General features: G+C 60.1%; 48 protein-coding genes, 3 rRNA genes and 4 pseudogenes (2 of these 55 cut by a window edge). 37 read left to right on the top strand and 18 right to left on the bottom strand.

Annotated features, from left to right (window positions below):
• From ACA073_RS00720 to rrf (ACA073_RS00730), 3 genes are all read left to right on the top strand, one after another.
• Window positions 1-1,771: ribosomal RNA gene (locus tag ACA073_RS00720) — 23S ribosomal RNA — on the top strand (it extends 1,121 nt beyond the left edge of the window).
• Window positions 1,772-1,917: 146 nt separating this feature from the next.
• Window positions 1,918-2,033 (top strand): 5S ribosomal RNA (gene rrf, locus ACA073_RS00725).
• Between the two features lie 106 nt (window positions 2,034-2,139).
• Window positions 2,140-2,255, top strand: a 5S ribosomal RNA gene (gene rrf / locus ACA073_RS00730).
• A gap of 219 nt (window positions 2,256-2,474) precedes the next feature.
• Here the strand turns inward: rrf (ACA073_RS00730) and ACA073_RS00735 are convergent.
• A pseudogene (locus ACA073_RS00735) lies at window positions 2,475-2,639 on the bottom strand (sigma-70 family RNA polymerase sigma factor); the annotation flags it as partial.
• Window positions 2,640-2,888: 249 nt separating this feature from the next.
• On the opposite strand from ACA073_RS00735, the pseudogene ACA073_RS00740 reads away from it, so the two are divergent.
• Window positions 2,889-4,771 (top strand): annotated as a pseudogene (locus ACA073_RS00740) (methyl-accepting chemotaxis protein).
• A 126-nt stretch (window positions 4,772-4,897) separates the two neighbouring features.
• Here the strand turns inward: ACA073_RS00740 and ACA073_RS00745 are convergent.
• The 5 genes from ACA073_RS00745 to ACA073_RS00765 all read right to left on the bottom strand — a co-directional run bounded on the left by ACA073_RS00745 (window position 4,898) and on the right by ACA073_RS00765 (window position 11,861).
• Window positions 4,898-5,365: an SRPBCC family protein gene (locus ACA073_RS00745; protein ID WP_497400869.1), complete on the bottom strand. Its 468-nt coding sequence runs from the start codon at window positions 5,363-5,365 to the stop codon at window positions 4,898-4,900.
• 22 nt (window positions 5,366-5,387) lie between these two features.
• On the bottom strand, window positions 5,388-8,804 hold the full coding sequence (locus ACA073_RS00750) for an amino acid adenylation domain-containing protein (RefSeq protein WP_497400871.1): 3,417 nt from the start codon (window positions 8,802-8,804) through the stop codon (window positions 5,388-5,390).
• A gap of 13 nt (window positions 8,805-8,817) precedes the next feature.
• The gene (locus tag ACA073_RS00755) at window positions 8,818-9,747 is read right to left on the bottom strand and encodes a diiron oxygenase (RefSeq protein WP_497400873.1); all 930 of its coding nucleotides are present in this window, start codon (window positions 9,745-9,747) and stop codon (window positions 8,818-8,820) included.
• On the bottom strand, window positions 9,744-10,520 hold the full coding sequence (locus tag ACA073_RS00760) for a DUF3050 domain-containing protein (RefSeq protein WP_497400874.1): 777 nt from the start codon (window positions 10,518-10,520) through the stop codon (window positions 9,744-9,746). The genes ACA073_RS00755 and ACA073_RS00760 overlap by 4 nt, the downstream gene beginning before the upstream one ends.
• 630 nt (window positions 10,521-11,150) lie before the next feature.
• Window positions 11,151-11,861: a GntR family transcriptional regulator gene (locus tag ACA073_RS00765; protein ID WP_497400875.1), complete on the bottom strand. Its 711-nt coding sequence runs from the start codon at window positions 11,859-11,861 to the stop codon at window positions 11,151-11,153.
• Window positions 11,862-12,060: 199 nt separating this feature from the next.
• Here ACA073_RS00765 and lapG point away from each other — a divergent pair, with 199 nt between their 5' ends.
• Both lapG and lapD read left to right on the top strand, forming a co-directional pair.
• Window positions 12,061-12,753 carry a cysteine protease LapG gene (gene lapG / locus ACA073_RS00770; protein WP_497400877.1) on the top strand — a complete coding sequence of 231 codons (693 nt, stop codon included), beginning with the start codon at window positions 12,061-12,063 and terminating at the stop codon, window positions 12,751-12,753.
• A gap of 14 nt (window positions 12,754-12,767) precedes the next feature.
• Entirely contained in the window at window positions 12,768-14,714 is a 1,947-nt protein-coding gene (gene lapD / locus ACA073_RS00775) for a cyclic di-GMP receptor LapD (protein WP_497400879.1), read from the top strand.
• 157 nt (window positions 14,715-14,871) lie between these two features.
• Here lapD and ACA073_RS00780 read toward each other — a convergent pair whose 3' ends face one another.
• The gene (locus ACA073_RS00780; protein ID WP_497400881.1) at window positions 14,872-15,240 is read right to left on the bottom strand and encodes a tryptophan synthase subunit beta; all 369 of its coding nucleotides are present in this window, start codon (window positions 15,238-15,240) and stop codon (window positions 14,872-14,874) included.
• Between the two features lie 229 nt (window positions 15,241-15,469).
• Here ACA073_RS00780 and ACA073_RS00785 point away from each other — a divergent pair, with 229 nt between their 5' ends.
• The 4 genes from ACA073_RS00785 to ACA073_RS00800 are packed head-to-tail and all read left to right on the top strand — an operon-like array spanning window position 15,470 to window position 19,154.
• A complete protein-coding gene (locus ACA073_RS00785) occupies window positions 15,470-16,357 on the top strand; it encodes a TauD/TfdA dioxygenase family protein (protein WP_497400883.1) in 888 nt (295 codons plus the stop codon).
• Between the two features lie 18 nt (window positions 16,358-16,375).
• Window positions 16,376-17,401 (top strand): ABC transporter substrate-binding protein, encoded by a 1,026-nt coding sequence (locus ACA073_RS00790; protein WP_497400885.1) that lies wholly within the window; start codon window positions 16,376-16,378, stop codon window positions 17,399-17,401.
• 5 nt (window positions 17,402-17,406) lie between these two features.
• Entirely contained in the window at window positions 17,407-18,267 is an 861-nt protein-coding gene (locus tag ACA073_RS00795; RefSeq protein ID WP_497400887.1) for an ABC transporter ATP-binding protein, read from the top strand.
• 20 nt (window positions 18,268-18,287) lie between these two features.
• The gene (locus ACA073_RS00800; protein ID WP_497400889.1) at window positions 18,288-19,154 is read left to right on the top strand and encodes an ABC transporter permease; all 867 of its coding nucleotides are present in this window, start codon (window positions 18,288-18,290) and stop codon (window positions 19,152-19,154) included.
• Window positions 19,155-19,230: 76 nt separating this feature from the next.
• Here ACA073_RS00800 and ACA073_RS00805 read toward each other — a convergent pair whose 3' ends face one another.
• Window positions 19,231-20,067, bottom strand: coding sequence for an IS3 family transposase (locus tag ACA073_RS00805; RefSeq protein ID WP_497397024.1), 837 nt, complete (start codon window positions 20,065-20,067; stop codon window positions 19,231-19,233).
• Window positions 20,064-20,366 carry a transposase gene (locus ACA073_RS00810; RefSeq protein ID WP_497397026.1) on the bottom strand — a complete coding sequence of 101 codons (303 nt, stop codon included), beginning with the start codon at window positions 20,364-20,366 and terminating at the stop codon, window positions 20,064-20,066. Before ACA073_RS00810 ends, ACA073_RS00805 begins: the two co-directional genes overlap by 4 nt.
• Window positions 20,367-20,510: 144 nt before the next feature.
• Here ACA073_RS00810 and ACA073_RS00815 point away from each other — a divergent pair, with 144 nt between their 5' ends.
• Window positions 20,511-20,672 (top strand): hypothetical protein, encoded by a 162-nt coding sequence (locus ACA073_RS00815; RefSeq protein ID WP_497404246.1) that lies wholly within the window; start codon window positions 20,511-20,513, stop codon window positions 20,670-20,672.
• On the opposite strand, the gene ACA073_RS00820 is transcribed toward ACA073_RS00815, so the two are convergent.
• Window positions 20,653-21,342: an NYN domain-containing protein gene (locus tag ACA073_RS00820; protein ID WP_497400891.1), complete on the bottom strand. Its 690-nt coding sequence runs from the start codon at window positions 21,340-21,342 to the stop codon at window positions 20,653-20,655. The two genes, ACA073_RS00815 and ACA073_RS00820, sit on opposite strands and share 20 nt — an antisense overlap.
• A gap of 484 nt (window positions 21,343-21,826) precedes the next feature.
• On the opposite strand from ACA073_RS00820, the gene ACA073_RS00825 reads away from it, so the two are divergent.
• From ACA073_RS00825 to ACA073_RS00840, 4 genes are read left to right on the top strand one after another with little or no spacing between them, the layout of a single operon-like run.
• Entirely contained in the window at window positions 21,827-22,612 is a 786-nt protein-coding gene (locus ACA073_RS00825) for an efflux RND transporter periplasmic adaptor subunit (RefSeq protein ID WP_497400892.1), read from the top strand.
• Window positions 22,609-23,928 carry an efflux RND transporter periplasmic adaptor subunit gene (locus ACA073_RS00830; RefSeq protein WP_497400894.1) on the top strand — a complete coding sequence of 440 codons (1,320 nt, stop codon included), beginning with the start codon at window positions 22,609-22,611 and terminating at the stop codon, window positions 23,926-23,928. Before ACA073_RS00825 ends, ACA073_RS00830 begins: the two co-directional genes overlap by 4 nt.
• Window positions 23,929-26,025 carry an efflux RND transporter periplasmic adaptor subunit gene (locus ACA073_RS00835; RefSeq protein ID WP_497400896.1) on the top strand — a complete coding sequence of 699 codons (2,097 nt, stop codon included), beginning with the start codon at window positions 23,929-23,931 and terminating at the stop codon, window positions 26,023-26,025.
• Between the two features lie 11 nt (window positions 26,026-26,036).
• Entirely contained in the window at window positions 26,037-26,534 is a 498-nt protein-coding gene (locus ACA073_RS00840) for a GNAT family N-acetyltransferase (protein ID WP_497400898.1), read from the top strand.
• A 124-nt stretch (window positions 26,535-26,658) separates the two neighbouring features.
• On the opposite strand, the gene ACA073_RS00845 is transcribed toward ACA073_RS00840, so the two are convergent.
• Together ACA073_RS00845 and ACA073_RS00850 are read right to left on the bottom strand one after the other, a co-directional pair.
• Window positions 26,659-26,970, bottom strand: coding sequence for a DUF6916 family protein (locus tag ACA073_RS00845; protein WP_497400900.1), 312 nt, complete (start codon window positions 26,968-26,970; stop codon window positions 26,659-26,661).
• A 53-nt stretch (window positions 26,971-27,023) separates the two neighbouring features.
• Complete coding sequence (locus ACA073_RS00850) at window positions 27,024-27,611, bottom strand: phage tail protein (RefSeq protein WP_497400902.1); 588 nt, start codon at window positions 27,609-27,611, stop codon at window positions 27,024-27,026.
• Between the two features lie 242 nt (window positions 27,612-27,853).
• Here ACA073_RS00850 and ACA073_RS00855 point away from each other — a divergent pair.
• From ACA073_RS00855 to cysC, 5 genes and pseudogenes are all read left to right on the top strand, one after another.
• Window positions 27,854-28,228: pseudogene (locus ACA073_RS00855) on the top strand (glycosyltransferase family 39 protein); the annotation flags it as partial.
• A gap of 222 nt (window positions 28,229-28,450) precedes the next feature.
• Window positions 28,451-29,296 carry a sulfotransferase family protein gene (locus ACA073_RS00860; protein ID WP_497400904.1) on the top strand — a complete coding sequence of 282 codons (846 nt, stop codon included), beginning with the start codon at window positions 28,451-28,453 and terminating at the stop codon, window positions 29,294-29,296.
• 51 nt (window positions 29,297-29,347) lie between these two features.
• The gene (locus tag ACA073_RS00865) at window positions 29,348-37,225 is read left to right on the top strand and encodes an Ig-like domain-containing protein (RefSeq protein ID WP_497400906.1); all 7,878 of its coding nucleotides are present in this window, start codon (window positions 29,348-29,350) and stop codon (window positions 37,223-37,225) included.
• A 42-nt stretch (window positions 37,226-37,267) separates the two neighbouring features.
• Window positions 37,268-38,782, top strand: coding sequence for a TolC family protein (locus ACA073_RS00870; RefSeq protein ID WP_497400908.1), 1,515 nt, complete (start codon window positions 37,268-37,270; stop codon window positions 38,780-38,782).
• Window positions 38,766-39,371 carry an adenylyl-sulfate kinase gene (gene cysC, locus ACA073_RS00875; RefSeq protein WP_497400910.1) on the top strand — a complete coding sequence of 202 codons (606 nt, stop codon included), beginning with the start codon at window positions 38,766-38,768 and terminating at the stop codon, window positions 39,369-39,371. Before ACA073_RS00870 ends, cysC begins: the two co-directional genes overlap by 17 nt.
• Before the next feature lie 178 nt (window positions 39,372-39,549).
• Here cysC and ACA073_RS00880 read toward each other — a convergent pair whose 3' ends face one another.
• Together ACA073_RS00880 and ACA073_RS00885 are read right to left on the bottom strand one after the other, a co-directional pair.
• Window positions 39,550-40,308 (bottom strand): slipin family protein, encoded by a 759-nt coding sequence (locus tag ACA073_RS00880; RefSeq protein WP_497400912.1) that lies wholly within the window; start codon window positions 40,306-40,308, stop codon window positions 39,550-39,552.
• 2 nt (window positions 40,309-40,310) lie between these two features.
• Window positions 40,311-40,841, bottom strand: a complete 531-nt coding sequence (locus ACA073_RS00885) for an NfeD family protein (protein ID WP_497400914.1) — start codon at window positions 40,839-40,841, stop codon at window positions 40,311-40,313.
• 261 nt (window positions 40,842-41,102) lie between these two features.
• Between ACA073_RS00885 and ACA073_RS00890 the strand changes: the two genes are divergently transcribed.
• The 11 genes from ACA073_RS00890 (at window position 41,103) to ACA073_RS00940 (ending at window position 50,473) form a co-directional block, all read left to right on the top strand.
• Window positions 41,103-41,564 carry an aminoacyl-tRNA deacylase gene (locus tag ACA073_RS00890; protein WP_497400916.1) on the top strand — a complete coding sequence of 154 codons (462 nt, stop codon included), beginning with the start codon at window positions 41,103-41,105 and terminating at the stop codon, window positions 41,562-41,564.
• Between the two features lie 139 nt (window positions 41,565-41,703).
• Window positions 41,704-41,949, top strand: coding sequence for a DUF2789 domain-containing protein (locus ACA073_RS00895; protein ID WP_497400918.1), 246 nt, complete (start codon window positions 41,704-41,706; stop codon window positions 41,947-41,949).
• Window positions 41,950-42,041: 92 nt separating this feature from the next.
• Complete coding sequence (locus ACA073_RS00900) at window positions 42,042-42,287, top strand: type II toxin-antitoxin system Phd/YefM family antitoxin (protein WP_497400920.1); 246 nt, start codon at window positions 42,042-42,044, stop codon at window positions 42,285-42,287.
• The gene (locus ACA073_RS00905; RefSeq protein WP_497400922.1) at window positions 42,277-42,561 is read left to right on the top strand and encodes a type II toxin-antitoxin system RelE family toxin; all 285 of its coding nucleotides are present in this window, start codon (window positions 42,277-42,279) and stop codon (window positions 42,559-42,561) included. The genes ACA073_RS00900 and ACA073_RS00905 overlap by 11 nt, the downstream gene beginning before the upstream one ends.
• Before the next feature lie 375 nt (window positions 42,562-42,936).
• On the top strand, window positions 42,937-43,365 hold the full coding sequence (locus ACA073_RS00910) for a MarR family winged helix-turn-helix transcriptional regulator (RefSeq protein WP_497400924.1): 429 nt from the start codon (window positions 42,937-42,939) through the stop codon (window positions 43,363-43,365).
• Window positions 43,362-45,434 (top strand): FUSC family protein, encoded by a 2,073-nt coding sequence (locus tag ACA073_RS00915; RefSeq protein WP_497400926.1) that lies wholly within the window; start codon window positions 43,362-43,364, stop codon window positions 45,432-45,434. The genes ACA073_RS00910 and ACA073_RS00915 overlap by 4 nt, the downstream gene beginning before the upstream one ends.
• On the top strand, window positions 45,431-45,640 hold the full coding sequence (locus ACA073_RS00920; protein ID WP_008034684.1) for a DUF1656 domain-containing protein: 210 nt from the start codon (window positions 45,431-45,433) through the stop codon (window positions 45,638-45,640). The genes ACA073_RS00915 and ACA073_RS00920 overlap by 4 nt, the downstream gene beginning before the upstream one ends.
• Complete coding sequence (locus tag ACA073_RS00925; protein WP_497400928.1) at window positions 45,637-46,524, top strand: efflux RND transporter periplasmic adaptor subunit; 888 nt, start codon at window positions 45,637-45,639, stop codon at window positions 46,522-46,524. Before ACA073_RS00920 ends, ACA073_RS00925 begins: the two co-directional genes overlap by 4 nt.
• Complete coding sequence (locus ACA073_RS00930; protein WP_497400930.1) at window positions 46,521-47,969, top strand: efflux transporter outer membrane subunit; 1,449 nt, start codon at window positions 46,521-46,523, stop codon at window positions 47,967-47,969. Before ACA073_RS00925 ends, ACA073_RS00930 begins: the two co-directional genes overlap by 4 nt.
• 82 nt (window positions 47,970-48,051) lie before the next feature.
• Window positions 48,052-48,687, top strand: coding sequence for an NADH:ubiquinone oxidoreductase subunit N (locus ACA073_RS00935; protein ID WP_497400932.1), 636 nt, complete (start codon window positions 48,052-48,054; stop codon window positions 48,685-48,687).
• A gap of 280 nt (window positions 48,688-48,967) precedes the next feature.
• A complete protein-coding gene (locus ACA073_RS00940; RefSeq protein ID WP_497400934.1) occupies window positions 48,968-50,473 on the top strand; it encodes a YdgA family protein in 1,506 nt (501 codons plus the stop codon).
• Window positions 50,474-50,476: 3 nt separating this feature from the next.
• Here the strand turns inward: ACA073_RS00940 and ACA073_RS00945 are convergent, their stop codons facing one another.
• Window positions 50,477-52,003 carry an FAD-dependent oxidoreductase gene (locus tag ACA073_RS00945; RefSeq protein WP_497400936.1) on the bottom strand — a complete coding sequence of 509 codons (1,527 nt, stop codon included), beginning with the start codon at window positions 52,001-52,003 and terminating at the stop codon, window positions 50,477-50,479.
• Window positions 52,004-52,141: 138 nt separating this feature from the next.
• Here ACA073_RS00945 and ACA073_RS00950 point away from each other — a divergent pair, with 138 nt between their 5' ends.
• From ACA073_RS00950 to ACA073_RS00975, 6 genes are all read left to right on the top strand, one after another.
• Entirely contained in the window at window positions 52,142-52,702 is a 561-nt protein-coding gene (locus ACA073_RS00950; protein ID WP_497400938.1) for a YbhB/YbcL family Raf kinase inhibitor-like protein, read from the top strand.
• Window positions 52,703-52,789: 87 nt separating this feature from the next.
• Entirely contained in the window at window positions 52,790-54,487 is a 1,698-nt protein-coding gene (locus ACA073_RS00955) for a vWA domain-containing protein (protein WP_497400940.1), read from the top strand.
• A 1-nt stretch (window position 54,488) separates the two neighbouring features.
• Window positions 54,489-55,055 carry an RNA polymerase sigma factor gene (locus ACA073_RS00960; protein ID WP_497400942.1) on the top strand — a complete coding sequence of 189 codons (567 nt, stop codon included), beginning with the start codon at window positions 54,489-54,491 and terminating at the stop codon, window positions 55,053-55,055.
• Window positions 55,052-55,648, top strand: coding sequence for a hypothetical protein (locus ACA073_RS00965; protein ID WP_497400944.1), 597 nt, complete (start codon window positions 55,052-55,054; stop codon window positions 55,646-55,648). The genes ACA073_RS00960 and ACA073_RS00965 overlap by 4 nt, the downstream gene beginning before the upstream one ends.
• 20 nt (window positions 55,649-55,668) lie before the next feature.
• Window positions 55,669-55,935 (top strand): hypothetical protein, encoded by a 267-nt coding sequence (locus tag ACA073_RS00970; RefSeq protein ID WP_497403945.1) that lies wholly within the window; start codon window positions 55,669-55,671, stop codon window positions 55,933-55,935.
• Window positions 55,936-56,442: 507 nt separating this feature from the next.
• Window positions 56,443-56,757, top strand: coding sequence for a DUF6124 family protein (locus ACA073_RS00975; protein ID WP_497400946.1), 315 nt, complete (start codon window positions 56,443-56,445; stop codon window positions 56,755-56,757).
• 391 nt (window positions 56,758-57,148) lie between these two features.
• On the opposite strand, the gene ACA073_RS00980 is transcribed toward ACA073_RS00975, so the two are convergent.
• The 3 genes and pseudogenes from ACA073_RS00980 to ACA073_RS00990 all read right to left on the bottom strand — a co-directional run.
• Window positions 57,149-57,382 carry a DUF7683 domain-containing protein gene (locus tag ACA073_RS00980; RefSeq protein WP_497400948.1) on the bottom strand — a complete coding sequence of 78 codons (234 nt, stop codon included), beginning with the start codon at window positions 57,380-57,382 and terminating at the stop codon, window positions 57,149-57,151.
• A 9-nt stretch (window positions 57,383-57,391) separates the two neighbouring features.
• Window positions 57,392-57,544: pseudogene (locus ACA073_RS00985) on the bottom strand (colicin E3/pyocin S6 family cytotoxin); the annotation flags it as partial.
• Window positions 57,545-57,609: 65 nt separating this feature from the next.
• A protein-coding gene (locus ACA073_RS00990) for a pyocin S6 family toxin immunity protein (protein ID WP_497400949.1) crosses the window boundary here: on the bottom strand, window positions 57,610-57,671 show its end. It continues 178 nt past the right edge of the window; 62 of the gene's 240 nt are visible here — the last part of the coding sequence; its start codon lies off the right edge, out of view; it ends in the stop codon at window positions 57,610-57,612.

A 57,671-nucleotide genomic window follows, 5' to 3' on the forward strand; every position in this document is an offset into this window, starting at 1 on the left:
GTAACGGGGCTCAAACCATACACCGAAGCTACGGGTATCACTTAGGTGATGCGGTAGAGGAGCGTTCTGTAAGCCTGTGAAGGTGAGTTGAGAAGCTTGCTGGAGGTATCAGAAGTGCGAATGCTGACATGAGTAACGACAATGGGTGTGAAAAACACCCACGCCGAAAGACCAAGGTTTCCTGCGCAACGTTAATCGACGCAGGGTTAGTCGGTCCCTAAGGCGAGGCTGAAAAGCGTAGTCGATGGAAAACAGGTTAATATTCCTGTACTTCTGGTTATTGCGATGGAGGGACGGAGAAGGCTAGGCCAGCTTGGCGTTGGTTGTCCAAGTTTAAGGTGGTAGGCTGGAATCTTAGGTAAATCCGGGATTCCAAGGCCGAGAGCTGATGACGAGTGTTCTTTTAGAACACGAAGTGGTTGATGCCATGCTTCCAAGAAAAGCTTCTAAGCTTCAGGTAACCAGGAACCGTACCCCAAACCGACACAGGTGGTTGGGTAGAGAATACCAAGGCGCTTGAGAGAACTCGGGTGAAGGAACTAGGCAAAATGGCACCGTAACTTCGGGAGAAGGTGCGCCGGTGAGGGTGAAGGACTTGCTCCGTAAGCCCATGCCGGTCGAAGATACCAGGCCGCTGCGACTGTTTATTAAAAACACAGCACTCTGCAAACACGAAAGTGGACGTATAGGGTGTGACGCCTGCCCGGTGCCGGAAGGTTAATTGATGGGGTTAGCTAACGCGAAGCTCTTGATCGAAGCCCCGGTAAACGGCGGCCGTAACTATAACGGTCCTAAGGTAGCGAAATTCCTTGTCGGGTAAGTTCCGACCTGCACGAATGGCGTAACGATGGCGGCGCTGTCTCCACCCGAGACTCAGTGAAATTGAAATCGCTGTGAAGATGCAGTGTATCCGCGGCTAGACGGAAAGACCCCGTGAACCTTTACTATAGCTTTGCACTGGACTTTGAATTTGCTTGTGTAGGATAGGTGGGAGGCTTTGAAGCGTGGACGCCAGTTCGCGTGGAGCCAACCTTGAAATACCACCCTGGCAACTTTGAGGTTCTAACTCAGGTCCGTTATCCGGATCGAGGACAGTGTATGGTGGGTAGTTTGACTGGGGCGGTCTCCTCCTAAAGAGTAACGGAGGAGTACGAAGGTGCGCTCAGACCGGTCGGAAATCGGTCGTAGAGTATAAAGGCAAAAGCGCGCTTGACTGCGAGACAGACACGTCGAGCAGGTACGAAAGTAGGTCTTAGTGATCCGGTGGTTCTGTATGGAAGGGCCATCGCTCAACGGATAAAAGGTACTCCGGGGATAACAGGCTGATACCGCCCAAGAGTTCATATCGACGGCGGTGTTTGGCACCTCGATGTCGGCTCATCACATCCTGGGGCTGAAGCCGGTCCCAAGGGTATGGCTGTTCGCCATTTAAAGTGGTACGCGAGCTGGGTTTAGAACGTCGTGAGACAGTTCGGTCCCTATCTGCCGTGGACGTTTGAGATTTGAGAGGGGCTGCTCCTAGTACGAGAGGACCGGAGTGGACGAACCTCTGGTGTTCCGGTTGTCACGCCAGTGGCATTGCCGGGTAGCTATGTTCGGAATAGATAACCGCTGAAAGCATCTAAGCGGGAAACTAGCCTCAAGATGAGATCTCACTGGGACCTTGAGTCCCCTGAAGGGCCGTCGAAGACTACGACGTTGATAGGTTGGGTGTGTAAGCGCTGTGAGGCGTTGAGCTAACCAATACTAATTGCCCGTGAGGCTTGACCATATAACACCCAAGCAATTTGACTACTCGAGAGAGCATCAGATTGCGGTGTGTGAAGACGCAATGAACCGAAAGTTCGAGAGCAACACACAAATCTATTGCATACCCAATTTGCTGAAGCGTCGAAAGACGGTTCGGTACCCGAATTTCTTGACGACCATAGAGCATTGGAACCACCTGATCCCATCCCGAACTCAGCAGTGAAACGATGCATCGCCGATGGTAGTGTGGGGTTTCCCCATGTGAGAGTAGGTCATCGTCAAGATTAAATTCCGAAACCCCTATCTGCGTATGCAGGTAGGGGTTTTGTTTTAGTAGAAGTCACCAATTTTGCTGGCACGTTACCGCGTAACGGGCTGGTCACAGAATTTCTTGACGACCATAGAGCATTGGAACCACCTGATCCCATCCCGAACTCAGCAGTGAAACGATGCATCGCCGATGGTAGTGTGGGGTTTCCCCATGTGAGAGTAGGTCATCGTCAAGATTGAATTCCGAAACCCCTGTCTGCTAACGCAGACAGGGGTTTTGTCGTTTCGGGCTCGCTAAAAGCCCGATAGCCCGCCTCGGAGAAACAAAAAAGCCAGCCCCTGGAAATCAAGGGCTGGCTTTTTTGTAGGCCGGGTATTTAGAACTGGTAGCTGATCGTGCCGGCGTCGCTGGTGCGCGGGGTAGTCCAGATCCACCGCGCTCGCTGTATTCAGTTCAACTCATGCACCAGCGCCCGGGCTTCAATGCTCGGCGTTTTGGCCTCCGGCAAATGGGCGATGGTTTCCCGGTACGCGCGCTGGATTTCTTCGCGGCACCCATGATCGATCAACAGGCCGTGAGCAATCGTTCGTAGAAACGCGTGAGGGGCCTTGAGTTCCAGGTGTGGGTTAGGGAATTTTTGAACAACCGTCATCACAAGAATGCTACTCACCGCGCTAGCACGCCGTTCGGCGGGTATCTGACGGAAATGCCGACCCTTTCATACTTACCCCTAAGATTTATCCCGTGTGTGCCGACAGACTGGTGAGTCATGCGTACACCAAAGTAGAGCGGTAACAGAATGCCGCTCGAACTGTACATGGAATGTTGCAACCCGCATCCCCACTTTCTGCATAAGAAGTCCCATGAAATGAATCTCAAGTTCAGCCATAAAATCCTGTTGGCCGCCTCCGGCGTCGTAGTGCTGGCTTTTGCGTTGTTCACTTTGTACAACGACTATCTGCAGCGAAATACCATTCGGCAAAACCTCGAATCCTCTGTTCAACAGGCTGGCGACCTGACCGCCAGCAGCGTACAGAACTGGATGAGCGGCCGCGTGCTGGTGCTGGAAAACCTTGCGCAGAACGTCGCTCATCAAGGCGCCAGTGCCGATCTGCCGGGTCTGGTTGATCAGCCGGCCTTCACACCTCCAACTTCCAGTTCACGTACGTCGGCCAGACCAATGGCGTGTTCACCCAGCGCCCGGACGCGAAGATGCCGGACGGCTACGATCCGCGTCAGCGTCCCTGGTACAAGCAAGCGGTTACCGCTGACAAAACCATGCTGACACCGCCTTACATGGCCGCCGTTGGTGGGTTGGTCGTGACCATCGCCATGCCGGTAAAAAAGAACGGCGAATTGCTCGGCGTGGTCGGCGGTGATTTGAGCCTGGAAACTTTGGTGAAGATCATCAACTCGGTGGATTTCGGCGGCATCGGTCATGCGTTTCTGGTCAGTGCCGACGGCCAGGTGATCGTTAGCCCGGACAAAGACCAGGTCATGAAAAACCTGAAGGACATCTACCCCAACGCAGGCCTGCGCATCGAGAGGGGTAATCAGGAAGTCACTCTGAACAACCAGGAGCGCATCCTCTCGTTCACCCCGGTCAACGGCTTGCCGAATGCGGCGTGGTACATCGGTCTGTCGATCGACAAGGCAAAGGCCTACGCGCCGTTGAGCCAGTTCCGCACCTCGGCGCTGATCGCGATGTTTATCGCCGTGGCCGCCATTGCGGTGTTGCTGAGCCTGTTGATCAACGTGCTGATGCGTCCGCTGACCACCATGGGTCGAGCGATGCAGGACATCGCCCAAGGCGAGGGTGACCTGACCCGTCGTCTGGCCGTGGAAAGCAAAGACGAATTCGGCGAACTGGGCGGCTCTTTCAACCAGTTCGTGGAGCGGATTCACGCGTCGATTTCCGAGGTGTCGTCGGCCACTCGCCAGGTCCATGACCTGTCGCAACGGGTGATGGCATCGTCCAACGCCTCGATCGTCGGCTCTGACGAGCAAAGTGCGCGCACCAACAGTGTGGCGGCGGCGATCAACCAATTGGGCGCTGCGACTCAGGAAATCGCCCGTAACGCCGCCGATGCCTCGCAGCACGCCAGCGGCGCGAGCGAGCAGGCGGATGACGGTCGTCAGGTGGTGGAAAAAACCATTCTGGCCATGACCGAACTGTCGCAGAAAATCAGCCTGTCCTGCACGCAAATCGAAACCCTCAACGCGAGCACCGACAACATCGGGCACATTCTCGATGTGATCAAAGGCCTTTCCCAGCAGACCAACTTGCTCGCTCTCAACGCGGCCATTGAAGCGGCCCGCGCCGGTGAAGCCGGGCGCGGTTTTGCGGTGGTGGCGGACGAGGTGCGCAACCTGGCCCATCGCACGCAGGAGTCGGCGGAGGAGATTCACAAGATGATCACTTCGCTACAGATCGGCTCGCGCGAAGCGGTGACCACCATGAACGCCAGTCAGGCCTCCAGCGAAGAGAGCGTCGAAGTGGCGAACCAGGCGGGCTTGCGCCTGGTCAGCGTGACCCGGCGCATTGGCGAAATTGACGGCATGAACCAGTCGGTGGCCGCGGCGACCGAAGAGCAGACCGCGGTGGTGGAAACCCTCAACGTCGACGTTAACCAGATCAACCTGCTGAACCAGCAGAGCGTGGTCAACCTCAATGAAACGTTGAAGGATTGTGATGCATTGTCGTTGCAGGCGAATCGGTTGAAGCAGTTGGTTGATAGCTTCAAGATTTGATTCAGGTCTGATCTACCGCGTTATCGTTCTTCGCGGGCAAGCCTCGCTCCTACAGGTTTTTAGATACCTTGTAGGAGCGAGGCTTGCCCGCGAAGAGGACTTGCGCATCACCGAAAAAAGTGTGCCCTACGCAAACAGCTTCAGCACATTATTCATCGCATCATCGGCAAACCCCTGCACGAAATCCTTGAACCCCGGCAGCGCCTCGGCGCTGCCCTGAGCCGGCTCGGCGATGATGGTCCAGGTCGCTCGAGACTTGCCTTCACCCAGTGCTTCAACCGTCATAGCCGCCCACAAGTTAGCCACGCCCAGCGTGTTGTAGATCGTGGTCCAGGTCATGCTCCGCGCCTCGTCATCCCGCGAGTTCAGCTGCTCAACCACCAGGTTGCCGTCCTTGAAGAATTTCTTGCGCAACGAAGACACGCCTTCGCCAGTCATCTCGATGTGCGACAACGCCGGGATGAATTGATCGAAGCCGGCAAAGTTGCCGACCACCGCCCACACTTTTGCGGCTTCCGCCGGTACGTCCACCGAAGCCGCGACGTGGCAGCCTTGAGGGTTTTTGATCAGGGTATCGGGTTGCAGGGTTTTCATGGTTTTGCTCCGCTTGAGTGAATCAGATGAAGTTGATTTCTTTGAGGTAGTCGCAGCCGCGACGCAGCAGCGCCGGGGATTTTTCCGGGTAGTGCGCGCCCATCTGGCGCACGCCGGCCTCGGCGTTGTCGTGGCCGATCATCGAGATGTCGCCGATGTCTTCCTCGAAGCCGTTCAGGTAGAAACCGAGCACGCCGAACAGCGCGTTGTCGCTGTCGACCCGGCCCAGTTGCTGCTGCCAGTCGGCGACGCTGACCATGGAGAATTCCCGACCCGCCTCACGGAAGGACGCGACGTAATCGTCCCAACTCAGCGGCTCGGGGTTGTGCAGGTTGAACACCGCTTTTTCCGCTGAATAACGACTGGCGTGGAACGCGATGAAACGGGCGAGAAAATCCACCGGCATCAGGTCGAAATTCAGCGCGAACTCCGGCACCTGACCGAGCTGAATCGAGCCCTTGAGCATCAGCATCAAACGATTCTTGTGCGGTTGGCAGACACCGGTGAGGCTGTTGAAACTGATGTTGCCGGGGCGATACACATTGACCCGAACCCCACGCTCCCGCGCTCGTTCCAGAATGCGTTCGCCGACCCACTTCGACAGGTTGTAGCCGTTCTTGATGTAGATCGGCGGTGTCTGCGCGGCGGGCAGTTCAAGCACCCGGCCGTCGTCGGAAATCGTGCTCGACGCTGACAATGTCGAAACGAAATTGAAGATCTTTTTACTGCGCCCTTCGCACAGTCGCAGACACTCGAAAATCGGCTCGACGTTGTCCCGCGCCAGCGACTCGTAATCGAGCACGTGATTGACGTTGGCGGCGTTGTGCACCAGCGCGCCGTACTCGCGATCCAGGCGCTCGTAAACATCGACGTCGAGCCCCAGCGAGGGGCGTGTGATGTCGGCGGGGTAAACCCGCACCCGACTCAGATCCAGATGCTCCAGACGGTTTTCCCGCAACGCGTGAGCGAAGCGTTCTACCGCCGATTGCCCGCCACCATCGCGCACCAGACAAGCCACTTCGCTGGCGCCCCAGGCCAGCAACGCCTCGACGATGTGCACGCCGACAAAACTGTTGGCACCAGTGACGATCACCTTGTGCACATCACCTATGCGGCTGACCGGCAACGGTTGCACCTCCAGCTCGCGGAACGCATCCGCCATGGCCTGCTGGCTCAGCACTTCTTCAGTGCCGGAGCCGCGCACCAGCGTCGCCAGTTTCGCGATGGTCGGCAGTTCGATGAAGCGATTGATCGAGATGCTGCGCCCGAATTCTTCTCGCAGACGCAACAGCATGCGCGACAGCAGGATCGAGTGGCCGCCCAGATTGAAGAAGCTTTCATCGGTGGAAATATCGCTGGCTGGCAGCTCCAGCAACTCGGCCCAGATCTCCAGCAGCAACGCTTCATCGGCGCTGGCAGGTAAACGCCGTGACGCGTTTTCGGTCATGCTGACGGGTAGCTCCAGCAGCGCTTTGCGGTCAACCTTGCCGTTGCTGGCGAACGGCATGCTCGTCAGCTCGGTCCAGGCGGTGGGCTGCATGTAATCCGGCAGAAACCGGGTGGCGTGCGCCTTCAGCGCTTCGCGCGCGGCGCCGGGTTGATCCTCCTGAGGCTGGGCGAGGAATGCGAGAATCCGTCGTTGGCTGTCGATCACCACCGCCACCTGACGGTACAGCTGACTGTCGCGCAGGCAGCGTTCAATCTCTTCCGGTTCGACCCGAAAGCCGCGAATCTTTACCTGATTGTCCCGGCGTCCGCAGAGCTCGATGCCTGCGCCGGTCCACTTCGCCATATCGCCGGTGCGATAGGCGCGCAGGCCCTCACCGTTCGGCAGGCTTAGGTTCAGATAGCGTTCAGTGGTCTGTAGCGGGTTGTTCAGATATCCCAGGCAAACGCCCGGCCCGACGATGTACAACTCGCCGACGGTCTGTTCGGCCACCGGTTGAAAGTCCTCGTCGAGAATCAGCACCTGACTGTTGGCGATCGGTGCGCCGAGTGTGCGATTGCTGTCGCCGGCGCGCAGTTGTCGCGCGGTGATCAGCACCGTGGCTTCGGTCGGGCCATAGAGGTTGTAGAGATTGCCCTGGCGGGTGAGTTGCTCGATGACATAGGGTTCGCAGACATCGCCACCGGTCATCACGTGGTCCAGCACCTGCAACTGATCCAGCGGCAGAATGCTCAGCAAGGCGGGCGGCAAAAACGCGTGGCTCAACTGTTGGTGCCGGATCAGTTCCACCAGTTGCAGCGGGTCACGGCGTTGATCGTCGCTGGGCACGATCAGCTCGGCGCCTTGTAGCAGGGTCGGGAAAATATCGATCAGCGACGAGTCGAAACTCAATGACGAAAACTGCAATACGCGGCTCTGTTCAGTCAGTTGCACATAGTCGGCATACCACGCGGTGAAATGCGCGAGGTTGGCCTGGCTGAGCAACACGCCTTTGGGATGACCGGTGGTGCCCGAGGTGTAGAGCGCCATGCACGGCGCGTCGAGATCGGGGCGCTGGCGCATCAACGGCTGGTCGAGATCCACGTCCTCGATGTCGATCACGCTGATGTCCAGGCTGAGCATTTCGCTCGCAAGCGGATGCTGCCCGTCATGCAGCAACAACAAGGCGCCGGCATTCGCCAGAATGTATTGCTGACGCTGCAATGGGTGGCTCGGTTCCAGCGGCAGGTACACCGCGCCGCTGCCGAGAATCGCCAGAATTCCCGCGTACAACGCGCTGCATTTCGGCAGGCAGATTCCGACCACCAACGGCCCGTCGTGCTGTTCGAGCAATGGTTGCAATCGCTGCTGAATGGCGCGGCTGTGAGCGTGCAATTGGCGATAGTTGAGGGAGGTGCCGGCAATGTGCAGCGCCGGTCTTTCGGCGGACTGAATGAAGCGCTGCTCAAGGCGCTCGATCATCGGCACCTGAGCGAGTTGCAGCAACCGGGGTTCAGCCGTGGCGTTGAGCCGATGGACGAACGCCAGTTTTTCAAGAAGCAGCAGACTTTCCACTTTTTCGACATGGACGGGAGTCGCCACTTCGGCGAGCAGAAAGTAGTCCGCGTCACGCGAGAAACGACTGACCAGCAGCGCCACGTGGTCCACCAGTTCCGCCACCGCTCGCAGACGCAGCGCCTGGCCGTTGCCCGAAGGTTCATCGGCAATCGGCACGCGCGTGAGCAGCGTCGAACCGTACAGACACAGCAGGTCCAGCGACGGCAAACCGGAATCACCCGGAACACCGACACCCAGGCGCAGCGTCAGTCGCGGTGCATCGCCCAACGGTTGAAACGGCAGACTGGCATCATCAATCAGCAAATCAGTGTTGCCCGACGGCGGCTGGTCGAGGGCCGTCAGCCGCACCAGTGAATGACCGTGTTGTTCAAGCTCCAGCGCCAGGTCGGTCAGGGCCAGGCTCTGCCCAATGAGCAGAATGTCGAGACGTCTCATGATGTGCTCCTCGTTAAACCAGGTAGTCGCTCAAGGCTGCTTGAACGCACGGCGAATCGAGCAGTGAACTGCTGTGGAAAAACCGCACGATGTTGGCGACCAGCGGGTGATGGCGGTTGATCGGGAAGGCCAGCCCCGACACTTCGCTCTTGAGTGCGCGGCGCGCGGCATCGCTGATCTGCAAGGACTCGATCAGGCGGAAGTCGAAGGATTTCTGGATGTCGTTGGTCAGGTAATGGCCGATGAACACCGGCAAAATCTGCGCGATGCACTGACGGTCGTCTTCGCTTGCGGTGTGCCAGTAGATGCGCACCAACCGCGCCCAGAACCCGGAGTGACGGCCCTCATCGAGCAAGTGATCGGCCATCAAGCCCTTGATCGATTGCTTGACCGTGTCGTCCTTGGCGAACGCCGCCACGTCGCCGGTCACGGTGTTCTCCGCGATGGCCACGCAGATCAATTCCACAGCGCTGCGCAAATGCTCCGGTGCCAGCGCCACGGCGGCCGGAATCGCCCGGCTAAGCTCGATTTCATCCGGCAGCTCGATCGGCGTAATTCCCGTCATGGCGATGGTTTGCTGCATGAAGTCCATCGCCACCAGCGCGTGGTAATCCTCGTCCACCACCACGGTCATGGCGTCATAACGACAGGCGAACGGGAAGGCCACGGCAAAGCGGTTCTTGGCGATGCTGCGCGCGGTTTTGTCGACGATCTCGGTTTCGAAAATCACCACGTCGTTGATGAATTTGTAGAGCGTCTGCACCAGAGCGAAATCCCGTTGCTCCGGGCATTCGCGCAGAAAGGTTTCGCTCAACACCAGCGGTTGACGACTGAGCGGGTAGATCAGCTTCTCGTCGTTCTCCAGCACGCGGCGCGGGCGGGTGCGAATGGTTGCGCGGCTTTCCCAGGCGTCGGCGAAGGATTGGTAGTCGGCGGCGTTCATGCGTTCACCTCCGCCACCGGTTCGCTCATGCTCAGGCGCAGGCCGTCCCACAGGGCGATGCGGCTTTCCACGGCCGCCAGGGCGCTGGCGTAGACGTCTTCTTCCCGTTGCGGATCGCCACCGACCAGCTTCGCGAGGAGTTTTTCCGCTGCCGGGCCGTGGTCTTCGGAATCGACTTCGATGTGCCGCTCCAGGTAGTAACGGAAGGTCGGCGCCTGTTCGATCCCGATGCCCCAATCGTCGAGAATGCGCTGGAACATCTGCGGAATAACGCTCTCGCGCCCGTGCAGAAACGCCGCCGCTACGCTGTGGCCGGGTGCATGCAGCGCGGTGTGCAGGGTGTGGCGCACGAATTGCGCGGCGGCCGGGTCGACGTCCACACTTTGCAACGCCACGTCATAACTCACGCCTTCTTGTTGCAGGGCCACGAAGCGTTCAACGGCGACTGTACTGGCGCCCACTTCGCGCATCGCATCCAGGTACAACTCGAAATGACTGTAGTGACCGTGGGCCGGACGATCATCGGACTCTTCACCCAACACGATCTCGTTGATCAGTCGGGCAGCCTGCGGATCTCTCGGCGGCAGCCAGGGCAACTGAACGCAGGTCAGCTCCTGTTGCAGGCGCTTGGTCAGGGACATGAAATCCCACACCGCAAAAACATGGGATTCCATGAAGCGTTGGAGTACCGAAAGCGAATGTATTTCAGAAAAAATCGGGTGCGCACTAAGTTCTTCTTTTTTCTGATTAAGACGGTCTATAGTCGATTTCATGGCGAGCCTATAAGTTGTCTGGAATGAGGTGAGATTAATAAGTAACGGTTGCTTAAAGTATTCTGAGGGCGAGCAAGTACCTCAAAAGAATTGATCGGTATTACTTGCATGTAAGTCGTGTGGTTGAGGCCTTGCCGCCAGTGTCCAGTGACGGCGGAGAAAAACTAATACACGAGCAAAGTGCTGGGCAAGTTATTTCTATACTATTTTCAAGTTCAACTTTTACGGGCGCGACACGTTCCAATAAGACTTTTGACTAAAGTTTTATTTGGGCGTAGTTGCTCCTTCCGGCTTATATAAGCCGAAATCGAAATAAAGAGTGAATGCCTCACTCGAAGCAACTTTCAAAGGGTGATCGTTCGTGTGATCTGAAGGGTGGAAGTTGGCCGGGACGCCGATGCTTCCTTTCCCGTGGCAAGACTCCTTCCGTAGGTTCTTGATGCGGGGACTGCGCCGCTCATGCGGTACGTCACCCGTTTATTATTTGTTGGCAGGCCAAGAGTGAGCGTAAATCAAGGCAGCCGCTATCTCCGACGCGTCATACGGTCGATGCAATTGTCTGGCTTTGGATAGCGGACACGCAGGCGCAGGCGAGCAGGTTGATCTGCTCGCTGCGGTTGCCGATATGATTTATTTCGAGGTTTTTCTGCTTTGTGCTTCGGGGCTGTTGAGGTAGCGCGTGATGACCTCCACACCCCGATTGAGGTGTTGTTCGAGCAGCTTCACCGAGCGCTCGATGTCGCGGTCTTCCACTGCGCGCAACAGCGCCCGGTGATCTTCCTGTGACAGTTTGCCCAGGCCCATGGCTTCCAGGTTGAAGCGCAGGAAACGTTCTTCTTCGTTCAACCCGTCTTCGACCAGTCTCAAGAGCCGACGATTGGGTGCCTTGCAGTACATCGCCATGTGAAACAGGCGGTTGAGCCGGCCAATTTCGGTGTAGTCGTGCTCCGTTTCCAGCTCGTCGATGTAGCGGGCCGCCTGCTCAAAATCCTCGGTGGTGAGCAAAGGAACCGACAGACGCAGAGCTTCGGACTCCAGCAGGATCCTCAACTCGTACGTTTCGGCGGCATCGCCCTGAACCAATGGCGCGACCACCGCACCTTTGTGAGCGATCACATTAAGCAACGCTTGCGCTTCGAGCTGGCGCAAGGCTTCACGGACCGGCATGCGGCTGACCCCGAACAGGTCGGCCAGGTCTTGCTGACGAAGGGCTGTGCCGCAAGGAATACGGCCGTCGAGAATGGCGGCGCGCAGGGTTTCTTCGATGACCGAGCGGGCCAGATGAGCGGGAATCGGGCCGTTGACCTTGATACTGCTGAGAGGGTTGGGCTTCTGTGGCACTACTACGCACCCTGAATGATTGAAAGAAATTTGGATCCAAGAGGACACTAGTGACTGCCTGACAGGTTGTCAAACACGCTTGAAAAACAGCTCACACCCCACAGTTTAGCGTGCTCCCGGTGATCTCACCGTGCCATTGTCTTTTAACCGGCTACCCTTCACCATCAATCGAATCCACCTGCCTACTGGATGCCTCGCATTGGCGGTACGTTTCGCGATCCCTCGGACTTTTCGCTGGCTGTGCTGCGCGTTGCTGCTGGCCGGCGTCATGCCGGGCGGTCTGCATGCCGACTGGGATTTTTCCCTGATCAGCCGCCGGGCGCAGGCATTGTACGGGGCATTGGGCGCAGGGCAGCAGCGCATTGATGCCTGGCAGCATTTGCTGGCCACGCAGAAGCAGATCAGCGAGCGGGAGCAGCTCAACGTGGTCAACCTGTTCTTCAATAAACAGATGCGCTACGAAGAGGACATCGACCTGTGGCACGAGGTCGACTATTGGGAAACCCCGATCGAAGCCTTGTGGAAGGGCGCCGGTGACTGCGAAGACTACGCCATCGCCAAGTATTTCAGCCTGCGCCACCTCGGCGTATCCAGCGACAAGCTACGCATTACCTACGTCAAGGCCGTGAGCCTGAACCGCGCGCACATGGTGCTGACTTACTACGCCAGCCCGGATGCCATGCCGCTGGTGCTCGACAGCCTGATCGATGCGATCAAACCCGCCAGCCAACGAACCGATCTGCTGCCGGTCTACGCTTTCAATGCCGAAGGGCTGTGGTTGCCCGGTGCCAAGGGCAACAAAAAAGTGGGTGACACCAAACGCTTGTCCCGTTGGCAGGATGTGTTGAAGAAAATGCAGGCGGAAGGTTTTCCGGTCGAGACGATTAACTAGGAGCACGCGCTCAGATGTCTTTGTTCAAACAGCTGTTGATCGCAATCTGTCTGTTCCTGGTGGTCGCCTTCACCGGCAGCTTCATGGTCAGCCTCGAGAGCTCGCGCACCCAGTACGTCAACCAGTTGCGCTCCCACGCGCAGGATGCCGCGACGGCGCTGGCGCTGTCGTTGACGCCGAACATCGACGACCCGGCGATGGTCGAGTTGCTGGTCAGCTCGATTTTCGACAGCGGCTATTACGCGAGCATCCGCGTCGTCGATCTGTCGAACGACAAAACCCTGGTCGAGCGCAGCGCCATGCCCGCGCTGAACAACGTGCCGGACTGGTTCGTCAAACTGATCGGCCTGGAGTCGGCGGGCGGCGATGCGATTGTCAGCCGTGGCTGGGAGCAGGCGGCACGGGTCGAAGTGGTCAGTCACCCGATGTTCGCGTTGGCCAAACTTTGGCAGAGTGCCTTGGGCAGCCTCGGCTGGCTGCTGCTCTGTGGCGCGGTGAGTGCGGGACTGGGCGCGTTGCTGCTGCGCCGGCAATTGAAACCGTTGGACTATATGGTTCAGCAATCCCACGCCATCGCCCGCCGGGAATTCCTCAGCCTGCCTGACCTGCCGCGCACGCCTGAATTGCGCCGCGTGGTGCAGGCCATGAATCAGATGGTCGAAAAGCTCAAGGCGTTGTTTCAGGAACAGGCCGAGCGCAGTGAGAAATTGCGCGACGAGTCCTATCAGGACACGCTGACCGGATTGGCCAACCGGCGCTATTTCGAGATGCAACTGAATGCGCGGGTGAGCAATCCGGAACAGGCGAATTCAGGTTATCTGTTGTTGCTGCGGGTCAGGGATCTCGCTGGATTGAATCAGCGTCTGGGCGGTCAACACACCGATGATTTGCTGATCGCGGTCGGCGAGCAACTGTCCCGGGAGTGCGCCAAATACCCCGAAACGCTGAACCTCGTCACGCGGATCCGCGGCGGCGAATTCGCCGTGCTGGCGCCGGGGCTGGTGCGCGCCGAAGCGCTGCAACTGGCGCAAAACCTCGACAGTGCCCTGGCGAGCCTGCATGCGACCGGCGCCACCGATGTGGCCGCTGTGGCGTACATCGGGCTGGCGCCGTTTATGTATGGCGACTCACCGCAAGCGGTGCTCGGGATGTCGGATCAGGCGCTGGCGCAGGCCGAAGGCCAGGGCGATTCGAGGTGGGTTTGCCTGGATCACACGGCGTCGGCGAACGTTGGCGATGATCATCATGCCTGGCACAGCTTGCTCGATGAGGCGCTGAATCAGCGGCGGTTCGAGCTGTATTTCCAGCCGGTCGTGGCCAGCCAGGACACGACACTGGTGCTGCATTACAAAGTGCTTTCGCGCTTGATCGACGAGCAGGGCCAGGTGATTCCTGCCGGTCGATTCCTGCCGTGGCTCGAACGTTTCGGCTGGGCTGCGCGGCTGGATCACCTGATGCTGGAGCGGGTCCTTGAGCAAATGGCTGATCATGAAGCGTCGCTGGCGCTGAACCTGTCTTCGGCGACGCTGACCCATCCGCAGGCGCTAGGCAAAGTCTTGGATATTTTGCGCGCGCACTCCAACCTCGGCTCGCGACTGACCCTGGAAATCGGCGAGGAACAACTGCCGGAGCAAGCGAAGCTGGAAGAGCTGACGCGGCGTCTGCGTGAAATCGGCTTCTCGTTGAGCCTGCAACATTTTGGTGGACGCTTCAGCATGATCGGCAACCTGGCGCGGCTTGGGTTGGCGTATCTGAAGATCGATGGCGTGTACATCCGCGCGATTGATCAGGAGAGCGACAAGCGTTTGTTTATCGAGGCGATTCAGCGGGCGGCGCACAGCATTGATCTGCCGTTGATTGCCGAGCGGGTCGAGACCGAAGGGGAGTTGTCGGTGATTCGCGAGATGGGGGTTTATGGGGTGCAGGGGCAGTTGGTGGGGGAGCCGAAGCCTTGGCAGTGAAGCCTTTAGAAATGAGCCTTCAGTCATACCGCCTTCGCGAGCAAGCCCGCTCCCACAAGGTGTCGGTGTTGAGAACAAAATGTGTGATCAACCACAAAACCTGTGGGAGCGGGCTTGCTCGCGAAGGCGTCGGTACAGACAACGAAAGTAGTGAAGGCTAGATCAACCCCATCTCATCATCCTCACCCACCAAACGACTCAACCCACCCAACTCCTCCCGGGCCTGGGACCGGCCCATGAGTTTGGCCTGTGCAGCGGCCGGCAGATCGGTGGCGCGCATCACGCCCTTATCAGTCAGCACCTGAATCAGGTCGTCCAGTACCCGGATCATGTCCAGGTCGCTCTGCTTCAACTGCTTGAGTTGTTTGATTTGCTGCTGTTGCTTTTGGCTGATGGCCATGACTTCGCTGGCGAACCAGGCCCGAAGGTCCGGGTGATCGGCGGGCAGGCGTTCGGTGGACTCGGCATAGGCCTCGGCTTCCACGCGCATCAGTTGGCCATCTGCATTGCGTTGCACGTAGAACATAGAGAGTCCCTCCCGCGTTGAGCCGTGTCATCCTGTCAGCAGCATAGGTGAAATACGCCATATGGTTATTCGCTAACGGTATTTAAATTCGCGTTCTTATATCTATAAAGTCAATCTCCTGCGTACTTGCCGACCAATCGGCGCGCCGCACGACACGAACCAACACGGGACCCCGTGAGTTTCTGATCGACGCGCGCGCCCTTGAGCGTGCCGTGCGTGGGAGTGATTTATGTCTGTCGTCTCTGCAATTCAAAGCATCGCGCCACAAACCTTCGAGATCCGCCCGTTCAGCGGCGCCGTCGGTGCCGAAATCATCGGGCTCGATCTGTCCCGCCCGGTCAATGATCGGGACTTCGCCCGCATCCACCGCGCGCACCTTGATCACCATGTCGTGGTGTTCCGCGACCAGCGCATTACCCCCGAACAGCAAATCGACTTCAGCCGCCGTTTCGGCGTGTTGCAGATTCATGTGCTCAAGCAGTTCCTGCTGGCCGGGCACCCGGAAATCCTCATCGTTTCCAACATCATCGAAAACGGCCAATCCATCGGCCTCGGTGACGCCGGCAAGTTCTGGCACTCCGACCTTTCCTATAAAGAACTGCCCAGCCTTGGCTCGATGCTGCACGCCCAAGAGCTGCCGTCCGAAGGGGGCGACACGCTCTTCGCCGACATGCACAAAGCCTGGGACAACCTGCCCGAAGCGCTGCGCAAAGCGGTCGAAGGTCGCTCGGCGGCGCACTCCTACACGGCGCGCTACAGCGAGACCAAATTCGAAGGCAACTGGCGTCCGACCCTGACGCCGGAGCAACTGGCTCAGGTCGCCGAAGTCGTCCACCCGATCGTGCGCACGCACCCGGAAAACGGCCGCAAGGCGTTGTTCGTCAGCGAGGGTTTCACCACTCGCATCGTTGGCTTGCCGGACGACGAGAGCAAGCAACTGCTCGACGAGCTCTACGCCCACAGCGTGCTGCCGCACAACCTCTACCGCCATCAATGGCAGCCCCACGACCTGGTGTTCTGGGACAACCGTTCACTGATCCACCTCGCCGCCGGGTGCCCTAGCCATCTGCGCCGCAAGTTGTATCGCACCACCATCCAGGGCGACGCGCCTTTCTGATTTGTCGGAGATTGAATCATGTCCAAACGTCTTTCCTTTGCACCGCTGGCCGCCGCTATCGGCCTGGGTTTCAGCCTGCTCGCCGGCAGCCTGGTGGCGCCCACCGTGGCCCACGCCGAAGGTGAAATCCGCATTGCCGAGCAGTTCGGCATTGTTTATCTGTTGCTCAACGTGGTGCGCGATCAGAACCTGATCGAGAAGTACGGCAAGCAGGAAGGCATCGACATCAAGGTCGACTGGACGCAGCTCTCCGGCGGCGCAGCGGTCAACGATGCGTTGCTCTCCGGCTCCATCGACATTGCCGGTGCGGGCGTCGGTCCGCTGCTGACCATCTGGGATCGCACCCACGGCAAGCAGAACGTCAAGGCCGTCGCTTCCCTCGGCAACTTCCCGTACTACCTGGTGAGCAACAATCCCAAGGTCAAAACCATTGCTGACTTCAGCGAGCAGGACCGCATCGCGGTGCCAGCGGTGGGCGTCTCGGTGCAGTCGCGCTTCCTGCAATACGCGGCCGCCAAGCAGTGGGGCGACAAGGAATTCAACCGCCTCGACAAGTACACCATCGCCGTTCCGCACCCCGACGCGACAGCGGCGCTGATTGCTGGCGGCACTGAGCTGACCGGGCACTTCTCCAACCCGCCATTTCAGGATCAGGCGCTGGCCAACCCGAACGTGCATGTGGTGCTGAACACCTATGACCTGCTCGGCCCGAATTCGCCGACGGTGCTGTTCGCCACGGAGAAATTCCGTAACGAGAACCCGAAAACCTACAAGGCGTTCGTCGAAGCGCTGACCGAAGCGGCGCAGTTCGCGCAGAACGATAAGGGGGCCGCCGCCGATACGTACATTCGCGTGACCAAGGCGAAAATCGATCGCGCCGCGCTGTTGAAAATCATCGACAACCCGCAGTTCGAATTCAGCATCACGCCGAAAAATACCTACCCGCTCGCCGAGTTCCTCTACCGCGTCGGCGCGATCAAAAACAAACCGGATTCATGGAAGGATTATTTCTTCCAGGACACCAAACCGCTGCAAGGGAGCTGACCGACATGAATGCCCCTTTGCAAGGCCACACGGTCAGCAAATCGAACGCAGCAGCCCAGGCGCTGCTGTCGGTCGACAAGGTCAGCCTCGAATACCGCACGCCGCAGCGGGTGGTTCGAGCGACCCATCAAGTCAGTTTTGAAATCGATCCGGCGGACCGCTTTGTGCTGCTGGGGCCGTCCGGTTGCGGCAAATCCACGTTGCTCAAGGCGGTTGCCGGGTTCCTCCAGCCTTGCGAGGGCGAGATTCGCCTGCAAGGGCAAACCGTCAACGCGCCGGGGCCGGACCGGATCGTGGTGTTTCAGGAATTCGATCAATTGCCGCCCTGGAGGACGGTCAAACAGAACGTGATGTTTCCGCTGCTGGCCTCGAAAACCCTCAAGCGTAAAGAGGCCGAAGAACGGGCCCTGCACTATCTCGAAAAGGTCGGTCTGGCGGCGTTTGCCGATGCTTATCCGCACACCTTGTCCGGCGGCATGAAAGCCCGCGTGGCGATTGCCCGGGCGTTGGCGATGCAGCCGAAAATCCTGCTGATGGACGAACCCTTCGCCGCGCTCGATGCGCTGACCCGCCGCAAGATGCAGGAGGAATTGCTGCTGCTCTGGGAAGAGGTGCGCTTCACCCTGCTGTTCGTCACGCACTCCATTGAAGAAGCGCTGGTGGTGGGCAATCGCATTCTGCTGCTGTCGCCGCATCCCGGGCGCGTGCGCGCGGAAGTCCACAGCCATCAATACGATTTGCACAGCCTCGGCGGCGTGGCGTTTCAGGAGTCGGCGCGACGGATTCATCGGTTGTTGTTCGATGAAGGCCAGTCACCGGAAACCGGGCGCGAGCTGGATTTTTCCGACATTCGCATCGCTTATTGAGCCATTGAGAGGAGTGCCCGATGAGCCCGTTATCATCTGCGCGTGAAGAATTTGAAACCGTTTTGCAGCCGCTGACCAGCGTACCGCTGGAACGTGAATTGCCCCTTGGCCAGCGTCTGTGGCAACAAGGCTGGATTCGTAAAAGCCTGATCCTGATTTTGCTCGCGGTGCTGTGGGAAGTGGTTGCGCGCATTCAGAACAACGACCTGCTGCTGCCGAGTTTTCTGCACACCGCCAGTGCGCTGTATGACGGCCTGCTTAGCGGTGAGTTGCTGGGCAAAGTGTGGATTTCGCTGGTGGTGCTGCTCAAGGGTTACCTGATTGGCATTGTGCTGGCGTTTGCACTGACCACGTTGGCGGTGTCGACGCAGTTCGGTCGCGATCTGCTGAGTACGCTGACCTCGATGTTCAATCCGCTGCCGGCGATTGCGCTGTTGCCGTTGGCGCTGTTGTGGTTCGGCTTGGGGCAGAACAGCCTGATTTTCGTGCTGGTGCATTCGGTGCTCTGGGCGTTGGCGTTGAACACCTACGCCGGTTTCCTGGGCGTCTCGGAAACCCTGCGCATGGCCGGGCGCAATTACGGATTGAAGGGCATGCGCTTCGTGCTGTTCATCCTGATTCCGGCAGCGCTGCCGTCAATTCTTGCCGGGCTGAAGATCGGCTGGGCGTTCGCCTGGCGCACGTTGATCGCCGCTGAATTGGTGTTTGGTGCTACCAGTGGCAAGGGTGGATTGGGTTGGTACATCTTTCAGAATCGTAATGAGCTGTATACCGACAAGGTGTTTGCCGGGTTGGCGGTGGTGATTTTGATTGGGTTGCTGGTGGAGAATCTGGTGTTCGACACGCTGGAGCGGGTGACGGTGAAGCGGTGGGGGATGCAGCGCTAGATTCTGGGTTGTCTGATCTGGCCCCTTCGCGAGCAAGCTGAACTGGTCAAGTAATTTTGGACACCAGTTAAGGTTTTCACGCCGCCAGTTTCTCCATAGCTACCGGCGACCGGTAGTCGTTGTAGCTATGGAGTCTGACGTTGTTGTAACGCATCACATAACGCTGCACATCCACGCGGGCTTCATGCTCTGAGCGGTAGCCGTCTTCTGGCACCCACTCTGATTTCAGGCTCCCAAAGAAACGCTCCATCGGGGCGTTGTCCCAGCACTCACCTTTGCGACTCATGCTTTGCAGGAGTCCATGCTTGCGCATCTCATTCCTGAATTTATGGCTGGTGTATTGGCAGCCTTGATCAGAGTGAAACAGCACTTCTTTGGGACGGCCTCGCAACTCGACTGCCATTCGCAATGCTTCGCAGGTCAGCGTGGCATCGGAAATCATTGAAAACGACCAACCCACGATCCGGCGAGCGAACAGATCCAGCACCGCCGCAAAATACATCCAGCGCTTGCCGACCTTGATGTACGTCACATCGCCACACCACACCTGGTTGATCGCCGTGACATCAAACTTGCGCTTGAGCACATGTGGCGCCACCAGTGCTTCCACGCCGGAAGATTTGTACTTATGCCGCCTGCGCTGATGACTGGCGACACCGGCTTCGCGCATCAAGCTGCGAGCCATATGGCGCCCGACACGATGCCCCTTGGCTTGCAGCTCCCTGGAAAGGGTGCGAGACCCTGCGGACGCTCTGGATTCCTTGTGATGCTCGACCAGCACGGCTTTAAGTTTCTCCCGCTCAGGCTTCACCTTGCCTTGGCGCTGACGCCAGGCGTAAAAGCTGCTGCGGTTGACTCCAAACGCCCGACAGCAATTGTTAACGCCGTACTGCTCGTCCAGCTCATTGATCAACGAGAATGATCTTTGGAGTCCAAAAGCAGGAGAGCACTGGCCTTTTTTAGGATTTCAATGTCCAGGTCTTTTTGCCTGAGCAACGCTTTGAGCTGCTGAATCTCTCGCTGATCGGCGGTAATCGCCTTGGCGCCCTCAGGGGTCGAACCCAAGCGCTCCTTGCGAACCTGATCGACCCAACGGCGCAAGGCGGTAGGGCCAATATCCAGACTGGTACAGACTTCTGGAACTGACCGGCCCTCGTCCAGCACCATGCCGGCAGCCTTGAGCTTGAACTCACTGGAATAAGATTTACGCATATCCAAACACCTCAGATTTGGGCGCCATCATAGCGCCCGATTGAAGTGTCCAAAATCATTAGGCCAGTTCAAGCCCGCTCCCACATGGGGTTCTTCGTCGTACACAAAATCTGCAACCACTGGAGATCCCCTGTGGGAGCGGGCTTGCTCGCGAAGGGGCCGGACCTGCCAACAGCGACTCAGCAGCAGTGGGTCGAGAGTTCGACCGGGGTGTCGCTGGCGATGGTCGGGTTGTACAAGGCGTTGGGTGGGGGATGGGAGTCGGTGTATCCGGTTGGCGATGGCATTACCAATAATCCGGTTTGATCGCGGGTGCCTTGTGGGTGGGGACGCGAGTCGGGAACTGGTGTGAGTGAAGTTCTTCTGAGGTTATGACACGCCGCATCCAGTGTGAGTGGTCCTTTAAAGAGCCGGGAGAGGGACGGTTCAACTCAGCTCGATGAGGAAGAATGACGCCGACCTTCATGTCAGGGAAATCTTCTCGAATGGCTCTCAGGGCCGGAGTCATGTCTGTGTCACTGGATACGAGCACCAATTGTTCGATTCGCTCATGGACATTAAGCATGGCTTGCCTGCAGGCCGTGCGGTACATACTGATAGCGATGTGAACGTCTGTTTCTTTCTCCTCAAGCTTCCAGATGGCGACTTTATCTTGGCGAGAGGCGCCGGTTTTTCTGTCGATAAACCGAGGTGCTTTGGCGGGCTCCAACTTGTGGCGACCAAAGTGAACGGAAACACTGGTCGTTTTTAACGCACGTACGTACGCGTCCTGGGCTTCTTTGGACGCTATGCCGCGAGTGGCAAGTTCCGGTTTGACGGATGAGGTGAAGTAATCGACCGAGACGAGTGAGCTCAGAGGGTTCTCGATGTAAGCGACATGGCCCAACAAACCTTTGAGATCGAGCCACTTGTATGGGGTGCCTGCGAGCAATCCATAGAACACGTTGTACCCGTCTACAAAGAAAGCGGTACGCACAATCTCAATCCTCAGAAACGAAAAAACCGGCCTGGGCCGGTTTCTTCACCCCAACGGCCAGTGAATTTAATCTCTGCGTACGGGGTTCAGTAGGGCGATCCTAAGCCGAGCTCGCTACAGCGTCAACCGTTGGCTGACCAAGGTGCTGCTCGGATGGATTTTTCCAGCGCCGGCAAATCAGTTTTGTGCAATTGCCTGGCTGATGGTCAAGGTAATCCTGCACTCATCTATTAATGATTGTTACGGCTTTGTCGTTGAAACTGCGCAGATCGGATTGTCTATTGCCGGTTTCGTTTTTGATCGGATGGTCGTTCCTGATTTGGTGTGGGATTTTGTACCGACACTCGCTGGGTCGTGAATCAAACAAAAGCGACGAATAATTACTCCTTTTTGAAACATTCCATTTCCACCCAATACCCCCCCCTCAACTTGACGCTCACCCACGCTGTCATAGACTCCGCTCATCCGTCAGGGAGTTGCGGTTATGCGACGAGTTCGTGTGTGGGTTATCGGATTGACCTTTTTTACGTGTACCGCTCAGGCGCAAACGCCCGAGCCAGATGATCCGCTGTTGGACAACAGCACCGTCGGCAGCAGCAGTGCAGCCGCCAGCAGTGAGGCCCGTGGTGTGTTGCGGGCTCGGGATCAGGCGATGCTCGCCAGTGAGTTGTCCGGGCGGATTGTCGAGTTGCCGTTCAGTGAGGGCGAGTCGTTCAAGAAGGGCGATACGCTGGCGCGTTTCGATTGTTCGGCCTATCAGGCGCAGCTCAATGCGGCGCAGGCGGCCAGCCGTGGGGCCGGTGAGGAATTGGCTCACAACCGGCAACTGGCGTCGTTGAATTCGGTCGGGCGTTTTGAAGTGTCGCGGGCCGAGGCCAGGCTCAGCGAGACTCAGGCGCAGTCTCAGGTGTATCAGGTGCAGGTCAAACGCTGCAGTGTGGTGGCGCCGTTTGATGGTCAGGTCGTCGAACGCAAGGTTCAGCGTTTTGAAAGCGTCTCCGCCGGCGCGCCGTTGCTGGATGTGGTCGACAACCGCACGCTGGAAATCCATTTGCTGGTGCCGTCGCGCTGGATGGGCAAACTCAAGCCCGGCCAGACCTTCAGTTTTGTCCCCGATGAAACCGGTCGGCCGCTGGATGCGACGGTCAAACAGCTGGGCGCGCGCATTGATGAAGGCAGTCAGACCTTGCTGTTGGTCGCAACGCTGCCCAGCGCCACTGGCCTGTTGGCCGGCATGAGCGGCACGGCGCGTTTCGCGGGGCTCAAGTGAACGCCCCGGTGACCGGCGGCGCGGAACAGGTTTTCGCCCGCTTTCTTGACCTTGAACGCCAGACCCGCGCCGCGCGCAATCCGTCGCAACTGGCCTACAGCCTGGTCAATGATGGTCAGGCGCTGTTTGGATTTCGCCATGCCGCGTTATTGATTGCCGGCAAGGTGCACGCGGTGACGGGCGTCAGTGCCGTGGACCCGAATGCGCCGTTCGTGGCGCTCGTCGAGCAGGCGGTGGCGCAGTTGTTCAAGCGCAATGTGTTGAAACAGGCGCGGGTGATTGCGCCCGATCTTCTCAGCGAATCGATTCAGGCGGACTGGCAAAGCCTGTCTCCCGCTCAGGTGTTCTGGCTACCGCTGATCGATCATCAAGGTGAAGTGTTCGGCGGCCTGTGGCTGGCCCGGGATCTGCCGTGGAAACCGCCGGAGCAAGTGCTGCTGTCGCAACTCGGGGGCACTTACAGCCATGCCTGGCTGGCGCTGCAACCGCGCAAACCCTGGCGACTGCGCTGGACCCGAAAACGTCAGGTGGCGCTGGTCGCCGTGCTGTTGCTCGGGCTGTTGATCCCGGTGCGCCAATCGGTGCTGGCGCCGGCGGAAGTGGTGCCATTGGGCGGCCGGGTCGTCGCGGCGCCGCTGGACGGGGTGATCGCCGAGTTTCTGGTCAAACCCAACCAGACGGTGAAAACCGGCGACCTGCTGCTGCGCTTCGAAAGCACCACGCTCAAGGCTCAGGCCGACGTGGCCGAACGTGCCCTGGGTGTTGCCGAAGCTGAATTGAAAGCCAATTCCCAGCGCTCGTTTGCCGATGCCGAGTCCAGTTCGAAGATTGATCTGCTGGCCGCGCGCGTCGAGCAAAAACGCGCCGAACGGGATTACGCCCGTGAACTGCTCAAGCGCAGCGAAGTGCGCGCCGAGCGCAATGGCATTGCCGTGTTTGCCGACGCCGAGCGCTGGACCGGGAAACCGGTGCAGACCGGCGAGCGGTTGATGGAAATTGCCGATCCGACCCAGGCCGAACTGCGCATCGAACTGGCCGTGGGCGACGCGATCTCTCTGGAGCCCGGTGCGCAAGTCGCGCTGTTCCTCGACAGCGATCCGTTGCAGCGGCATCTGGCCCGGCTCGAACGCGCAGCGTATGAAGCGCAACCCACGGCCGGCGGGCAGTTGGCCTATCGGCTCGATGCCAGTTTCGATCAGGCGCCACCGCGTATCGGCCTGCGCGGCACGGCGAAAGTCTTCGGTGACCGTGCACCGCTGGCGCTTTACCTGCTGCGCAAACCACTGGCCGGTTTGCGCCAGAGTGTGGGGTTGTAGATGAGTTTGCCGAGCCTGCGCGCGGACTTGCAACTGACCCCCGCTTCAGCGGCGCTGGACGGCTCGCCGCGCTGGACCCTGGCCGACCCGGTGCGCGGTCGCTATTTCAAACTCGGCGTGGCTGCGATGCGCTTGCTGCGACATTGGTCCCTGAGTGATCCCGAACAGGTCCTGCACGCCGCCAATCGCGAGCCGGGCTTGCCGTTGAGCGGCAGCGATCTGGAGCAACTGCTGGGTTTTCTGCGCGGCCATGATCTGATCAGTGCTCTCGACCCGCAGCAGCGTGACAGTTACAGCCTGAAAGCCGCCGCCCAGCGTCAGACGCTGTGGCAGATTCTGTTGCATCAGTACCTGTTTTTCCGGATACCCCTTTGGCGCCCGGACGCCTTCCTCAATCGTGTCTGGCCCTGGATGGCACGTTTCGGCCCGCGAGTGCTGCGCTTCGGACTTCCGGCAACGCTGGGTCTGGGCGTGTTTCTGGTGTCCCGGGACTGGCAGCGATTTATCGCGACCTTCCCTCATTTGTTCAGCCTCGGCGGTGCGCTGGCCTTCGGTGTGGCGTTGTTTTTCGCCAAGCTCTGCCACGAATTCGGCCACGCGTTCATGGCCAAGCGCGCGGGGTGTCGGGTGCAGAGCATGGGCGTGGCGTTCATGGTGATGTTGCCGATGTTCTACACCGACGTCAGCGATGCCTGGCGGGTCAACGATCGGCGTGCCCGATTGCTGATCGGAGGCGGTGGCGTGCTGGCCGAACTGCTGCTGGCGAGTATCGCGCTGCTGGCCTGGTCGCTGTTGCCCGACGGGCCGGCGCGCACGGCGGCGTTCATGCTTGCCAGCGCAACATGGATCACCACGCTGGTGATCAACCTCAACCCGTTCATGCGTTTCGATGGCTACTTTTTGCTCAGTGATTTCTGGGAAGTGGACAACCTGCAGGGACGCGCCTTTGCCCTGTGTCGCTGGCATCTGCGCGAAACCCTGTTCGGCTATGGCGAACCGGCTCCGGAGCCTTTGTCGCCGAGGATGCAGCGACGTCTGTTGGTGTGGGGCTACGGCGCGTGGTTGTGGCGCGCGGTACTGTTTTTCGGGATTGCGCTGGCGGTGTATCACTTGTTCTTCAAGCTCCTGGGCATTTTCCTGATGCTGGTTGAGTTGGTGTGGTTCATCTTTCTGCCGATCGTGCGCGAGTGGCGGGAATGGTGGAGCCGCCGCGATCAGGCCCATGCACCGCGGGTGTTGTTGAGTGCGTTGGGACTGCTCGCCTTCGTGCTGTTTCTGGCATTGCCCTGGCGCAGTGCGGTGGAGTTGCCGTCGATGCTCGAAGCGGGACGCGTCAGTGCGCTGCATGCGCCGGTAGCGGCGCGGGTCAAAGTGGTGAATGTGCACGATGGGCAAAAGGTCGCTCAGGGCGATGTGCTCATCGAACTGGAATCGCCGGACCTGGACTCGCGCCAGGCCATCGTCCGCCGCGAAATCCAGATCCAGCAATTACAGATGCGTCGCCAGGCGAGTCGCAGCGAGACCGCGGCGGACGCGGGTATCGTCGAACAGCGTCTGGCGGAAGCGGTGGCCGAATACCGCGGGTTGGCGGCCCAGCGGGAACGTTTGCTGTTGCGCGCACCCCATGCCGGTAGCGTGCGCGATCTGTTGCCGCAATTGGCCGTCGGCCGTTGGCTGCCGACCAAAGAGCCGCTGGCGCGGGTGGTGGAGGAAGGTGTGCGGTTGCGGGGCTATCTGGACGAGGCCGAGTTGTGGCGTGTTGCACCGGGCGCTCGCGGGCGGTTTATCGCCGATGACCCGATGCACCCGGCGATCGCTGTGCAACTGACTGAAGTCGACACCAACGGTGCGGCCTATGTCGATCAGGAAGCACTGACGTCCGACCACCACGGGCCGATCGCCGTGCGCCGGGATCCGAATCAACGGGCCGAGCCGGTGCAAGGGCAGTATGGTGCGCGGTTGAGCGCTCTCGAGGACGCGCCAACACCTGTGCAACCACTGCGCGGCGTGGTGGTGTTGCAGGGGCGCGGCGAGTCGGTGCTGGGCGTTGCGTGGCGGCGCATGGCAGCGTTGGGTGTCAGGGAAAGCGGTTTCTAGGGAGAGCAGCGATGGCGAATACGGATTCTGTGGCGGCCGACGGCTTGGTGGTGCGGCCGTCGCGCACTAACGATGGACCTTTTCTACACAGCCTCTATCAAGCGGCACGACCGGATCTGCAATGGATCGACGGTGAGCGAGAAGTCGTCGAACACGTGGTGTCCCAACAATTCCAGGTACAGGAGCAAGGGCTGGGGGAGCACTTCCCGAATGCCATGCACTACGTGATCGAAAAGCTCGGCATGGCTATTGGTGCGTTGACCACCGATTTCGGTCCCAATGAAATTCGGGTGCTGTACCTGGCGTTCATCCCGCAGGCTCGCGGGCAGGGTTACGGTCGCGCGGTGCTGCAGGGCGTGCAGAAAGCCGCGCAGCAGATTCGTTGCCCGGTGGCCACGGTGGTCTGGGCCAACAATGTCCACGCGCGCCAGCATTACCTGGCGCTGGGGTTTCAGGTTGAAGAGCGTAATCCGGCGGCGGAGCGGTTGGTGTGGTATCCGCAGCATTGAGCACAACACGGACGCAATGTGGGAGCGGGCTTGCTCGCGAAGGCGGCGTGTCAGTCGGCATCAATGTTGAATGTCCGTCCGCCTTCGCGAGCAAGCCCGCTCCCACATTTTGATCCCGGTGTGTTCAGTTGAATGCGATGTAGAAGTACCCCACGTCCGGATCGCGTCCCATCGCCGGCACCCGGGAGACAAAAATATCCTCCACTTGGCCAAGTTCCGGTAACTCCAGCGCACACAACCCATCTACAAACTCCGTGGGTTGCAGGCTGTTGAACTCGACGCTGAACGGCATGCGCTCACTGTTTGGCATCCGCGACCGGGGCGTTTCTTCAAGGCTGTCGATATGGATCGGCAACTCACTGCCATCCGGCAGCCGCAGCGTGCCAGTCTTGCCCAGCAGCGTCTGAAAGTGTTGGCGTTGAACCTGTTGCAGCATGGCGTCACTCCCAAAAATGAAAGTGACCGGGGGATTTGTACCCCGGCCGAGTCTCAACCGCGCGAAGGGAACAGCCCGTTCAGGGCAACGCTGAAGTTCAGCACCAGGAACGGGTTCATCGTTTCCATGGGCAGGCCGTTGCCGGCGGACGAGATTTCCCCGGTGACCGTGGTCGCCACGCCCTTGAGTGGCACGGCCGCCGCGCCTTGCTGATCGGAGTAGATGCTCGCCGAGCCAGGCCCGCCGCCGGAGGCACCGATGTACGAGTTGGTCGCGGTGGGATTGGTGACCGGATTGCTCGCCGGGCTGGCCAGTTGCAGGGTGGTGGTGGCTGTCAGCCCGGAGAGGGCGTGGGTGTGATTGGGCAGGTTGGTGATGGTCGGGGTGACGTTCTCGGTCCCGGAGAATTCGCCGATGACCCGCGGGGTCAGATTCAGCCCGTTACCCATGCAAACCGGCATTCGGCCTTGCAGGTTGGGTAGCATGAAATTGGTGCTGCCATTGCCTCCATAGTAGGTTCCCAGCAGTGAGAAAAGTGCCTGGTATTGCGAGACCCCCAGCGTCTGGCCGTTGCACAGGGCCCAGCCGTTAGGGGCAAAGTTAAAGGCGAAAGACTGAATAGTGCCCATGAATACTTCCATAGTTTCCTCATCCCTCAGGTTAGTTGTCTGGCGCGCCGCATGGGTGACCGGGACATCCGGGCCCATCGTTGCGATCAGCCGACTCCGTTCATTTCCCTGGCTGAGTTACGCCAAGCCAGAGCGTAGTAGATCCGCACCACGGCCAAATGTCGTTGGTCGCAAAGCCAGCATCGACGACGAACGTGCGCCGTCCTACAGTGATCAACAGGCGTTGTGGTCGGGGCTCGTTTCAGGGGGAAGCAATGGAGGCGCGCAGAGAAACACCGCTTGGCGGCGCCCAGGAGCCGCACGCAGCGCCCGGCGTCTGGGCGATGGTTCAGCGCTGGTTGCGATGGGCGCAGGAGCATTGGCTGTTGCCGATCCTGGCGTTGGCGGCGCTGGTGCGTTTCTACGACCTGACGGCGGTGGCCATCTGGGGCGATGAAGGGTCTAGCCTGTTGCTGAGCCGGTTTTCACTGGCCGGCATCTGGGTCCATGCGGCGCACGACGTGCATCCACCGCTGTATTTCCTGCTGCTGCATGGTTGGGTCGAACTGTTCGGCGACGGTATTTTTTCGATCCGCAGCCTCAGCGCTTTACCCGGCATCGCCACGGTGTGGCTCGGCGTGTGGCTGATTGGCACTGTCGATGCGCCGGACGAATTCGCACCGTTGCCCGCCGGCTGGCAGCGCATTGGCGAAACTCAGGCGGGCGGCGCCAGTGCGCGCTTGTTTGTGCGGCCTTGAGGCTGTCTCGAGCATTGCATTTCCCTTCGGCTTAACTTCGATTTGATATCAAAACACCATTACCCATGCCGTTATCCATGGTCTACGCTCCCTCATAAAGGACTTATGACCAGGGTGAAGGGATTGTCACAGTTCCACTTTATTTCCGGCTTGCCGCGTTCGGGCTCGACCCTGCTTTCTGCAATCCTTTTGCAGAACCCGCGTTTCCATGCCGGCATGACCAGCCCCGTCGGCTCACTGTTTTCCGGTGTCCTCGAGCAATGCAGCGCCGGCAGCGAGTTCGGCGCGGTGATCGATACCCACCTGCGCCGCCGTTTGCTTCGCGGCCTGTTCGATTCCTTCTACGCCGACAAGGCCGACAAACCGGTGGTGTTCGACACCAATCGCTTGTGGAGCTCGCGCCTGCCGGCGATCAGCGATCTGTTCCCTCAAGCCAAGGTCATTGCCTGCGTGCGCAATGTCGCCTGGGTCATGGACAGCATCGAGCGTCTTTATCGCGCCAACCCGTTCGAAAACACCAAGCTGTTTGGCGATGCGGTCGAACGCAATACGGTCTACAGCCGCTGCGAAACCCTGGCCCAGCGCAATCGCCTGGTCGGTTTTGCCTGGGCTGCGCTCAAGGAAGCCTATTACGGTGAGCACGCCGACTCGCTGTTGATCGTCGATTACGACCTGCTGACCCAGGCGCCTGACCGGGTGATGCGGCTGGTCTACGACTTCATTGGCGAACCCTGGTTCGAGCACGATTTCGACCACCTGGCCTATGACGCACCGGAGTTCGATCAAGCCTTGGGTGTATCGGGCCTGCACAAGGTCAAACCCAAAGTCGAGTTGCAATCGCGACGCACGATTCTGCCGCCGGATTTGTTCAAGCAGTACGCAGAATTATCCTTCTGGCTCGATGGCTCAGCCAGCGCCGCCAATGTCATTCGCATGAAAGCCGACGCCGCGATCAGTTGATCGCGGCGTTTTCGTTTACGCAGCAAAAATGTTCGAGTCCGGGTGAGCAACATGTGGTGGAGCAACGGCAAGTCACGGATTACCAAAGGCGCACGAGCGCTGGCCTCTCCAATGATCGTGTCCCTGGAGCCGCGCATGCTGTTCGACGGCGCGGTGGCGGCCACTGTTGCCGATACCGCCCAGGCTGACAGCCACACCACGGCTGACGCGGCGAAGCCACCGGTCGCCGAGAAACCGGTCGCCAGCCAGGACAATCACGGACAGGCCGATGCCACGCCCGCAGTGGCGCCTGTTGCCGTGCCCGGACAAAGCGTGGTGTTCGTCGACTCCCGGGTCAAGGACGCCGACAGCCTGCTCAAGGGTGTGGCGCCCGGCACTCAGGTGGTTCAACTCGACGCCACCAGGGATGGCTTGCAGCAGATTGCCGACTACCTGGACACCCATCAGGGCATCAGCTCGGTGCAGATCATCGCCCACGGCAACGCAGGTGATCTGTGGCTGGGCGACAGCTACCTGTCGGCGGACAACGTTGCGGCCCGCAGTGCGGTGCTCGCGGAAATGGGCAAAGACATGAATGTCGGCGGCGACATCATGATCTATGGCTGCTACACCGCCGAGGGCGAACGGGGGTTGAGCTTCGTCGATTCCCTGGCGCAACTGACCGGCCGTGATGTGGCGGCGTCCAGCAACCGCACCGGCGTGGGCGGCGACTGGGATCTGGAAATCGCCACCGGCAATATCGAAAGCGCCAATGTGCTGTCGACAATGGCCATGAGCGACTATCAATGGGGCCTGGCGACCTGGACGGCCACCACCAACGCCAACACCGGTGTCGGCTCTTTGCGCGCCGCCATCGCTTCGGCGCAGAACGGCGATATCGTCACCTTCAACGCCAGCATGACGGTGCAACTGACCTTCGAACTGCTGATCAACAAGAACATCACCGTTGATGGCGACTTGAACAACGACGGTGCGGCGGATGTGATTCTCGACGGTCAGTACAGGACCCGGGTGATTGAAATTGCGGCGGGCAAAACCGTGACGCTGGATGGTCTGGTGATCACCCGTGGCCTGGTGTCGGGCACGGGCGGCAACGGTGGCTACGGTGCCACGGGTGCGATGGCCGGGGGGATTTTCAACGCAGGGATTCTGACGCTGAACAACGTTACCGTGACCTCAAACGCTGCCTCTGGTGGCGGTGGCGGCGGCGGTGTCACTGGCGCGTTTTACGGCGGTGGCGGCGGCGGTGGCGGCGGTTTGGGCGGCCAGGGCGGTGGGCATGGCGGTTCGGCCGGGCCTGGCACTGGCACGTTGGGCGGCGGTGCGGGCAGCGGCGGTGTCGGCGGTTACGGCGGCGGTTATGACGCGACCCACATGGGCGGTCGCGGTGGCACCAGCACCGGCGGCACTGGCGGTCTGGGCGTTTCCTACTACAGCAACGGCGGTAACGGTTCGACGGCCACCAATGGCACGATTTCCATTGGCGGCGGCGGTGGCGGCGCCGGTTGGGACAAGGTCGGTGGCGCGGGCGGTAACGCGGCGGGCGGGATCTATAACGCAAGCAGCGGCACCATCACCATCATCGGAACGTCGAACATTACCAACAACCTCGGCGCCGGTGGCGGCGGCGGCGGTGGGGGTGGCTATGGCAGCAACGCCTCCAACGGCGGCATCGGCGGTCGGGGCGTCGGTGCGATCTGGAACAAAGGCACGCTGCTGATGACGGCAGCCAACTTCGCAGCCCTGGCCGGTAATGCCGCGGGCAGCGGTGCCGGTGGTGCTGCGCTGAGCGGGGGGACAACCGGCACCTCGCCGACCTCCGTAGCGACCATCTACAACGACGGCGGCATACTCAACACCGCGTATGCACCGCCGCCGACCGCAACCATTGTGGTCGCTGATACCACACTGAGCATTGGCGAAACGAGCCTGGTGACGATCACCTTCTCCGAGGCGGTGACCGGTTTCACCAACGCGGACCTGACGATTGCCAACGGCACTTTGACGGCGGTCAGCAGCGGCGATGGCGGTATCACCTGGACGGCGACGTTCACGCCGACTGCCAGTATTTCTGACACGACCAACGTCATCACCCTCGATAACACCGGGGTGATCAACGGTCTGGGCACTGCTGGCGTCGGGACCACCAATTCCAATAACTACATCGTCGACACCGCTCGCCCGACCGCCGGCATCGTGTTTACCGACACTGCGCTGAAAATTGGCGAAACCTCGCTGGTGACCTTTACCTTCAACGAGGCGGTGACCGGTTTCACCAACGCGGACCTGACGATTGCCAACGGCACCTTGACGGCGGTGAGCAGCAGCGATGGCGGCATCACCTGGACGGCAACCTTCACCCCGACTGCCAGCATTACTGACGCGACCAACCGGATCACCCTGGATAACACCGGCATCAGCGACGTGGCGGGCAACGCCGGTAGCGGCACGACCGATTCGAACAACTACGCCATTGATACCGTGCGGCCGACCGCGACCATCGTCGTGGCCGATACGGCGCTGCGCATCGGCGAAACCTCGCTGGTGACGTTCACCTTCAGCGAAGCGGTCAGCGGTTTCACCAACGCCGACCTGACCATCGCCAACGGTACGCTGACGGCGGTGAGCAGCAGCGATGGCGGCATCACCTGGACGGCGACGTTCACCCCGAACGCCAGCATCAATGACACGACCAACCTGATCACCCTGAACAATACCGGGGTGAGCGATCTGTCAGGCAACGCCGGGACCGGCACCACCGACTCGAACAACTACGCCATCGATACGCTCCGTCCGACCGCGACCATCGTGGTGGCCGACAATGCGTTGAAAATCGGCGAAACCTCGCTGGTGACCATCACCTTCGCCGAGGCGGTAAGCGGATTTACCAATGCGGACCTCACCATCGCCAACGGTACGCTGACGGCAGTGAGCAGCAGCGACGGCGGCATCACCTGGACCGCCACGTTCACGCCGTCCGCCAGCACCACCGATGCGACTAACCTGATCACCCTGGACAACACGGGTGTTAGCGATCTGTCGGGCAACGCCGGCAGCGGCACCACCGACTCCAACAACTACGCCATCGACACCGTGCGGCCAACGGCAACCATCGTGGTGGCGGACACTGCGCTGAGGATCGGCGAAACCTCGCTGGTGACGATCACCTTCAGTGAAGCGGTCAGTGGTTTCACCAACGCGGACCTGACGATTGCCAACGGCACCTTGACGGCAGTGAGCAGCAGCGATGGCGGCATCACCTGGACCGCGACCTTCACGCCGAGCGCCAGCATCAACGACACGACCAACCTGATCACCCTGGCTAACACCGGGGTCAGTGACCTGTCGGGCAACGCCGGCAGTGGCACGACCGATTCCAACAACTACGCCATCGACACAGTCCGGCCCACCGCGACCATCGTCCTGGCAGACCCGACCCTGAGTGCCGGCGAGACGTCGCTGGTGACGATCACCTTCTCCGAGGCCGTGAGCGGTTTCACCAACGCGGACCTGACGATTGCCAACGGCACGTTGACGGCGGTCAGCAGCAGCGACGGCGGCATCACCTGGACCGCCACCTTCACGCCAACGGTGGGTGTGAACGATGCGACCAACGTCATCACCCTGGCCAATACCGGTGTGGCCGACCTCTCCGGCAACACGGGCAGCGGCACCACCAACTCCGGCAACTACACAATCGATACCGTGGCTCCGACGGCCACCATTGTCGTCGCCGACAACGCGCTGAAAATCGGCGAAACGTCCCTGGTCACTATCACCTTCTCTGAGGCAGTGACCGGTTTCAGCAACGCCGACCTGACGATTGCCAACGGCACGCTGAGCGCGGTGAGCAGCAGCGACGGCGGCATTACCTGGACCGCCACGTTCACGCCGTCCGCCAGCACCACCGATGCGACCAATCTGATCACCCTGGACAACAGCGGTGTGCAAGCGGCCAGCACCGGCAACGTGGGCAGCGGCACCACCGACTCCAACAACTACGCCATCGACACTGTGCGGCCAACGGCAACCGTCGTCGTGGCGGACACTGCGCTGAGGATCGGCGAAACTTCGCTGGTGACGATCACCTTCAGTGAAGCGGTCAGTGGTTTCACCAACGCGGACCTGACGATTGCCAACGGCACCTTGACGGCAGTGAGCAGCAGCGATGGCGGCATCACCTGGACCGCGACCTTCACGCCGAGCGCCAGCGTCAACGACACGACCAATCTGATCACCCTGGCTAACACCGGGGTCAGTGACCTGTCGGGCAACGCCGGCAGTGGCACGACCGATTCCAACAACTACGCCATCGACACAGTCCGGCCCACCGCGACCATCGTCCTGGCAGACCCGACCCTGAGTTCCGGCGAGACGTCGCTGGTGACGATCACCTTCTCCGAGGCCGTGAGCGGTTTCACCAACGCGGACCTGACGATTGCCAACGGCACGTTGACGGCGGTCAGCAGCAGCGACGGCGGCATCACCTGGACCGCCACCTTCACGCCAACGGTGGGTGTGAACGATGCGACCAACGTCATTACCCTGGCCAATACCGGTGTGGCCGATCTCTCCGGCAATACGGGCAGCGGCACCACCAACTCCGGCAACTACACGATCGATACCGTGGCTCCGACGGCCACCATTGTCGTCGCGGACAACGCGCTGAACATCGGCGAAACGTCCCTGGTCACTATCACGTTCTCTGAGGCGGTGACCGGTTTCAGCAATGCCGACCTGACGATTGCCAACGGCACGCTGAGCGCGGTGAGCAGCAGCGACGGCGGCATTACCTGGACCGCCACGTTCACGCCGTCCGCCAGCACCACCGATGCGACCAACCTGATCACCCTGGACAACAGCGGTGTGCAAAACGCCTCGGGCAACGCCGGCAGCGGCACCACCGACTCGAACAACTACGCCATCGACACCGTGCGCCCTACGGCGACGGTCGTTGTTGCGGAGACCACGCTGGCGCTGGGTCAAACCTCGCTGGTGACGATCACTTTCAGCGAGGCGGTGACCGGTTTGACCAACGCGGACCTGACGATTGCCAACGGCACGTTGAGCGCCGTGAGCAGCGGCGACGGCGGCATCACCTGGACCGCGACCTTCACGCCGAGCGCCAGCATCAACGACACGACCAATCTGATCACCCTGGCTAACACCGGGGTCAGTGACCTGTCGGGCAACGCCGGCAGTGGCACGACCGATTCCCACAACTACGCCATCGACACAGTCCGGCCCACCGCGACCATCGTCCTGGCAGACCCGACCCTGAGTGCCGGCGAAACCTCGCTGGTGACGATCACTTTCTCCGAGGCCGTGAGCGGTTTCACCAACGCGGACCTTTCGATTGCCAACGGCACCTTGACCGCGGTGAGCAGCAGCGACGGCGGCATCACCTGGACCGCCACCTTCACGCCAACGGTGGGTGTGAACGATGCGACCAACGTCATCACCCTGGCCAATACCGGTGTGGCCGACCTCTCCGGCAACACGGGCAGCGGCACCACCAACTCCGGCAACTACACAATCGATACCGTGCTGCCGACGGCCACCATTGTCGTCGCCGACAACGCGTTGAACATCGGCGAAACGTCGCTGGTCACCATCACCTTCTCCGAGGCAGTGACCGGTTTCACCAACGCCGACCTGACGATTGCCAACGGCACCTTGAGCGCGGTGAGCAGCAGCGACGGCGGCATTACCTGGACCGCCACGTTCACGCCGTCCGCCAGCACCACCGATGCGACCAACCTGATCACCCTGGACAACAGCGGTGTGCAAAACGCCTCGGGCAATGTCGGCAGCGGCACCACCGACTCCAACAACTACGCGATCGACAGCCTGCGTCCGACCGCTACGATCGTGGTCGCCGACAGCACCCTCAGCGCGGGCGAAACGTCCTTGGTGACGATCACTTTCAGTGAGGCGGTGACCGGTTTGACCAACGCGGACCTGACGATTGCCAACGGCACCTTGACGGCGGTGAGCAGCAGCGACGGCGGCTTCACCTGGACCGCGACCTTCACACCGAGCACCAGCATCAACGACACGACCAACCTGATCACCCTGGACAACACGGGCATCAGCGACGTGGCGGGTAACACTGGCGCAGGCACCACCGATTCCAACAACTACGCGATCGATAGCCTGCGTCCGACCGCTACGATCGTGGTCGCCGACAGCACCCTCAGCGCGGGCGAAACGTCCTTGGTGACCATCACCTTCAGCGAGGCGGTGAGCGGTTTCGACAACAGTGACCTGAGCATCCCCAATGGCACGTTGAGTGCGGTGAGCAGCAGCGATGGCGGCATCACCTGGACCGCCACCTTCACACCGACGGTCGGCGTCAAGGACACCAGCAACGTCATCATCCTGAACAACACCGGGGTGGCCGACGTTGCCGGTAACTCAGGCAGCGGAACCACCAACTCGGCGAACTTTACGATCGACACAGTGCTGCCGACAGCCACCATCGTCGTCGCCGACACTGCGCTGAAGGCGGGTGAAACCTCACTGGTCACTATCACCTTCAGCGAAGCGGTGAGCGGGTTCTCCAACGCCGACCTGACGATTGCGAATGGCACGCTCAGCAGCGTGTCGTCGAGTGATGGCGGCGTCACCTGGACGGCAACGTTCACGCCGTCCGCCAGCACCACCGATGCGACCAACTTGATCACCCTGGACAACAGCGGGGTGCAAAACGCCTCGGGCAACGTCGGCACCGGCGTCACCAACTCCAACAATTTCGCCATCGACACCGCGCTGGCGCGCGCCACCATCGTGGTCGCCGACAATCGCCTGGGCATCGGCGAAACCACCACGGTGACCTTCACCTTCAGCGAAGCGGTGAGCGGTTTCGACCTGTCGGACATCAGCGTCGCCAACGGCGTGCTGTCGAACCTGAGCAGCAGCAACGGCGGCGTCACCTGGACGGCAACCCTGGCGCCGACCGCCGGCATCAACGACGCGACCAACCTGATAGTGCTCGCCACCAGTTCGGTGCAGGACGCCGCCGGCAACCTCGGCGCGAGTATCGCCATTTCCAACAACTACATACTGGACGCATCCCGGCCGACGGTGAGCATCGTGGTCGCCAACCCGAACATGGGCGCCGGTCAGAGCTCCGTGGTGACGTTCACCTTCAGCGAAGCGGTGAGCAATTTCGACCTGGATGATTTGAGTGTGACCAACGGGGATTTGACCGGCCTGAGCAGCAGCGACGGCGGCAAGACCTGGACCGCCACGTTCACGCCCACTGCCAATGTCAGCGACCCGAGCAACTTCATCGCCCTCGACACCAGCAACGTCACCGATCTGGCCGGTAACGCGGGTGACAGCGTGTCGGTCTCCAACAATTACGCGATAGGCATCGTCGCGGTGATACCGGATCAGGAAGTCCTCAGCAGCGACCCGGTGACCGTGTCCGATCAACCCATCGTGCCCCTGCAACCGATCGTTTTCACCCCGCCCACCGGTGACCTCGGTTCCCCGCTGACCTTTGCTCCGTTGTTCGAAAACCGGGACGTCGGCGGGGGCATTCGGCCGCTGGGTGACATCTTTGTGAACAACGGCGCGCTGGCGCAGAGTTATGTCGCGCAAGTGTTCACCAGCAGCGATAGCGGCGGTGGCGAAGGTGCAAGCCACGGCTTCCTCGGCATCGGCGGTGGCGATGGCGGGGTGTTCAGCACCAGCACGTTGTCGAATCTGTTCAATCTGGACGTCGGTAACGAGCAGAGTTCGCTGAACTCATTCGGCAGTCATTCGATCATGGTCAGTGATGCTTCCCAAGGCCTGCGCGGCGTATTTGGAGCGCCCAGTCTCGCTCAGCAATTGCAACAGCTCAAAGACACCGAGCAACGGCAGGTCAACGACCTGGCCGCTGCTTTGAAACAAGCCGGCATCAGCGAAGTGCAGGCCTGACACAACAGTTTAATTGTTGCGATACCCCGGGGGCGGTCAAGGATGAAGAGAAGTCAGCAGTTGTTCGTCGTGAGTTTGCTCGCGCTGGCAGTCAGTGGATGTGCAGTAAAAAGTGAACCGATCGAACGCAGCGTCAGCGAGCAGCGCGCTAAAAGCGATCTGCAAAGCATGTACAAGGATCAGGAGCCCCTCAGCGGTCCGCTGACCCTGCATCAGGCCATGGCACGCGCGGTGAAATATAACCTCGAAGGCCGGCTCAAGATCATGGAAGAGGCCTTGGCCAAGCGCCAGCTCGACCTGGCCAGTTTTGACATGCTGCCGCGCATGGCGCTGGACGCCGGTTACGTCGGCCGTAACAACGTCAGCGCCTCCAGCAGCCAGAGCGTACTGACCGGCACCCAGTCGTTGGAACCGTCGACCTCACAGGACCGCGACCGTGAAGTCGCCGACCTGAACATGGTCTGGAACGTGCTCGATTTTGGTGTCAGCTACATCAGTGCCAAGCAACAGGGCGACCAACGACTGATCGTTCAGGAGCGCCGACGCAAAGTGATCAACACCATCGTTCAGGACGTGCGTTCGGCGTATTGGCGTGCCATGGCCGCCGAACGTTTGCTCAAGCAGATCGACAGTCTCATGGCTCGGGTCGAGACCGCTCGCGGCAACAGCCAGAACATGAGCGAACAGCGCATCGGCGATCCGATCCAGGCGTTGGGTTATCAACGCTCGCTGATCGAAGCCACACGCCAGTTGGAAGAACAACGCCGAGCGTTGTCGCTGGCGAAAACCGAACTGGCGACCCTGATCAATCTGCCCCTGGGCACCGAGATGACGCTGGCGACTCAGGACGACTACGTCATTCCGGAACTCAAAGTCGACCTCGCCAGCCTGGAACAGGAAGCCCTGACCAGCCGCCCGGAACTGCGTGAGCAGGATTATCAAAGTCGCATCAGCGCCGCCGAAACCCGTAAAGCCATGTTGCGCCTGCTGCCGGGGCTGGAGTTTTCCGCCGGCGGGCACTACGACAGCAACTCGTTCCTGGTGGAGCAGGGTTGGGCCGACTATGGCGTGAAGGTGACCTGGAACCTGTTCAGCGTGATCTCGGCACCGGCGGCGATCAACGTCGCCAAGGCCGGTGAAGAAGTGGCCACGGCGCGTCGTCAGGCGATGTCGATTGCGGTGCTGGCGCAACTCTATGTGGCCAACGCCAATTTCCGCGAGGCGCTGCGACAGTTCAAGACCAATCAGCAACTGTCGGACATTGACGGGCAGATTGTCGGCCAAATGCGCAGTCGCTATCAGGCTGCGGGGCTGGGCGAACTGGACTTGATTCAGGGTGAGTTGAATACCTTGCAGGCTGATCTGCGTCGCGATCTCTCGTACGCGGATCTGCGCAATGCTTACGGGCAGATTTTTGCCAGTGCCGGGCTCGATCCGCTGCCGGACCAAGTGCAGTCCACCGAAGTCCAGTCCATCGCCACCGCGTTGGCCAATCGCGAAGCGGCGTGGGCGGCGGGCAACATTACGGTGCCGGCGGCGCATGTCCAGGCTCGATAACCTTCAGGCGCCGACGGCGAGCATCAGCCGCGCACAACGGGAGGCCCGTAACGGCCATCGCGGCACGGCCATTCTGTTGACCGGTTTGCCGGCGGCGGGTAAGTCGACGCTGGCCCAGGCGCTGCACGCCGAGTTGTTCGAACGCGGCGTGCAGAGTGTCGTGCTCGACGGCGATGGACTGCGGGTCGGGCTCAATCGCGACTTGGGTTTTGCCGACAGTGATCGCCTGGAAAACATCCGCCGGGCCAGTGAACTGGCGGCGTTGCTGGTGGAGAACGGGCAGGTGGTGATTCTGGCGATGATCGCGCCGCTGCTGGAATTGCGTGAACTGTTCGCCACGCGTTTAGGCGAGGATTATCGCGAGGTCTGGTGCAGCGCTTCCCTGGCGGTGTGTGAGCAGCGCGATCCCAAAGGTCATTACGCCCGAGCCCGTCGCGGTGATCTGTCAGGATTTACCGGGGTTTCTGCGCCTTATGAACCGCCAAAGTCGGCTTCTTTAGTGCTCGATACCGGAGCGCAGACGGTCGAAGCCTGTCTCGACCACTTGCTGACCTGGCTCGGCGAATGCGCGGTGCTGCCCAAGTTATGAACCGAAATGCTGTTCACTTAAGAAAATCTCAGTGGGGCAAGCAATTTGTGGCGAGGGGATTTATCCCCGTTGGGTCGCGAAGCGGCCCCAGCGAATTGTCCGGATTGGCGACTGCTTCGCAGCCGAACGGGGCGGTGCGACGTTTCGCTAAATCCCCTCACCCCAGGTCATCACCGCTTCAAGGTTTCGCCGACAAATCCGCCATGCCCTTGAGCAATTCGATCGGCAACGGAAAGACGATGGTCGAGCTTTTGTCCCCGGCAATCGAGCTCAGAGTCTGCATGTACCGCAGTTGCATGGCGCCCGGCTGACGGCCGAGCATTTCGGCGGCCTGCATGAGCTTTTCCGAGGCCTGCAATTCACCTTCGGCGTGGATGACCTTGGCCCGGCGTTCCCGCTCGGCTTCAGCCTGTTTGGCGATGGCGCGGACCATCGATTCGTTGAGGTCCACGTGCTTGATCTCGACGTTGGCGACCTTGATGCCCCAGGCGTCGGTCTGAGCATCGAGAACTTGCTGGATATCGATGTTCAACCGTTCGCGCTCGGCCAGCAATTCATCGAGTTCGTGTTTACCGAGCACTGCGCGCAAGGTGGTCTGGGCCAGTTGGCTGGTGGCCATGAGGAAATCTTCAACCTGGATAATCGCCTTCTGCGGGTCGAGCACGCGGAAGTACAGCACCGCGTTGACCTTGACCGAGACGTTGTCGCGGGTGATCACGTCTTGCGGCGGCACATCGAGCACCACGGTACGCAGGTCGACGCGAACCATTTGCTGCACCACAGGAATCAACAGGATCAGGCCGGGGCCTTTGACTTGCCAGAAACGGCCGAGCTGGAACACCACCCCGCGCTCGTATTCGCGCAGGATGCGAAAAGTCGATCCCGCCAGCGCAATCACCAACAGCAGCAGTGCGACAAAACCCAGTTGCAGACCCATGGTTATTCTCCACCCGGCGCCGCGTCAGCCGCGGCCACTTGCAGCAGTAATCCCTTGCGCGCCACCACCCGGACCCGTTGCCCGGTTTCCAGTGGCGTGGCGCTGAGTACTTGCCACTTTTCTCCTTGCAGGTGCACCCAGCCGTTGCAGGCATTGCCGGGCTGTAACGACGTCACCGGAGCCACGCTGCCCACGAGCCCGGCATCGCCACTGACGGTTTGGCGCGGTCGGGTTTTCAGGGCGTGGATCACCAGGAATATCAACAACAACGCACTGATCAGGCCCAGGCCGATCATCAACGGTACTGGCACCTCGGTGTTGCTCAGGATCACTGCGCCGATGACGAACATCACAATCCCGCCCAACCCGATGACGCCGTAATTGGGCAAGGCAGCCTCGGCGATCAGAAAGGCGATGCCGAACGTGATCAGCCAGATCCCCATGGGGTTGGGAACCAGCACGATGGTGTCCACCGCGAATGCCGATCCGCTCAAGGCCAACAGCAACGCCATTGCACAGCAACGAGTGTTCACTTGACCCTCCTTTGTAGGAGCGAGCTCGCTCGCGATGAACCTGAGAGCACCGCGCCCATCCATGCAGTCCGCGTTCTCGTTAACGCCCATCGCTTAATACAGTCTAGCCGAGCCATGGATTGTACGAATTTTGCTCAGTTGTCGACGGTGCTCCAGTGGGCAGATTTCCCGCGCGATGACGCCAGCAGGCCTAGACTTTTGAGTGGTGAGAACAGGTTTATCCATCGTCCGCCAACGTTGTTGCGGACACCGAGGTGCATCATGCGTATGGCAAAAACCGTGCAGAGCAGCCTGGACAGGGCGCACTGCGAATTTGACATCGTTAGCCATCCACATTCGGCCAGCAGCCTTGAAACGGCGCGGGTCGCGGGCATTCCTGCCGAACGGGTGGCCAAGTCGGTGATCCTCGACGATCACCACGGGCATTTCCTGATGGCCGTGCTGCCGGCGAGTCGTCACCTGGACCTGACTAAAGTGCGCAGCAGCGGCGAATGGCAAGTCACCCGGGAAAGCACCCTGGCGCATCTGTTCGAAGACTGCGAACGCGGCGCGGTGCCAGCGTTAGGTGAGTCCTATGGCATGGACATGGTCATCGACCCATTGCTGACCCGGCAGCAAGATATCTACCTGGAGGCCGGCAACCACAACAATCTGCTGCACATGAGCGTGCCGGAGTACTTGAAACTGGTGCCGCATGCGGAGGTGCGGGAGTTGAGTCATTGAGTTTTGCGGCGTCTGTCATGACGCCTTCGCGGGCAAGCCACGCTCCCACAGGGACCTCGCAGTTCCTGTGGGAGCGAGGCTTGCCCGCGATTGACTGCCCAGCAGTCACCCATCATCTGCCATAAAAAAGGAGCCCGACATGGAATCCCCAACCCACAGCCTCCCCTCCCTGTTCAAACAACTCGGCCTGCCGGATGACGCCGAAAGCATCGATAAATTCATCGCTACCCACTCACCGCTCAAGCCCGAATTGCATTTGGCCGATGCATTTTTCTGGAGCAAGAGCCAAGCGCAGTTTTTGCGCGACGATATTCTGGATGACGCGGATTGGGCTGAGGTGGTGGATCAGTTGGATGTGCTGCTGAGGAAGGGGCGTGGGGTATAAAAACATCGAAAAAACTCAGTTGTAAGGTTTTTTCAAGGTTGCTCAGGAACTACAAATAGACCAGAATTGCGACCTTAATTGAGGTCTTATTTATGCAAAGTGTTCTGGCCGATATGGCTGTTAGTGTGTCTGAACTGAAGAAAAACCCATCTGCGGTTCTGAGCGGAGCTCATGGTGGACCCGTCGCAGTGCTAAATCACAACCGAGTCATGGGGTATATGGTCCCGGCGGATGTATTCGAAGCCATGATGGAGCGCCTCGATGACCTTGATTTAGCTGAAATCGTTCGTTCCCGTAGGCATGAAACGCCAATGCCGGTAAGCCTGGATGACCTATAAGCTCGAATTCCTGCCGTCCGCACGCAAGGAGTGGGACAAGCTTGGACATACGTTGCGTGAACAATTCAAAAAGAAGCTGGCAGAGCGACTTGAGTTGCCTCGGATCCCGGCCGACGCCCTCCATGGGATGCCTGACTGCTACAAAATCAAGTTGAAGTCTTCGGGATACAGACTGGTCTACGAGGTCATTGATGAGCGTGTGGTGATTTCCGTGGTGGCGGTCGGTAAGCGGGAGCGCAGCAATGTGTACGAGCGGGCGAAGAAGCGCTCATAGCTCACCCATCTTTCATTCAGCAGCTTTTGCTCGTCTGCCAGCGAACTCAGTTTCGATTTTCTCGTTGCTGAGGCTCGGCTCCTTGTGCCGTGAGAGCCGTGCCGCATCTACTTTCCGTTGCAGAAAACAGCGATAACTATCCGCGTCTCCGGTATTGGTGCCAGGTTTTGTTTCTGGTGTTGGGTACTCAGTCATTAGGTTCTCGCTTGGGGTAGGCAGCTAAGGGGGTGAGCGATCTTTACCGATTTTTTACTGTGTCCTAACCGTCAAGTTGTTTCAAAACTTGACCAGCTTTCCCCTCAAATGCCATATTGATAGTTAGCGAACTAACAGTGTGTCTTTCCTCCCGTGTCAAAAACCCTCGACTTTCTCCAGATGAACATCAGCAGCTCCATGGTGGTGGCCGCCCGGCATTGGCGGAAGATCTGCCAGACCACGCTGGTCAACTATGGAATCTCCGAAGCCTGCGCCGTCCCGTTGTTGATGATCGGGCGGTTGGGCGAGGGTGTGCGGCAGGTGACGGTGGCGCAGGCGGCCGGGATGGAGAGCCCGTCTCTGGTGCGTCTGCTCGATCAGCTGTGTCATGCCGGCTACGTTCGTCGGACTGAAGATGCTCAAGATCGCCGCGCCAAGTGCCTGAGCCTGACCGACACCGGCCGGGAGCTGGTTCAGGCGGTTGAAATCGAGCTGGTGCGCTTGCGCAATGAAGTGCTGGAAGGGATTGTCCCGAGTGATCTGGAAGCGGCGCTGCGGGTATTGAAAGCGTTTGAAGCGGCCAACGCTCCGTCGGTGGTGAACCCTTGAGCGGATTTTTTACCGGCGTTCCCCCGGCGCGGGACTGGTTCTACGGCGTGCGCACGTTCGCGGCATCGATGATCGCGTTGTACATCGCCATGCTCATGCAGATGCCGCGTCCGTATTGGGCGATGGCCACGGTCTACATCGTTTCCAGTCCGTTTGTCGGCCCGACCAGTTCCAAGGCGCTGTACCGCGCGGTCGGTACGTTTCTGGGCGCGGCGGCGGCGGTTTTTTTCGTGCCGATGTTCGTTCAGAGCCCCTATGTGCTGGTGGTGGTCATCGCGTTGTGGACCGGAATTCTGCTGTTCCTGTCGCTGCACCTGCGCACCGCCAACAGTTACGCCCTGATGCTTGCCGGATACACCCTGCCGCTGATCGCATTGCCCGTGGTGGATAACCCGCTGGCGGTGTGGGATGTGGCTGAAGCGCGTACCGAAGAGATCTTCCTCGGCATCGCCGTCGCGGCAGTGGTCGGCGCGATGTTCTGGCCCCGGCGGCTGGCGCCGGTGTTCAACGATTCGGTGAACACATGGTTCGCAGACGCCTCGACCTACAGCCTGCGTTTCCTCAGCCGCCAGGTGCAACCGGATGAAGTCAGCGCACTGCGCTCATCGATGGTCGCAACCTTCAACACGCTTGAATTAATGATCGGCCAGTTGCCCCACGAGGGCGCGCGCCCGCAAACCGTGCGCAACACCAAGGAGCTGCGCGGGCGAATGATTCATCTGCTGCCGGTGATCGACGCCCTCGACGACGCGCTTTATGCCCTCGAGCGGCGCACGCCGGAGCTTGTGGATAAGTTCGCGCCGTTGTTGGCGGCGACCACGGAATGGCTCGGTCACAAAGACGCCGACCTCGATCGCTGGCAAACGCTGAAAGATCAACTCGAAGCGCTGCAACCGTCCGCCGAAGCGCTGGATGATCGCAGACAGCTGCTGTTCTCCAACGCCATTTATCGCCTCGGCGAATGGATCGATTTGTGGCAAGACTGCCGCAGTCTGCAATACGCGATTCAATGCGAAAGCCAGGACAGCTGGCGCGCGGTGTACCGGCACTGGCGCCTCGGTCGCCTGTCGCCGTTTCTCGACCGTGGACTGATGCTTTACTCGGCGGCGTCCACGGTCACCGCGATCATCGTCGCCTCGGTGCTCTGGATTCTGCTCGGCTGGACTGACGGCGGTAGCGCGGTGATTCTGGCGGCGGTGGCGTGCAGTTTTTTCGCCTCGATGGACGACCCGGCGCCGCAGATTTACCGGTTCTTCTTCTGGACGGCGATGTCGGTGCTGTTCGCCAGCCTTTACCTGTTTCTGGTGCTGCCCAACCTGCATGATTTCCCGATGCTGGTGCTGGCGTTCGCCGTGCCGTTCATTTGCGTCGGCACCCTGACGGTCAAGCCGCAGTTTTACCTGGGCATGCTGCTGACGCTGGTCAACACCTCGTCCTTCATCAGTATTCAGGGCGCGTACGACGCGGATTTCCTCAGCTTCGCGAACTCTAACCTGGCCGGCCCGGTGGGCTTGCTGTTCGCCTTTGTCTGGACCCTGATCGCGCGGCCGTTCGGCGCAGAACTGGCGGCCAAGCGCCTGACCCGTTTCAGCTGGCGCGACATCGTCAGCCTCACCGAACCGGCGACCCTGGCCGAGCACCGGCACTTGGGCGTGCAGATGCTCGATCGCCTGATGCAGCATTTGCCGCGTCTGGCCATGACTGGCCAGGACACCGGAATCGCGCTACGGGAAGTGCGCGTGGCGCTGAACCTGCTTGACCTGCTCGCCTACACACCGCGTGTGCCCGGCGTACCGCAAGTGCTGCTGCATCAAGTGGTGACCGAAGTCGGCGAGTATTTCAAAGCCTGCCTGAAGGCTGGCGAGCGTTTGCCGGCGCCCAGTGCGTTGTTGATGACCATGGACCGCACGCGCCGAGCCCTGAACCGCGAGTGCGATAGCGGCGCCCGTTTGCACCTGCTGCACGCCTTGAGCGGTCTGCGTCTGGCATTGCTTCCCGGCGTCGAATTCCTCGGCACCGGTGACCTCGAAGAACCGCTTCCCCATGGCATCGATGGAGCGCCTTTATGATCGGTGATCTGGATATCAGCGGGGTGTTCCTGCCCACGCTGCTGGTGCTGATGGGCATTACCTATGTAATTTACCTGCTGGTGCACGGCTTGCTGACGCGCCTGCACTTTTACCGTCTGGTCTGGCACCGGGCATTGTTCAACGTGGCTCTCTACGCCTTGCTGCTCGGCGCCGTGGACTCACTCAGTCGATACCTGATGACATGAAAAAACCTTTTTTGACCCTCGGCCGCGTGGTCCTGACGCTACTGATCGTGACCTTCGCCGTGGTCGTGGTCTGGCGCATGGTGATGTATTACATGTTCGCGCCGTGGACCCGCGACGGGCATATCCGCGCCGACATTGTTCAAATCGCACCGGACGTGTCCGGCCTGATCCAGCAAGTCGAAGTGCGCGACAACCAGTGGGTGAAACGCGGCCAGGTGCTGTTCAGCATCGATCAGGACCGTTTCAAACTCGCGCTGCGCCAAGCCAAAGCGGCGGTCGCCGACCGTCAGGAAACCCTGGCGCAAGGGCAACGCGAAGCCAAGCGTAACCGCGGCCTCGGTAATCTGGTGCCGGGCGAGCAACTGGAAGAGAGCCAATCGCGGGTGGCCCGGGCTGAAGTGGCGTTGATGGAAGCGCAGGTGGCGGTGGACAGTGCCCAGCTCAACCTCGACCGCTCGACCATCCGCAGCCCGGTCGATGGCTACGTCAACGACCGTGCGCCGCGTGCGCAGGAATTCGTCACCGCCGGGCGCCCGGTGTTGTCGGTGGTGGACAGCAATTCGTTCCACATTGATGGCTATTTCGAAGAAACCAAACTCGACGGCATCCACGTTGGCCAGAGCGTCGACATACGGGTGATCGGCGACCGCGCTCGCCTGCGCGGCCACGTGGAAAGCATCGTCGCCGGCATAGAAGACCGCGACCGCAGCAGCGGCAGCAACCTGTTGCCCAACGTCAACCCGGCGTTCAGCTGGGTGCGGCTTGCGCAGCGGATTCCGGTGCGGATCGCCTTCGACGATGTGCCGACGGACTTCCGCATGATTGCCGGGCGGACCGCGACGGTGTCGATCATCGACGACCACACGCAGGAGCCGGCCGAATGAGCAGGGCTTCGGGCTTGGCGATTGCCGGATTAGGTCTGCTGCTGTCGGCCTGTCAGGTGGTCGGGCCGGACTATCACCTGCCGGACGAAGCCGCCGTACACCGTGAAGACTTGCAGGGCGACCTCGCGGTGAACGGTAAAAATGTCGTCTCGGCGCCGGTGCCCGGTGATTGGTGGCGCCTGTATCAAGACCCGCGTCTGAACCAGTTGGTGCAGCAGGCCATGGCGTCCAATACCGACTTGCGCGTGGCCGCCGCCAACCTTTCCCGCGCCCGCGCTCAGGTCGACGAAGCCCAGGCCGCGGGTGGCTGGAGTGGCGGCGTGAAGATTGGCGCCCAGCGTGTACAGGAATCCGGCGAAGCTTTCTTGCTGCCGGAAAAAGTGCCGGTGGCCAACGTCGGCGACATCGGCATCACCACCTCGTATCAATTCGATCTGTTCGGCACCTTGCAGCGCGGCATCGAGGCGGCCAAGGCCAACGCCGATGCGACGCAAGCGGCGGCGGATACGGCGCGCATCACCTTGGTGGCCGACGTCGTTCGGGCCTACACGCAGGTGTGCGCGGCCAACGAAGAACGGGAAATCGCTCAGCATTCCCTCGACCTGCAGGCCCAGAGCACCACGCTGATCCAGCGTTTACGCGATGCGGGGCGTGGCGATGAAACCCAGGTCACCCGCTCGCAAACCCAATTCAAATCCTTGCGCGCCGACATGCCGCGTTATGAAGCGGCGCGTCAGGCGGGATTGTTCCGTTTGTCGATGTTGCTGGCCAAACCGGTCGACCAATTGCCGGCCGGCACCCGCGACTGCGCCGAATTACCGAAAATTGCGCAATTGTTGCCGGTCGGTGACGGCGCCACGTTGCTCAAACGCCGCCCCGATGTGCGTCAGGCCGAGCGTCGATTGGCCGCCGCGACCGCCGGTATCGGCATTGCCACCGGCGAGTTGTACCCGGACATCAGTATCGGCGCGACCGTCGGCACCGTCGGTATTCTGGAGAATCTCGGCAAACCGGCGACCAACCGCTGGGGCTTCGGCCCGTTGTTGACCTGGACCGTGCCGTCCAATGGCTCGCGGGCGCGAATCCGCGAGGCCGAAGCGGCGACCCAAGGCGCGCTGGCGCACTTCGATGGCGTGGTGCTCAACGCCATTCGCGAGACCCAGACCGGGCTGGCCCAGTATTCCGCGCTGCTGCAACGCCGTGATGCGCTGGCGGATGCCGAACAATCGGCACAACTGGCGGCCGACCAGACGCACCGCTTCTTCCAGGCCGGTCGTGAATCGTTCCTGGCAGACCTGCAAGCGACCCGCACCTACACCGATGTGCGAGCGCAACTGGCCTCCGCGAACACGCAAGTTGCCATGAGCCAGATCGATTTGTTCCTGGCACTGGGCGGTGGCTGGGAAAGCGGACGAACGCAAGCGACGAACACCAGCAAACCCTGAGGCCGTTGCTATGCTTTGACTTGATGAGGTCGCGCGTCGAACCCATCAATCTAGGCTCGCGTTGGTCATGGGGATTCCAATAATGAAAAACCCTTATGCTCCCGGCTTCTGGTGCGCAATTGCGGCATTGGTGTTGCTGTCGGCCACCTATTTCTACGGCATCATGCTGGCCCACCAGATCGACAAGGCGCTGGTGTTCCTCGACAGCGCAGCCGCGCTGATCGCGGTGATGGCCATCGTGGTGGTGGCCTGGGCGTCGCTCCAGGGCCAGCGCATCAAAAAAAGACAACTCGAACAAGGCAAGACCCTGGTGCTGATCTGGGACACCAAGGTCGCTTTGCGTCGGGTCGAAACGGTGTTCGATCGGTATTTCTGGGGCAGTTACTGGCAACCGGGGCGCACCTTCCAGGAAGTCATGGGCGAACTCACCGGCACACCGCTGGAAAAAAGCCTCGAAACGTTGAAGAAGCAATGCCTGGCGCTGGACAAGCAAGTGTCCGACGACGACTGGCATTGGTTGAGCAACGCCCGTGAACTCTCCGATGTCGCCGCCGCCATGGCCCGCGAACGCTATCAGCTGGACTTCTGCGACCCGCGCGCGGACGTGACGGGCGGGGCGGTGATCAATCGCGATTTTGAAGTGCTGGTTTATACGTGGACCGCGCGGCTGAAAAGTTTTGATCATCAGCTGGATGAGATGGAAGTTCAGTATTCCTGACGCTGTCGTTAGTTCAGACGCCTTCGCGAGCAAGCCCGCTCCCACAGGGTTCAGCGTGATCCTTGTGGGAGCGGGCTTGCTGGCGAAGGCGATTTCATGTCCGCCGAAACTCACGACCGCTGCGCGCGGTCCATAGACACTCTTTAACCTTTAACATTGGGCCGCCCGGTACGCCTGATGCTAATCTCCATCGCACTTTCAACGCAGTCGTGACCGTAACCCGTCAAGGGTTCAGGGAAGACGACCACACTTCAAACAACGGACATTGAACGGGTCATTCATGAATAAATCAGCAGGCGTGCTTCTTGGAATTGTCGTGGCCATCGGTGCAATCAGCGCCGGCGGTGCCTGGTTCACCGGCACCAAACTCGAAGGGGTACTGAACACCTCGATCGCCGACGCCAACAAGGAGCTGCAAGCCGCGCTGGTCGGTTCCAACGGCACCGCGTCGCTGGAGCTGGTGTCGCTTGAGCGCCACGTGTTCAGCAGCACCGCGCACTACCGCCTCAAGGGCCAGGGTGAGATGTTCGGCGAGGCGCCGGTCGAATTGCTCTTCGTCGATCACATCGAACACGGCCCACTGCCGTTCTCGCGACTGGTGTCGCTGAAGTGGCTGCCGGTCCTGGCCACCAGTCATTACGAGCTGGAAAAGACGCCGATCACCGAGAAGTGGTTCGCCGCCGCCAAGGACAAATCGCCGCTCACCGGCGTGGTCAATATCGGCTATGACAACGCCACCAACGGCACCCTCGAATTGCTGCCGCTGGATGTCGCGCTGGATGACAAGTCCCACCTGAAATTCTCCGGCCTGAACCTCGATGTCGCGGCCAACGCCAAGGCGCAGAAAGTCAAAGCCAACGGCTACATGGACAACTTCATCCTGACCACAATCGATGAAACCCAGGCACCGGTAAAAGTCGAATTGAGCGGCCTGACCCTGGCCAGCAACCTGGTGAAAAGTACCTACGGCTACTACACCGGCGAGAACACCGTCGAGCTGACCGACAGCAAAACCACGTTCGGCGCAAAACAGTCGGTGTTGGGCATCAAGAAATTTGAAATGAAGAACCAGACCGAAGAGTCGGGCACCAGCGCTTCCGGGCGTGCCGATTACAAGATCGGCGAAGTGTCCCTGAACGGCAAGACGGTCGGCTCTGCGCAGATGGCCATGAGCCTGAAGAACCTCGATATCCCGGCGACGATGTCGTTGATGCAGATTTACCAAACCAAACTGCAGCCATACGAGAAGGCCGCCGCCGAGGCTGCCGCTGCGGGTGAGCCGACGCCTGAGCTGGTCTTGACCCCGGAAGAAGAGGCTCAGGTAAAAACCGGTCTGGAGAAATTGCTGGCTGCCGGTCCGCAGGTGGCTCTGGAAAACCTGTCGTTCACCACGGCCAACGGTGAAAGCCGCGCCAACCTGGTGCTCGACCTGACCAAGCCAAAATCCATGGACCTGCCGCCCGACCAACTGACCCAACAGTTGATCGCGTTGCTGGACGTCAATATCAAAGTGTCCAAACCGATGCTGGTTGATTTGCTCAGCGTCCAGGGGCAAATCGACGGTCAGACCGACGCCAAGGTCATAGCCGACCAGGCGACTGCCACCGCTGACATGTTCGGCGCCATGGCAGTCGGTACGCAGTTCGCCAAAGCGGACGGCAATGACATCGTCACCAAACTGCATTACGCCAGCAATCAGGTGGAATTCAACGGCCAGAAAATGACCGTCGAAGAGTTCGTCGGCTTCGTGATGAGCAAGCTCGGTGGTGCTGGCGTCGTTCAGTAACGTCTAGACGTCCCGAATCAGCCGCCATGCCTCGTCCACGGGCAGCGGCTGTTTCATCCGCTCGGCGAGCATCGCCATCGCCCGCTCTTCATCGCAGGCGACGGCGGCTGCCACCACGCCGTTTTTGCCGAACAGTCCGATAAAGGGTGGATGGTACGGATCGCCCTTGAACTCGACCTCGTCCCAGGCTTCGGCGTGACCAAGGTAGTCGTAGTTTTTGCCGAAGTGCCAGGTCCAGAAGTACGGTACATCCAGGTAATGCTCATCGCCGCCCAACATGTTCGCCGCTGCAATCCGTGCGTGTTGTTGGGCCAGGCGCCAGTGCTCGATCCGTTGCGGCTGGCCGTTGAGCGGGAAGGTCGCGATATCGCCGGCGGCCCACAGCCCTTCGGTCACGCGCATGCCGCCGTCGACCTTCAATGAATGGTCTTTTTCCATGAGCAAATCTTTAAACGGTCCGGTTGCCGGGCTGACACCAATGCCGACCAATACCAGATCCGCTGGTAAACGCCGGCCGTTCTTGAGTTTCACCGCTTCAACCTTGTCTTTGCCCTCAATCTGCGCGGCTTCGCTGTCGGTAAGAAACACCACGCCGTGAGCCACATGACGGGCAAGAATCGCTTTGCCGACCGTTTCGCCAAACTGTTTGGCGAAAGGCACCGCATGGCGGGCCAGAACAGTGACGTCCAGACCGTATTCGCGTAGCGCCGCTGCGGATTCCATCGCAATAAAACTGTCGCCGATGATCACTGCATGCTGGCCTGGCTGGGCGGCGGTCAGAATCTTTTGTGCCTGGTCTTTCGAGCGCAACAAGAACACCTGGGGCAAGTCGGCGCCAGGCAACTCGAGACGGTTGGGTGTGCCGCCCGTGGCGATCAGCGCGGCGTCATAGGTCAATGTTTGACCATCCTCGAGCTGCACTGTCCGGGCCTTTGCATCCAGGCTCGCCACTTCTCCGTTTATGCGATCGATGCGCTGTTCGCGATAAAAATTTTCATCGCGCAGCGGCGGGACTTCTTCCGGCGGCATCTCCCCGGCAATCACGAATTTACTCAACACGGTGCGGTCGTAACCGGCATCAGGTTCGCGATCGATCAGCAGCACACGGCCGCCGAAACCCTTTTCGCGTAACGCCGCCGCACCCGCCGTGCCTGCGGCACCGGCGCCGATAATCACAAACGTACGCTCATCATCGGCCGGTGGGATATGAGCATCCGGAAGCGGGTTTTCGTCGACCCAGACTTCGTCGTCGCGCACTTCCAGGGGATAGCGCTTGAGGCTGTCCAGCGACGGCGGTTCACACAACGCGCCATCCTCGATCCGGTACGCTGCCTTGTGCCATGGGCAAATCAGGCGCCCGTGACACAGCGCGCCCTCGGCCAGCGGAGCACCGGCGTGCGGGCATTCGCCCTGATAGGCGCGCAGCTGATCGCCGACCCGCAGCAAGACGATTTTGGTGTCCCCAATCCGGACTTCCAGGCCTCGATTGTCGGGCACATCGGCGAAACGGGCGACGCGGTGCAGTGCCATGATCGTTCTCCAGGCAAGCGTTCACTTAAGAGTTTGGCGCTTATCCGCAGGTTCAGCCAATTCCCACTGCCACCGCACGAACGGTCCGGCTATAGTTTGCACGCCGACCACGGCCCCACCCGCACAAGGTGCTCCGGTATGACCCGATTGACCTCTCTGAACCCTTGGCTGGCGGCCGTAGCCGTCGCCCTTTGCGTGCAGTTTCCGGCGCAGGCCGCAGAACGCTTCACCGTCAGCATTCCCGGTGTCACCGACAACCGTCTGTTCACCTCGGCGGCGGCCAGCGATGCGGCCGGTTGTGGCGGCAAGAACCAGTCCCCGGCGCTGAGCTGGACGGCCGGCCCTGCGGGCACCCAGAGTTACGCCATCGTCATGCACGACCCGGATGGTCAGAAAGGCCAGGGCGTCGATCACTGGATTCACTACGGCATCAAGCCCGCGACCCGCCAGATTCCGGCCGGTGTCGGCGCCAAATCCGCCCTTGAAGGTGTGGGTGGCAGCAACAGCAAAGGCAGCACCGGCTACATCGGTCCTTGCCCGCCGGTCGGCGACAGTTCCCATCACTACATCATCCAGCTCTACGCGCTTGACCTGGCTCCGGACGCCTTGCCCGCCGGTCTGACCCGCGCGCAGTTGCTGGAAAAAATCAAAGGTCATGTGCTGAAAAACAGCAGCGTGGTGCGGCGTTATCACCGCTGAAGTTTTTTTCAGCGGATTTAACCCGAACCGGTGGGGTTGCCCGTCTCAGAGGATGAATGGATCAATTTCCTCCTGAGGTCAGCCCCCATGTCCCTCCCTCTGCATGTCCTCCGACCGGCCGCCCAGGGTTTCGCCGCCGGGTTGCTGCTGGCCGTTGCCGGTTGCGGTGTTTCGTCCAAGCCTGAATCCGCTGCGGTATCGGTTTCGGTTTCGCCTCCGGTGCAAGGTGCGTTGGTGCGCAGTGAGGCGGTCATGGCCGATGCGACCATGGCCAAACGCAGCGTAAGTGCGGCGCCCATGGCGAGTTATGCACCTGAATCTTCGCCGCCGGGATATCAGGATGAACAGCGTGAGCAATATCAAGCGCTGGCGGATAACCCGATTCACAGCGTCGCCGAGGCGCCGGTCTCTACCTTCAGCGCCGACGTCGACACCGGCGCCTACGCCAACGTTCGCCGCTTACTCAATCAGGGACGCCTGCCACCCGAAGGCGCGGTGCGGCTGGAGGAGATGGTCAACTATTTCCCCTACGATTACACCTTGCCCACCGACGGTTCGCCATTTGGCGTGACCACTGAACTGGCGCCGTCCCCGTGGAACCCGCACACCCGTTTGCTGCGTATCGGCATCAAAGCGTCGGATCGCGCGGTGGCTGAGCTGGCCCCGGCGAATCTGGTGTTTCTGGTGGACGTGTCCGGTTCGATGGACCGGCGCGAGGGCTTGCCGCTGGTCAAAAGCACCCTGAAATTACTGGTCGATCAGTTGCGCGAGCAGGATCGGGTGTCGCTGGTGGTTTATGCCGGCGATTCGCGTGTGGTACTCGAGCCAACTTCCGGACGGGAAAAAGCGAAAATTCGTACAGCCATCGACCAATTAACCGCAGGCGGCTCCACCGCCGGGGCGTCGGGTATCGAACTGGCTTATCAAATGGCGCAGCAGGCGTTCATCCCCAAAGGTATCAACCGCATCCTGCTGGCCACCGACGGCGACTTCAACGTCGGCATCAGCGACTTCGACAGCCTCAAGCAAATGGCTGTGGATAAACGCAAGACAGGCGTTTCCCTGACCACCCTGGGTTTTGGTGTGGATAACTACAATGAACACCTGATGGAACAACTGGCCGACGCCGGCGACGGCAACTACGCCTACATCGACAATCTGCGTGAGGCGCGCAAGGTGCTGGTGGATCAGCTCGGTTCTACCCTCGCCGTCGTGGCGAAAAACGTGAAGCTCCAAGTGGAGTTCAACCCGGCGCAGGTCAGCGAGTATCGGTTGTTGGGGTATGAGAATCGCGCGTTGAAGCGTGAGGATTTCAGCAACGACAAGGTTGATGCCGGTGAAATCGGCGCAGGGCATACGGTCACGGCGTTGTACGAAATTGTGCCGAAGGGCGAGAAGGGCTGGTTGGAGCCGTTGCGGTATGGCAACGCCGAGTCAGCTACGTCTTCTAAGTCGGGAGAATTGGCGATGCTGAGAGTGCGATACCAGCTGCCAGATGGTGGGAATAGTCGCCTGATCGAGCGGCCGATTGCCGTTGGGTCGGAAGGCAAAGGAAGTGACGACCTGCGATTTGCGGCAGCCGTGGCGGCATTTTCCCAGCAGCTCAAGGACGGCCGTTATACCGGTGAGTTCAGCCTGAAGGACACGGAAGCGTTGGCTCGCGGTGCGCGCGGTGATGATCCATTTGGTTTGCGTTCGGAGTTCGTGCAATTGGTGGAACTGGCGCAAAGCCTGCGAACCACGACCGCCTCCAACAGCGAGCCGCATAAAGGAGGCTACAACTGACATGTCTGCTCCTGAATCGAGCGACGAATCACTGCTGGCCCGTTATCGCTCAGGCGACGGGCCAGCGTTCGAGATTCTCTACGCCCGTCATCGACAAGGTCTTTATCGGTTCCTGCTCGGCCTCAGCGGCAAATCCGAGCTTGCCGAAGAGGTCTATCAGGAAACCTGGTTGAGCCTGATCCGCAGCACCAGTCAGCCACAAGGTCGGGCGAATTTTCGTACCTGGCTCTACCAGATCGCCCGCAATCGACTGATCGATCACTGGCGCAAACACGGAATCCACAACCCCTTGCACGACAGCTACGACGAACAGACCCACGCCCTGGCCGATGACGCCGCCGATCCCGAACAACTGCTGAGCCTGAGCCGCGATACCCAGCGCCTCGAGGCCGCCCTGCAAAACCTGCCTGCCGATCAGCGCGAAGTGTTCCTGCTGCGTGCCCACGGCGATCTCGACCTGCCACAGATCGCCGCTCTCACCGAAACACCGCTGGAAACCGTCAAAAGCCGCTTGCGCTACGCCCAGCAAAAACTGCGTCGGCTGCTGGCCGAGGAGGTACTGACATGACTGACGCCCGCAAACCATCGGAAGATGAAGTGCTTCAGCATTTTCGCGAGCATTCGACCGGCGAACCACCGGCCCATCTAGATGCGTTCATCCTCGCTGCTGCACACCGTGAAGTCCCCGCGCCGAAACCAAACCTTTGGCAACGCTGGGTTCAGGCTTGCCAGAAACCTCGTTGGCAAGTGGCATTTGCCAGCCTCGTTGGCGTGGCGTTGATGCTGGCGCTGGTGCAGCGCACGCCTGAGCAAGCGCCGAGTTACGACTTCGCGCCCAAAGCGTCTGCACCTGTAGCCAAAAAAGAAGCCACGCAAGCGCCGTCATCAGTGGCGCGTTCTCTGGCCGCCCCGGCCGCGCCAATGGCGGATTTTGCCGCCCCCGCGCAGAGCGAATCGATCAACGCCGAAATGGACGATGAAGCAAAAGTCAACAAACGTGCCGCCGCCCCGGTAAGAACGCTGGATGAGCAATTGCTTGAAGTGCTGCGCCTGCAAAATGCCGGTCAGACACATGCAGCTGATGACTTGATGGCTAAATTGCACAAACGCTATCCCAAGGAAAACCTCAACGCCCGACTCAAGGAATTGAAGAAAAACTGAGGTGAGCGGTGCTCCGCGATTTGGCATCAACACCCGAAAGCGCGCACTATCGGCCTATAGCCGATGCGTTGGAGGATGCCGTGGCAAAAAAAATCGACCGCATCGCCCAAATGCTCAACTGCTCGGAAAAGGGCGAGGAACTGAGGCGAGCAATTACCGAGAGTCGTAAGGAGTTTCTTCTGGCCAAGCAGGCAGAGGCAACGCTGGAGGAAGACGTTCTTGATGAGGAAGACATTGAGGACGACGAGGAAGATGAATACGACGAGTTCGATTGGACGACTGAGTGACTTTCTCTGGTGGAATGATCTCCTGTGGGAGCGAGCCTGCTCGCGATGGTCTTCCAGACAACGCGGGGCATTCAGACTGCCTGCATCATCGTTAACGCCCATCGTCGGAACGCCGCCCGGAGCCGGCTCGCTCCTACAGGGAAAGCCTCACAGGCCAGTGATTTTGGGATTGTTTGAAAGGGCTTTGGTTTACTTCCTGCAAGCTACAAATTCTTGCGTCGTTGCCTACGGCTAAGCCAGAATCCGCCGGCTTGTGCGCTTTGGGACCGGTCTGTAATTTGAATCGCATCACTGGTTGTCAGTGATCGGGTTTAGCAGCCCGCCGTGGTTAGTGAAGTGCATAGCATCCTCTTCAGTCAGGTTACTAACCTGCACTTTATGGTAGCTGTGCGTGGGGCGCCCTCGGGCGCGCCGGTTTGCTAACTCCCCGGTCTGCTAACCCGCGCACAGCCGCCACCCATCGTTTAGCAGCGACGCGTGAACGGCTCCACTTCTGGAGTTAGTCAAATGTCCAAAATAGTCCCCGACCCACCAGCAACGGAAACAGAGCAAACTGAACGCAACGGCTCGCTCTTCACCGTCAGTCCCAACATCAACACCGAAACCCTGCTCGCCAATGCCTCGGAAGACCTGCTGTCGATCAGCGCCATCGCCTCCGACCTCGCCGACAATGTAGACGGTTCACGCCGCTCCAAAGCCCTGGCACTCAGCCGCATGGCCGATGGCGTGCATTTGTTGGTCGAACGGGCGCTGGATCACCTGGATAAGCCAGAGATGGCGGCGGTTTTCGCCAGGCAGCAAAACCAAACCGCAGACGCTTAGGCGCCGGCCACAAAAAATGGGCACTGGATAATTGTGGGAGCGGGCCGGCTCTGGGCGGTGTTCCGACATGGTCGTAAACGATAATGCGGGCTACCGGAATGCCCGCGTTATTTGCTTAAATCATTGATAGATCCGTATCCGTCCGAACTGAATCCACGAGTAGAACCGCGCGCATGACCATGTGATCGCCTGACGGGTCTTGCCTCGGTTTAAAACGGTGGCAAATCGCGCAGCTACCGAAGTCGCGCTCGCGGCTTGGTCGGAGTCGTCGGGGGTTCCTGGTTTGAAACGCAGAAGCCTCGCAACGTATTTCTTCGATTTCAAACCGAAGTGCTCCAGATCGGGCACCGTGACTGCCTCCAGCGGCGCACCTGCTCTCGGTCAACCCCGGTTAGTCAATGTTGCAGGTGAGCTGAAAAATATGATCGGTATCGTAAAATTGCCTGCGGGCTAATGCCTCAATGGCTGTCGCTTGTTCTGCGCTCAAGTTATAGCCTTCATCGCCACGCTGGGGCGTTGTCCAACCCATGACTGCCGCCAGCTGGGGCTCACAACCTTCAGGCAGGTCGATTTCAAAAGCCAGAAGCTCGGTGTCTTTGTCGAAAGCTTCAATGATGTAGTTCAAGGTTCCACCTCGGGTATTGTCCGCTTCTTTGGTTTGCTCGCCTGTATCGGGGTCGAACTCCCAGAGGTGCTTCCCACGCTTGTTGTACTTCTCAACGGCCCCGTGCTGGCTATCCCATTCAAAAATAGTCCTGTCCCTTGTCTTCCATCTTTTTCGTAGACCCGGGCGCCGTGACCTCCTCCAGCGGCGACCTGTTCTGGCGTGCTGTTACGGGCCCAACTGTTTAGCTAGGCTTCTAGCCCGATGAATAGATCCAGGTCGCTGGGTAACTGCTCATTAATCGCGGTCG

This window comes from Pseudomonas sp. LBUM1670 (assembly GCF_059695695.1).

What these genes read in the sequence shown, in the direction of transcription:
- ACA073_RS00745 (WP_497400869.1), bottom strand. Translation starts at nt 5,365, where the DNA reads ATGAAAACCCTGCAACCCGATACCCTGATCAAAAACCCTCAAGGCTGC.
- ACA073_RS00750 (WP_497400871.1), bottom strand. Translation starts at nt 8,804, where the DNA reads ATGAGACGTCTCGACATTCTGCTCATTGGGCAGAGCCTGGCCCTGACC.
- ACA073_RS00755 (WP_497400873.1), bottom strand. Translation starts at nt 9,747, where the DNA reads ATGAACGCCGCCGACTACCAATCCTTCGCCGACGCCTGGGAAAGCCGC.
- ACA073_RS00760 (WP_497400874.1), bottom strand. Translation starts at nt 10,520, where the DNA reads ATGAAATCGACTATAGACCGTCTTAATCAGAAAAAAGAAGAACTTAGT.
- lapD (WP_497400879.1), top strand. Translation starts at nt 12,768, where the DNA reads ATGTCTTTGTTCAAACAGCTGTTGATCGCAATCTGTCTGTTCCTGGTG.
- ACA073_RS00780 (WP_497400881.1), bottom strand. Translation starts at nt 15,240, where the DNA reads ATGTTCTACGTGCAACGCAATGCAGATGGCCAACTGATGCGCGTGGAA.
- ACA073_RS00785 (WP_497400883.1), top strand. Translation starts at nt 15,470, where the DNA reads ATGTCTGTCGTCTCTGCAATTCAAAGCATCGCGCCACAAACCTTCGAG.
- ACA073_RS00790 (WP_497400885.1), top strand. Translation starts at nt 16,376, where the DNA reads ATGTCCAAACGTCTTTCCTTTGCACCGCTGGCCGCCGCTATCGGCCTG.
- ACA073_RS00795 (WP_497400887.1), top strand. Translation starts at nt 17,407, where the DNA reads ATGAATGCCCCTTTGCAAGGCCACACGGTCAGCAAATCGAACGCAGCA.
- ACA073_RS00800 (WP_497400889.1), top strand. Translation starts at nt 18,288, where the DNA reads ATGAGCCCGTTATCATCTGCGCGTGAAGAATTTGAAACCGTTTTGCAG.
- ACA073_RS00810 (WP_497397026.1), bottom strand. Translation starts at nt 20,366, where the DNA reads ATGCGTAAATCTTATTCCAGTGAGTTCAAGCTCAAGGCTGCCGGCATG.
- ACA073_RS00825 (WP_497400892.1), top strand. Translation starts at nt 21,827, where the DNA reads ATGCGACGAGTTCGTGTGTGGGTTATCGGATTGACCTTTTTTACGTGT.
- ACA073_RS00835 (WP_497400896.1), top strand. Translation starts at nt 23,929, where the DNA reads ATGAGTTTGCCGAGCCTGCGCGCGGACTTGCAACTGACCCCCGCTTCA.
- ACA073_RS00840 (WP_497400898.1), top strand. Translation starts at nt 26,037, where the DNA reads ATGGCGAATACGGATTCTGTGGCGGCCGACGGCTTGGTGGTGCGGCCG.
- ACA073_RS00845 (WP_497400900.1), bottom strand. Translation starts at nt 26,970, where the DNA reads ATGCTGCAACAGGTTCAACGCCAACACTTTCAGACGCTGCTGGGCAAG.
- ACA073_RS00850 (WP_497400902.1), bottom strand. Translation starts at nt 27,611, where the DNA reads ATGGAAGTATTCATGGGCACTATTCAGTCTTTCGCCTTTAACTTTGCC.
- ACA073_RS00865 (WP_497400906.1), top strand. Translation starts at nt 29,348, where the DNA reads ATGTGGTGGAGCAACGGCAAGTCACGGATTACCAAAGGCGCACGAGCG.
- ACA073_RS00870 (WP_497400908.1), top strand. Translation starts at nt 37,268, where the DNA reads ATGAAGAGAAGTCAGCAGTTGTTCGTCGTGAGTTTGCTCGCGCTGGCA.
- cysC (WP_497400910.1), top strand. Translation starts at nt 38,766, where the DNA reads ATGTCCAGGCTCGATAACCTTCAGGCGCCGACGGCGAGCATCAGCCGC.
- ACA073_RS00880 (WP_497400912.1), bottom strand. Translation starts at nt 40,308, where the DNA reads ATGGGTCTGCAACTGGGTTTTGTCGCACTGCTGCTGTTGGTGATTGCG.
- ACA073_RS00890 (WP_497400916.1), top strand. Translation starts at nt 41,103, where the DNA reads ATGCGTATGGCAAAAACCGTGCAGAGCAGCCTGGACAGGGCGCACTGC.
- ACA073_RS00895 (WP_497400918.1), top strand. Translation starts at nt 41,704, where the DNA reads ATGGAATCCCCAACCCACAGCCTCCCCTCCCTGTTCAAACAACTCGGC.
- ACA073_RS00900 (WP_497400920.1), top strand. Translation starts at nt 42,042, where the DNA reads ATGCAAAGTGTTCTGGCCGATATGGCTGTTAGTGTGTCTGAACTGAAG.
- ACA073_RS00905 (WP_497400922.1), top strand. Translation starts at nt 42,277, where the DNA reads ATGACCTATAAGCTCGAATTCCTGCCGTCCGCACGCAAGGAGTGGGAC.
- ACA073_RS00910 (WP_497400924.1), top strand. Translation starts at nt 42,937, where the DNA reads ATGAACATCAGCAGCTCCATGGTGGTGGCCGCCCGGCATTGGCGGAAG.
- ACA073_RS00920 (WP_008034684.1), top strand. Translation starts at nt 45,431, where the DNA reads ATGATCGGTGATCTGGATATCAGCGGGGTGTTCCTGCCCACGCTGCTG.
- ACA073_RS00925 (WP_497400928.1), top strand. Translation starts at nt 45,637, where the DNA reads ATGAAAAAACCTTTTTTGACCCTCGGCCGCGTGGTCCTGACGCTACTG.
- ACA073_RS00930 (WP_497400930.1), top strand. Translation starts at nt 46,521, where the DNA reads ATGAGCAGGGCTTCGGGCTTGGCGATTGCCGGATTAGGTCTGCTGCTG.
- ACA073_RS00935 (WP_497400932.1), top strand. Translation starts at nt 48,052, where the DNA reads ATGAAAAACCCTTATGCTCCCGGCTTCTGGTGCGCAATTGCGGCATTG.
- ACA073_RS00940 (WP_497400934.1), top strand. Translation starts at nt 48,968, where the DNA reads ATGAATAAATCAGCAGGCGTGCTTCTTGGAATTGTCGTGGCCATCGGT.
- ACA073_RS00945 (WP_497400936.1), bottom strand. Translation starts at nt 52,003, where the DNA reads ATGGCACTGCACCGCGTCGCCCGTTTCGCCGATGTGCCCGACAATCGA.
- ACA073_RS00950 (WP_497400938.1), top strand. Translation starts at nt 52,142, where the DNA reads ATGACCCGATTGACCTCTCTGAACCCTTGGCTGGCGGCCGTAGCCGTC.
- ACA073_RS00955 (WP_497400940.1), top strand. Translation starts at nt 52,790, where the DNA reads ATGTCCCTCCCTCTGCATGTCCTCCGACCGGCCGCCCAGGGTTTCGCC.
- ACA073_RS00960 (WP_497400942.1), top strand. Translation starts at nt 54,489, where the DNA reads ATGTCTGCTCCTGAATCGAGCGACGAATCACTGCTGGCCCGTTATCGC.
- ACA073_RS00965 (WP_497400944.1), top strand. Translation starts at nt 55,052, where the DNA reads ATGACTGACGCCCGCAAACCATCGGAAGATGAAGTGCTTCAGCATTTT.
- ACA073_RS00975 (WP_497400946.1), top strand. Translation starts at nt 56,443, where the DNA reads ATGTCCAAAATAGTCCCCGACCCACCAGCAACGGAAACAGAGCAAACT.